This window comes from Spirosoma arboris (genome assembly GCF_009754945.1).
Lineage (GTDB): Bacteria > Bacteroidota > Bacteroidia > Cytophagales > Spirosomataceae > Spirosoma > Spirosoma arboris.
In genome coordinates this window covers 519042-576712 of record NZ_WPIN01000005.1, presented here as the reverse complement: position 1 = coordinate 576712, position 57671 = coordinate 519042, and the positions used below count along the sequence as shown (strand labels likewise).

Below are 57671 nucleotides of genomic sequence, written 5' to 3'. Positions count from 1 at the left end.
GAAGCTACCTGGTCAGCGTTTTCAAAGCAGAACAATATTAATTTTACTAATCTACCACCGAATACCTACACCCTGCATGTAAAGGCTATTAATGCCGACGGTGTAGAAAGCAGGCAGGAAGCAACATTTACGTTTACAATTAACCCTCCTTTTTGGAAAACCTGGTGGTTTCGGGTTCTCGTCGCTTTAGTAATAGCCAGTGCACTACTGGCAGCCGTTCAGTTCAGGATTCGCTTCCTGAATGAAAAGCATAAAACAGCTTTACAAATTAGTGAGTGGAAATTAAAGGCGCTCCAAAGCCAGATGAACCCCCATTTTATTTTCAACTCGCTCAATTCTATACAAAATTTTATCATTACGAATCAGCCGATCGAGGGCGTAAAATACCTATCGAAATTTTCCAAATTAGTCAGGAAGATATTAGAGAATTCGAACTACCAACAAATGAAGCTGGAACGGGTTATGGAAACCCTACAGATGTATGTTGAACTGGAAGCGATGCGGTTCAATCAGGAATTCAAGTATCAATTTGTTATTGGCGATGATGATATTCTTTATGACACCCTGTTGCCACCCATGTTGTTTCAGCCCTTTGTTGAAAATGCGATCTGGCATGGATTGATGCCTAAAAAGGGCGATAAATTCCTGCTGATTCAGATTGAGAAACAAGCCGATATATTGCTATGCGTCATTGACGATAATGGCGTGGGGCGAGCCAATGGTGTAAAAAAAGAAGGACACACCTCGCGTGGCGAATCGATCACAAAAGATACCTTTGACGCATTCAGTCAGCAGACAGGTAAAGAAGCAACTTTAACTATCATTGATAAAGTTGCCCCGTTGACAGGAACCCGCGTAGAAATCAGAATTCCTTTGTAGAACTACATATCTCTGGAAATTTGAGAGACAAAATCTGCACTAACTCCAACAGTTTTAGCTATTTGATCTGTAGTTAAAATGCCTAAAGCCAATAAATTTTTAACTGTTTCTACTTTAACCAGTAAATTTTCAGCCTCGCGTGCTTCCTGGATTTTCTGTTTCTCAGCCTTAACGGCCTCGGCATTGGCTGCTGTTATTCGAGCAAAGTAAGCCCGCTCTTCAGATGTCATCTTTCTAGTATCCAGCTCATCAATGGCTCGTTTAAGCCATTCCTCATTCCAGAAGTCAGGGTACTGAGTGGGCTCAGTTTTATGAAGCGTCTTCATCGTATAAACCAGCTTTTCTAGGTCCGTTTCAATATCAGCTACTTGCTTATTAAACTTAGCCAACTCTACAGTAATAAACGACATTTGGTGATCAATGATTTCACCTTGCTCACTTCGTAGATTGGCAATAGTGTGAAAGTGAGCCGTTGGCAAGATACTTTTGGCTAAGAAGGCAATTGCGTAAAGCTTAGGTAAATTTGCATAATCAAATTCACCTTTTTCGACTAAAGTATTGAATTTGTGAAGCGCATAAAAACGGTCCGCCGTCGCGGTTCATGCGTTGCACAAAGTAAGGTGCATGAGCCAATTGCATCTCGACAATAAATTGAGTGCCTTTTTCATCGGTACACGATAAATCGAAAATACCACTTCGACTGTCGATCGTTAGAGCTTCAAAGACGTTCTTATCGAATTTAATTTCACGAATAGGTATTTCTGATTTGATAAGAGCCTGTAAGGCTGTACGCAAAAATAAATCATCGGCTTCATTGCCAAATGTAGCTTTAAATCCGTAGTCAGAAATGATGGGAATGTATACACTTGCCTCCATTTTGCAAATGTATTGGAAACTTGGCTATATAAAAGGCTTGCGTATTTCCCGTCAAATTACTTCTCTTTCCAGCTATTGTTGCTTTCGTCAGCGTCCATGAAAATGCCTCCCTCCAGTGTTATCGACTGAATCTTCTTTTTAACGGGTATTTTTACAATTGCTAGTTTCTGGTTCGTCTGCCATATAGCTGGTGTCTGGTGAAAATTTTCAGTGGTGCCATCGGTGAATTTTACGACAATGTCCATTGGCGCTACATACCCTCCAATGTTCTGAATCGTAACGGCGCACTGAGTAGGGGAGGTCTCCACCTTTTGAATAGCAAAATCGATGTAGTTATTACTGAAGAACCAGTTGCTCCAGAACCAGTTCAGGTCTTTGCCCGATGCGCTGTTGAAACTGTAAAACATATCCCAGGGATTGGGGTGTTTACCGTGCCAGCGGTTGATGAACTCATGCAGACACTTTTTGAACTCAGTTTCTCCCAGTAACTCTTTGAGCGCCAGATACCCAATGGCGGCCTTCCCGTACTCATTATTGCCCATTGCCGCACCACTCAACACATTGGCGGGCGTTATGATTGGCAAATCCTGTTCGGCCGATGGATCTTTACTCCAATTTTCAACCCGAAACTGCTGGAAGTTTTTAGTTGCCTGTTCATTTCCTAAATCGGCCTGGCCAATCAGGTATTCAAAGGCGGTCGTCCAGCCTTCGTCCATAAATCCATAGCGGGTTTCGTTGACGCCCATGTAAAATGGGAACCATGTATGCGCGATTTCATGCTCGGCTACAAAGCGCGAAAAATTCAAATCGGTAGTCGTGCCGTCGTTCACCATCATTGGATATTCCATATCGGCAAACCCCTGAACAATAGTTGTTTTCGAGTATGGATACGGAACGCCGGGCAGGTTATTGGAGAGCCAATCGAGCGAGTGCCTCCCGAAACTAACCATCTGATGGAAGTCTCTGGCATTATCTAAAAAAGCAGCCTGCACACTCGACCGCCGGTTCGTTTTCTTATCGACCACAACGCTCGAAGCATCCCAGACGTAGTGGTTGCTAATGCACAATGCCATATCGGAAACGTAGTTGGCTTTCCATTTCCAGGAATTGACTGGCTGTTGAGTTGTTACTTGTTTGGCTCTTAAATCGGCGAGTGTAGCGACGTGAATAAGCGAATCGGTTTGTAGCGATTCGTTCAGGCGTTTGGCGTAGGTTGGTTGCAATACTTCGCTGGCGTTCTGTAAATCGCCAGTAGACCAGACTATGTAGTCTTTTGGGACATTTACGGTGAGCGTGTAATCATTAAAGTCGTTATAAAACTCCTGTGCCTCGGTAAATGTGGTCCGGTCCCAGCCGTAATAGTCATCATAAACGGCCACGCGCGGGTAGAAATAAGCCAGGAAGAACGTCGTCGAGTCGAGCATACCTTCCCGATTACTTTCTACAGAAACATCATAATGCCAATCGAACGAAAGTTTGACCGAATCCTTTGGCATCAGCGGTTTGTTTAGCGCAACCTGTTTCGATGTGGCAGGACCGGCATCTCGCCAGGGTTTGGCAGAACCATTCTCCGTATACTTATCGATGTGAATACCCGAAGTGAGATAGTCAGATGAGGCTGGTGCCTGACGGATAGCGCCTGCTTTATGACTATTCAGAATCAATTTGTAAATGAGTGTTGTCAGCGTATCCGGGCTGTTGTTGATATACGTAATTTCCTCCGTTCCCTGAATTGTGCGATTAGGCGGGGTAGCTGTAACCGTAATGGCATAGCGGGCAAAATTCTGCCAGTATTTCTTGCCCGGCTTGCCATCCATAGAGCGCGTTCCTTTCTGGTATGCCTGTTTCACATTGCGCGGCATGTATAAACTCTGGGCGTGAGCGGTTCCAACGGTGATTAAGCAAACTAAAACGAGAAGTCTCATAGTGGTATTGATAGAGTTAATAGGGTCGCTGTCTAGTAGATAACGAATGAATGGAGTCGTCGCAAGCTACTAAAAAAGCTAAAGGCTAAACTCATTATTGGGAAGAACGGCAAGGCAAAACGTGCTGGAAATGTGAATTCGTTTGTGATCAATAGGTGCAACAATTCAAAACGATGAAGGTTTAGCTGATAAACGCCTGACGTTATGGAACTACATCCTTTCACGATTGATATTCCACAGAAAGCTCTTGATGACCTGCACAAGCGGATTATGCAGACTCGCTGGCCCGATGAGATCGACGGTGCCGATTGGGATTATGGTACTAACTTGGATTACCTTAAAGAACTGGCTGATTATTGGCAGAATCAGTTTGACTGGCGAAAGCAGGAAGCTATGCTTAACAGGTTTCATCAGTTCAATACGACGGTCGATGGTTTTCGTATTCACTTTATCCACGAGCGGGGTAAAGGCCAAAAACCACTTCCTATTATATTGACCCACGGCTGGCCGGATTCGTTCTTCCGGATGTATAAACTCATCCCTTTACTAACCGATCCAGCGAACTATGGTGGTAACCTCGATGATGCGTTCGACGTAGTAGTTCCATCGATTCCGGGTTATGGCTTCTCAGATCGACCTCATGAGAAGGGCATGAATTCTCAGCGTATTGCCAGTCTGTTTACCCATTTGATGACCGAAACGCTTACTTATCCGAAGTTTGGTGCGCATGGTGGCGACTGGGGAAGCAGTATTACGGAGATGCTGGCCTTCGACCACCCGGAGTCTATGATTGGTATTCATTTGACGGATGTTCCCTATCACCATCTTTTTACGATAAAATCTGATGATTTAAAGCCCGAAGAACAGGCGTATTTAAAAGCTGGACAAGGCTGGCAAATGAGCGAAGGTGCTTATGCCATGATTCAGTCGACAAAACCGCAAACACTGGCCTACGGTTTGAATGATTCACCTATTGGATTATTAGCCTGGATTTTAGAGAAGTTCCGCACCTGGAGTGATTCAGATGGGAATGTCGAGCAGAAGTTTACAAAAGATGAACTGCTAACGAACGTCACTATTTATTGGGTAACACAGACGATCAATTCGGCAAACCGGCTGTATTACGAATCTCAACATACGCCATCAAAAACAACTACCGAACGAACTGAAGTCCCCACCGGTGTTGCTCTATTTCCCAAAGACCTGATTCCGGCGCCCAGAGCGTTTGTCGACCGGTTTTACAATGTACAGCACTGGACAGAAATGCCAAGAGGAGGCCACTTTGCCGCTCTGGAAGAACCCGAGCTCTTGGCGGAAGATATTCGGGCGTTTTTCAGACCGTTGAGGGATTTTGCTTAGCCGTTAATTATAATACCGTGATGGCGGGTTCTCAAACCTGACTTCACAAAACAATGGTGAAGAATAGCCCCTCTCCTGAAAACAGGAGAGGGGTTGGGGTGAGGTAGATCACAACTTACTTCTTCCCGCCTTTATCCAAACCTGCTTCGGCCAATAAGACAAGCAGAATCCGTTGCATACCAAGATAGCCTTTATCGTTCAACCACCACTCGTTCAGGGCATGTTCGCCCCCACCAGTACCTCCGCTACCAATGGTGATGGCGGGGATTCCTAGTGCAATGGGCGTGTTCGCATTTGTGGACGCTACATCCAACTGAGGCTCAGTGTTAAAATATTTTGTTGCGGCTATGGCTCGCTGTACGATGGCAGCCGTAGCCTCCGTTTTTCCTGAGGGCCGATCTCCGATCTTTTTAACGTCTACAGTTAGGTCAGGGCCTTGCCGTTTGATGCTATTCTCTTCTTTCAGCGCTCGTTGCACAGCCGCCTGGAGCAATTGATCAACTTCATTGAGTTTCTCCGGACTTTCGGAGCGCATATCAATTTCCATCCACGATTCGTAGGGAATCGCATTTACAGATGTGCCTCCACCCATAACACTTACGCTATAGGTCGTTTTAACGCCCTGCCGAGTGGCTTTATCGGCCGCAGTTGTGAAATAGTAAATGGCTTTTCCGGTGGCACTGTGCGGGTTAACAATACCGAACGAGCCGTAAGAGTGGCCGCCTGGCCCTTTAAACGTAACCCGATAGCGGTGCGAGCCCAGACCACGGTGAACAATGCTACTGATACCATCGCCATCGACCGCAATGTACGAATCGACTTTAGGACTGCCTGGTCGAAGTAAATGCTTTACCCCACGGAGGTCGCCCAGCCCTTCTTCACCCACTGCACCAACAAACAGCACATCGGCATCGGTCTCGATGGAGGCTTTCTCCATACCTTTCAGAACGGCCAAAATCGCTGTTAGTCCGCGTGTATCATCGCCAATACCGGGTGCGTAAAGGGTATCGCCGTGGTATTTTACTTTTACATCGGTTCCTTCTGGGAAAACGGTATCTAGGTGTGATTCGACTACCACCGTCTTCTTGCCTGAACGCCCTTTGCGCTTGGCCAGTACATTGCTTACTTCATCGATCCAGACCGAATCTGCCCCCGCTTCTTTCAGCATAGCCGCGTACTTTTTTGCCCGAACACTTTCCTTGAACGGTGGAGACGGAATTTCGGTCAGGGTAAGGTGATCCTGTTTTGTCTGGGGTTCCAGATCGATGAAAATCTGAAATGCTTTTTTTACAGAAGGCTGATTAGCCAAGGCTTGTACTTCATCCACATATCGTTTGTCTGGAGTAGCTTGCTGAGCCTGGATAGAATGAGTCGCGGCTAAAATCGTTACGAATACTGCGGTCGTTAGCGAGGAAATTTGATGCATAGAAAGCGATGAAGCAGGAAAACGTGCTGAAAAAAATATGAAATTAGACTATTCGATGTTTAGCCTGGTTGTAGTTCAAAAAATCACTGAAAGTCGGGTAAAGTTATTGTTTATTTGGCTAAATGAAGAAATACATACTGGCTATTTGGCTTACTTGGCGAACGAGTTGATTGAGGTCGACCAAAATGAAATAGCCTGAAACCATCCTATTTACGATAGTTTCAGGCTATTTCAAGTATGGACGTGGAGACTAAATTCCTAACGGACCACCCGCTGTAACGTCTGCATTAACGATAGGATGACGACTGGCATGGTGACTGCCAGGATGTTGGTCTTCTTCCTCTTTTGAGCGGGTATTCACAAATGATTCGGCCAAATCGGTCAGTCTTCGATCGGTTTCCTTTTCTTCGGCCAATGTCTTTTCCAGCAATTCTGCCGACTGGGTGAAGTCCAGCACGCGAGCCAGTGTCAACAACGATCCGTAGATGGCAATTTCGTAATGTTCAATAGCCTGAGCGCCGATAATTAGTCCGGCATCGCGCGTTAATGAACCCGACTCAGTTGATGAAGTAATTCGTTCTACATCATCAATAAGCCCATTGATACTTTCCGAAACCCGCTCTTCGGTTCGTATGCCAATAATTTTAAATATTTGTTCCAACCGCTCTACGTGAGTGCGACTTTCTTCCTGATGTTGTAGAAATGCACTGCGTACTTCGTCGGTTGTGCTGGCCTTGGCTTGCTTACCTAATGCATCGACGGCCTGATTCTCTGTGTAATACACACTTTTCAGTTCGCTAATAAATAGGTCTCTCAATCCTTCATCGGTCGTGGAATCATTCCCACTAAAAAAACTTGCTATTCGATCTGCCAGAGCTGCCATAATATGTTGAGCTTTTAAATAAACTATTCATGTCTAAGATGTTCAATACCCGCCACTAAATCTGTGCCAAGATCTGACTACTAGTATGTTACGAACTCAGAAACGATAGTATGATTATGTTTCTCCACAAGTTTTGTAGAGTATTATCTCTTTAACGCGTTTTATGACAGCAGTGTTGCAAATCCTGCTTAACTGATTGGAATGCCCTAATTCAGTTTCGGTTTGATTAACGCAAGAATCTCATTCCCTAATTTGAGCGATTGCTGATAATCGCGTAAGAGTTCTTCACGCGTAGAGCGTCGAATTAAGAGTGCATTTTGAAATTCGGCTTCACCTGTAATGGCGATCCAGTTAGTCTTTTGTGCTTCACTAGCCTTTCCCGCCAGCGAGAATCGTCGGAGAATATAAGGACCTATTATGGCGTTCGTAGTTTCCAGCTCGGCCGTTTCAACCTGTACAATAGTTTCATACTGTTTGTAATAATCAAACAATGAATTCTTGAGTGGAAAGCTCCGGATAACCTGCATATTGCCCGTACTTTTTAAGTCCGAAAAAGTAGCATCTTCGGCTATAAAACGGGGCCGTTTAAACGAAAATCGGATGTTGTCGGCAAATTGAGTATAGTCTGCTTTGGGCGTTTGCGGATTGAGTTCGGAGAGTTTCTGGGTTCTCTGAATAATCTGCCGGGTTTCGTCCATCACCTCTTTTAGTTGATTCAAATCTGTCCTGATATCGCTATATAGACCCTTTAGATAAACCTGTTCAAGTTCCTGTTTCTGCTTCCCATCTTTCCACTCATCTACCGCAAACGAAATGGTAATACTGAAAATAATGACGATAACTTCCAGTACATATTCCGGCCATTTTTCACGGAGAAGATTATATAGTTTCGTCAGGCTTGTGACAGGTTTGGATTCCGTGGATGCAGGTTTCTTGGCCATGTATGCGTCGTACGTCAGATTTACGTCAATTATACTGACTTAGTCGCTAATAACCAGCGGCTTGTCCATCTTTGCGCATCTCAGTAGCACCCCAATAAACACGATTAATAGCATCCCACTGAATGGCTTGATACCCACCAAAGAAATCGGTTGGGGCCAGATGATGCCCACGAGCTTCCAATGCGGCTCGAACTTCAGGTGAAATGCCGCTTTCCAGCGCTACCCGACCGCCATCGGTCATGCTTGTGCCGATGGGTTCGCTACTCCCCGAATGGCTAAACCGAGCGGCATCTCCCGCTTCCTGTACATTCATGCCGAAGTCGATGATGTTGCACAATACCTGCAAATGGCCTTGAGGTTGCATAGCTCCTCCCATAACACCAAAACTTAAAAACGGCTCGCCATTTTTGGTGACGAAACCGGGGATAATCGTGTTGAACGGACGCTTGCCAGGTGCATACACATTGGCGTGATCAGGTCGCATGTTAAAACTGGTTCCCCGGTTATGAAAGACAAACCCCAGGCCATCGGGAACCATGCCGCTGCCAAACTCCAGCATATTGCTTTGGATAAGCGATACTATATTGCCCTGATCATCAGCCACAGTCAGGTACACGGTATCGCCGGCACGGAGGGCTGAATCGCCTGCATCAAGGTGTTCAGATGCTTTCTTCGGGTCGATCAGTTTTCGACGTTTGGCGGCATACTCTTTGGTCAGCAGCCAGTTGATAGAGGCTTTGCCAAAATCAGGATCGGCGTAGTATTTAGCCCGGTCTTCAAAGGCTAACTTCTTAGCTTCGATTAGCACATGTAGATACTCGGCGCTATTATGTCCCAGGCTCTTTAGGTCGTAACCTTCCACGATATTCAGCATTTGTAATACTGAAATGCCCTGGCCATTAGGCGGTAATTCGTGAACATCGTAGCCTCGATAATTGACCGAAACCGGCTGAATCCATGTACTCTGATGTGTTGCTAAATCGGCCTTGCGCAAATACAAACCCGCCCTACGTGCGTAGCGATCAATGGCATCAGCTATGGCTCCTTTGTAAAAAGCATCCCGCCCACCTGTCGCAATTTTCTCGTAAGTGGCCGCTAAATCTGGATTACGAAATACTTGCCCCTGAGTGGGTGCCTTACCATTAATGAGAAACGTCTTTCGAAAATTAGCAAACTCGCTGATGATCGCTTCGTTCGCTGCCAGCCGATTGGCGGCTACCTGCCAAGAATAAGCAATCACTTGTGGAACCGGAACACCTTCACGGGCATATCGTATACTCGGTGTCAGCAGGTTATGCATTGGTAGTTTACCGAACCGCTTATGTAGTTGAAACCAGCCATCCACAGCTCCAGGTACAGAAACCGATAGTGGGCCATAAAGTGGAATGTTCGGCTGGTTGCCCAGTACTGTTTTCAATGCGTCATACGTCAGGCCTTTGGGCGAGCGTCCGCTAGCGTTAAGTCCATATAGTTTTCGGTCTTTCGCCGACCAGATGATAGCAAATAAATCGCCACCAATACCTCCGTTATTGGGTTCAATAACACCGAGAGCGGCATTGGCGGCAATAGCTGCATCGACGGCAGTGCCGCCCTGTTTCAGAATATCCAACCCGATTTGCGTAGCCAGTGGATGACTGGTTGCAATCATTCCGTGTTTTGCCAGTATGGGGCTACGCGTCGCAAAATTAGGTCCCGTAATCCGGTCGCCCTTACCCGTCGATTGGCCGTACAGATGAGGAATTACTAAATACAGGAGGGCTAAACAATAGCAGATGCAGGTACGTAGCGGATTCATGGATTTGAGCTAAAACTTTGTGTTCTCTGCGTCTCTGTGGTTAATCAAGTGATGTTGTGCCAGAAAACGTCACTTTATCCAGAGCTTGTTATTGACGACCTGCGCGATGACTTGCTCGCGATAATTCCGACTGATTGGGATGCGATGGGACTGAATGAAAATCTCATTACCCTCAATACTGTCTATTTTATTGGTCGAAACCAGATAAGATTTATGCACTCGGAGAAATGCATGGCTAGTTAAATTCTGCTCTAAGCTTTTCAGGTTCAGGAGAGTTATGTACTTGCCTTTGTTAGTGAAAATGGTCACGTAATTTTGCATACCCTCAATAAACAGAATGTCTTCGAAGTAAAGTTTTTCGTATTTATTGCCGCACTTGATAAAGAAAGAATCATCCTCCGATTCTACTTTTTGCGGACTTGTTGAGGATGACTTCGTCAGGAGCTGGTGATAATCTTTGGCTTTGTTGGCAGACTTAACAAAACGATCAAACGTAATGGGTTTGAGCAGGTAATCCAGCACGTTTAACTGGAAACCTTCCAGGGCAAAGCTAGGGTAAGCCGTTGTGATAATTACCATCGGGGGATTCTGCACGATTTTCAGGAAGTCGATGCCGTTCATTTTTGGCATCTGGATGTCCAGAAAGATCAAATCGACAGGCTGTTTATCCAACAAGGCCATGAGTTCAAGCGGATTCTCGCACGTACCAGTCAGGTGCAGAAAATCAACTTCTCGCACGTAATTAGCCAGCCCTTCCCTGGCTAGCGGCTCATCGTCGGTAATAATACAGTTGATCACGAGTTTGTTGGTTGTATGTGTCGAGCGTCCGGTTAGGCCATTTGTAAAGATGATGAAAGCACAGACTCTGTCAGCGTGAGTCGCAGCTTTACGTCAAACCGGTTCTGGTCATTTTGTATCTTCAGATTATACTGTCCTGGATAAAGTAAATCCAGCCGCCGTTGTACATTTTGTAAGCCAATTCCTCCCGACTTAACTACTTCATTGACAACATCCGATGACACACTATTGGCCACCCGAAAGTTCAGTTGTTGCTCGTTCAGATCTAATTCGATTGTGATCCAGTTGGATCGATTAGTATCTCTGGAAACGTGTTTAAACGCATTTTCAACAAAAGTCATCAGGATAAACGGAGCTATCTCTAAATGGCCCATGTAAAGCGGTTTACTAGCAAACGATACCTTTATGTTGCTGTTTTGGCGGAGTTTTTCCAATTCAATAAAGTTTTCCAGATAGGTAATCTCCTTGCCTAAGGGAATCTGATGATCGTTACAGTCATAGAGTTGATACCGCAACAATTCAGAGAATTTGGCCAGCGAATCGGAGGCCATATTGGGGTTTTTATGAATCAGAAAGAAGATGGAGTTAATCGTATTAAACAGGAAATGAGGATTGAACTGATTCTTAAGGAATTTCAATTCGGTTTCCAGCTTTTCTTTTTCCAGCAGTTGTTGTCGTTGCCGGGTTTGAATCCAGTTTTTGGTCAATTTAATACTCATGGCTAACGTCATACTGGCCACCGTTGATGGCAAAGCATTGCTAAAAAACGTATTGAAGCAGGCCGATTGGCCGAACAACTCTGCTATCGTTTGTCCACTCGCGTAGGCACTGAAATAATACCCTCCGACAATACACAGTGTAGCGCCCAATATGATCAAGAGCAAATAGCTGATATAGACTACAAATCTGTTTTTTTCCAGATACCTGGGCATCAGAAAATACAGGTTGAAATAGACCGCCATCGCCTGAAAAATGACGTAGAAGCTGTACTTGAGCGCGTAGGGCAGGACGGCTAATGACTGAAGAACCTTGATAGGATTGCCTAGCGTTACAACCCACCAAAGGTAATGGTAGACAAACCAGAAGGGGATATGGTAGATCTTGTATCTAACAAACCAGCTCTGGTTCAATTTGCTATAAAACGAAACACTCATTTTTGCTCAAAATTTCGACTTAGCCACTTCTTACCAAGTTACGTAAATTGAATCAGTTTATGCCAGTCTAATACGTGAATGACACGCAGTAATTGATCAGATGCTCAACTGGTTAGATGACCGACATTGTGGCCCGCTTAAACTGCCTATTACTGATTGTCATGCATTTGGTCAATAATAGGCTACCTGTAGTCAATTCCATTGTTGAATCGCCCTTATAACTCCTTTCTTTGTCGAACCTGGAAGACTAAAATCAAACCAGGAAAGTGTAACATGAATAAGGCCGCTCTTGTAAACCGTAGGGATTTTCTGAAAATCGGCACACTCGCCAGTGGGGGACTGTTGATCGCTTTTGCTATGCCTGCTAAAGCAACACAAATCCTATCTGCAACACTACCAAGTGCGGGTGCTTCGCTGAACACATACTTACGGATTGGAGTGGATAACCGTATTCACATAATTCTCTCGAAGGTAGAGATGGGGCAGGGTATCTGGACCACGTTGCCGATGTTGATTGCCGAAGAGTTGGACTGTGCCTGGGATAAGATAAAAGTAGAACCGAGTCCGCCGGGGAAAGAAGGTGATTTTCTGGAGAATCCCGTTTATCGCTCAACCGGTGGATCGGAAACGACCATACAGGAATTTGATCGCTGTCGTATGGCAGGTGCAACGGCCCGCATGATGCTGGTAACCATTGCGGCTAAACGGTTGGGCGTAAAACCGGAAGAGTGCCGAACTGAAAATAGCTATGTCATTGCTGGTGAGAGACGAATTAGCTATGGCGAAGTAGCTACTGAAGCGTCGATGCTCCCTGTGCCTACGGTAAAACTCCGCGAACCTACCGACTGGAAGTATATCGGGAAATCGCAGAAGCGATTGGATACGCCCGAGAAGATTAACGGGAAAGCAGTCTATGGTCTGGATATTGAATTTCCTGGTTTACTAACAGCCGTTGTTGCTCATGCCCCTGTTTTCGGAGGGAAAGTAAAATCAGTTGATGCGACCAAAGCAAAAGCCGTAAAAGGTGTTCGCGACGTGGTTCAAATTCCGACTGGCGTTGCGGTTCTGGCGGATAATTTCTGGGCGGCTAAAGTCGGCCGTGATGCGCTGAAAATTGACTGGGATCTCGGAGTAAACGCAACACTTGACAGCACTACACAACTGGAAGATTATAAGCGAATCGCTAAAACGGAGGGGTTAACCATCCGGAAAAAAGGAGATGTGGATGTCGCCTTAACCAAAGCAGTAAAAACCATTGATGCGACGTTCAGCCTTCCTTATCTGGCCCATGCTCCAATGGAACCTCTGAACTGCACAGTGAAGATTCTACCAGATAAATGCGAAGTATGGACGGGTACGCAATCGCATTTACTCCATCAGGCAGAAGTCGCTTCATTTTTGGGCTTTAAACCTGAGCAGGTTCAGTTTTATACGCCTGCTCTGGGTGGGAGTTTTGGCCGACGGGGTTCCTTTAGTTCCGACTGGGTGATGGAAGCGGTACATATTGCTAAAGTGAGTGGCAAGTTTATCAAGCTGGTCTGGTCGCGGGAAGACGATATCAAAGGTGGCTATTACCGGCCGGTTTATGTGCATGCCGTACAGATTGGGATCAACGCTGATGGGTTTCCAATGGCGTGGCGACATCGTATTGTTGGGCAATCACTCTTCACAAATACACCTTTAGCTGATATGATCGTCCAGAAAGGAATTGATTATAGTTCGGTTACGAGCGGAGCTCCTTATTCAGATTCTGTTCCCGATCATTCCTTTGAGTTGCACACCACATCGGTAGGTGTTCCCGTTTTGCCCTGGCGATCGGTGGGAAGCACCCATACCGTTTTCGTCATAGAAACTCTGATTGACGAACTGGCAGCTATGGCAAAAGCAGACCCCGTTGCCTACCGACGTTTGTTCTTTAAAAATCATCCCCGGCATCTGGCGGCACTCAACCTGGCAGCCGAGAAAGCGGAATGGAATAAACCCTTACCTAAGGGGCAGTTCAGAGGTGTAGCCGTCTGCGAGGCAATGGGCAGCTATGTTTGTCAGATCGTTGAATTATCCATTGCTGATCAGCAGGTTCGGGTGCATCGTGTAATATGTGCCATTGATTGTGGGCTGGCTGTCAATCCTGATGGCGTTCGTGCCCAGATGGAAAGCGGTATTGTGTACGGACTAACGGCTGCTCTGTATGGCGAAATCACAATTGAGAAAGGGCAAGTGAAACAAAGTAATTTTCACGATTACCGCATGTTGCGTATAAATGAAATGCCTGTAATCGATGTCCATATTGTGCCCAGTACCGGAAAAATGGGTGGCGCCGGTGAGCCAGGTGTTGCGCCTATTGCTCCGGCAGTTGCCAATGCTCTTTTTGCCGCTACTGGAAAGCGAATCCGGAGCTTACCTGTTCGACTTGAGAAGTTGATGAAATCCTGATCAGGTAATCACCCAGCTTAGCACCATCACACCCGCCAGCCCTGATACCGAAACCAGCGTTTCCATAATCGACCAGGTTTTGAGCGTATCGACCATCGAGAGTTGAAAATACTCCCGAAACAACCAGAAACCCGTGTCGTTGACGTGCGAGAACATCATACTCCCGGCACCAATGCTCAACACCATCAAATTCGGCTCTACGCCAGTGGTTGCTAATAAGGGCGATACAAATCCCGCAGTCGTAATGCCCGATACCGTCGACGATCCCACGCATACCCGAATAAGTGCGGCCATGCCCCAGGCCAGTATATAGGGGTGAACTGACGAGTCCTGCATCATGTCGGCAATGGATTGATTTACCCCGCCATCGGTTAGTACTTGTTTTAGGGCACCCGCCCCGCCAAAAACCAGGAAAAGCATGGCCACATCTTTGACGGCATCACCCAGTAGGAGCGTAACTTCGGGCATGGTTTTGCCGCGCCATATTCCGAGTGTGAATAGCGCCACCAGAACCGCAATGAACATACTAACGATAGGCTCCCCCACAAACAAAAGAATCTGCTGAAGTATTGAATTCGTTGGCAAAAAGGGACTTACAACTGTGCTCACGCCAATCAGAAGAATCGGAAGTAAAACCGTTAGGAAGCTCACGCTGGTCGATGGCATTTGATCTTCCTGCAAATCGGGAGCGATGAAGGCTGGATTGGGTAAAGTCGTGTACCGTTTGAGGGTAGAGCCAAACAACGCACCCGAAATCAGAATGGCTGGAATCGATACGATGATACCATAAAAGAGCGTCAGGCCCATATTGGCATTGAACTGTTTCAGAATGGCCAATGGGGCCGGGTGAGGTGGTAGATAGCCCTGCGTAACCGACAACGAAGCCAGCATAGGCAAGCCAATGTACAGGGCGGGCAATTTATACCGATAGGCTACTGTAATAACCAAGGGAGCCAAGAGCATAAATCCTACTGAATAGAATAAGGGCAACCCTACAATGAAACCCGTTACCAGAAAAGCCCATCGAGCGTGTCGCGTGCCCACTAACTCCATCATATTGACAGCAATTCGCTGAGCGGCACCACTTTGAGCAACTAATTTTCCAAGCATTGCACCTAACGCAATAATGGCCGTGATGGACCCTAATGTACTGCCAATACCTTTCTGGATGGCGTCGACAATGGCTAATGGTTTCAGACCAAGTGCCAGTCCAACACCTATAGAAACAGCCAGAAAAGCAAGAAACGTGTGTAGTCGGGCAACCGAAATAAGGGCAATCAGGACCAGAATGCCAAGGAGGGTGATGGTTAAGGGCATGACCAGATAGAACGAATCTACTCGGCAAACGGGAATATACAGTTGATCTACTTACCTAATTCATGTCTCAATGCAATTTGACCTTATAGCGGTAGCGACCTCTGAAATACTTACTCATTTTTATAACTACCCGATTTGGGTCCGAAATCCAGAAGGTAGCATACACGTCCTGCGCCCAGCAGACCCAGAAATAGAAAAAAACGGCTCATGTTGAAACGAATCATAATTTGAGAACTGTACACTATGACTTTAATTAATTAGCGACAAATGAGAAAAATGACAAATTTTAGATTGAAAATTCTATTAAATGAATTTTACGTGCTAGTATAATACAGGTTTGATTTTATCTACTATAAAATTAGTTTAAACTATTTAATGTTATTATTTGTAACATTATCTCAAAATTTACGTCAACAAAACCACAGATATTTATAGTTATGAGCAACGAGAATCAACTTTTGTATTTTGTATCACAATCGTATCGACAGGTTCAGTTATCGGTTGAGAAAGGTAGTCGCCCTTATTCACACAGTGAATTTTTGAGTCAGTTTAACAGGCTGCTGGAAGCCTCGGGCGACGAAGCCTATACCCGTCATCTGACGATTCAATTAGTGGAAGAGGCTGCGCAATACAAACAAACCACCGACTATCTGCGTCAGGAAATGGCGTTTGAAATCCAGGTATCGATCATTGGTGACCGGGCAACTGCGGCTACAGTTGATCGGTCAAACTACAGTTCAGACTTGTACAACCGACGCTTACATCGGCAAACAACTCGTAAAGGCCATCTTGTGGCTGAATTAGTTTAATTCCCGAACAAAGCGATCTCGAAGGGATACCATGTTTATAGTTAACCGTTATTTATTATAAACATGGGAATCCTTCGGATTCATACCTCAAGCCAATCAAACAAATATTCCTGTTTGAATTCGATTTGAAATTTTTGTAGGAACGTCATGTATTCCTCTCGAAATGTCCTGTTTCGGTGATGCTCTTTTTGATTAGCGATATAGGCAATTACATTGTCTAATGCAGAATGGCTATATGAAAAAGCTCCATAGCCTTCTTGCCACTCAAATCTGAATTTGCAGAATTGGTTATCCAGAATGAAAGTGTTCGATGACTTTTTTATTTCTCTAACCAAGTCAGACAAACAACAGGATGGTTTCATGCCAATCAGAAAATGAATGTGATCTGACATTCCATTGATAGACAGCATTTTTTGCCCTTTATTCTGAACAATGCCGGTTATGTATTTATAAAGATCTTCTTCCCATTCTGTACATATCAGGCTATTTCTCCCTTTGACTGCAAAAACAATGTGGATATAGATTTGAGAAAATGTGCCAGGCATAGTTTGATGGCTATAGATTCAATCCAAATTTTTGTATGACCCCCTCAGGGTCACATGTTTATAGAGAATGGTCAGATCATTTATCTATAAACATGTGACCCTGAAGGGGTCATACGTATCTACATTGACGGGAAGCTAGTTGTAAAGTAACCTTACGCCTTCAACATCAAATTCAATAACTTCCTGTCCAGCTTATGGCCGTACCAATCTTCGTAGGCTACGTCGGTGCGGCCGGAGTCGAGAATGCCAAATGAGCCTACAAACTCCCAAAGCGCAAACCCAATTCCGTTGCTCGACAGAATATCAAGCACATCTTTAAACCAGGCCAGAAACACATCGTGGGGTGTTTTGTTCCAGCAACCGCACTCGCCACAGTGTACACCAACCCCCTTGTTTACCAGATCAATCCAGGGCTGATAGAAGGTTTCGAGCATGGCTCGACTCAGGTACTTGTCGCCCACTTGTCCCGGCCATTTGGGTTCTGGTAAGTGATCTGGATCTTTATTTGCCCAAGGCGCTTTGTAATGCGAAATGATGCCCGGATTGTAGCCCCGACAACTTTGGGCAATGTTCAGATCGGCGATGGCGGGTATTACCGATGAGCCGGTATCGTTCCCATCTGCGATGATAAGATGGGTTTTGTTTTCCTTCCAAATTGCTTCTGACGCGGCTAGTGCCACTTTTCGATACACCTCCCCCGGTACAGTACTGCGTTTGGAATGCTGATCATTCATGTCGGCCCGCATACTGGGTTCGTTCAGCAAATCGAAGCTGATTTTCTTCGACGATACGTTCTTATACCGTTTGGCCCACATGTTCCAGTGAAAACAGAATGCATCGAGTGCCGCCTGATCGGTCCAGAGGTTGTAGGGCTCATGAAAGCCTTCGTTCACGCAGTAGCCCGGTGCGCGGTGCAGATTCAGACTGACATGCAGGTTATGTTTATGCGCCATTGCTACAAGCGCGTCAATCCGATCAACGGCTTGCTGATCAATATTGTACACTTCTTCTTGTGTGATGTTCCGGCTCCGGTCAAACTTCAGGTAAGCTGGATATGCCATCGGAATCCTTACGAAATCGAAGCCCCAATCTTGCATCCATTTGAAATAGTCTTCCTGGGTAGCTGGTCGACTATTCGCTGGATCGGGCGAGAAGAAATCGAGCATGTTAAAGCCTTTCCATTTCGGAAGCTTGTTCTTCGCTCCGTTCTGCGATGGCGACGCGGCCAAAAGTTCCGTTCCGGCTGTGCTCAGAGCTGCCGTAAGCAAGCCTGTATTCTGAATAAACGTCCTTCGTTGCATGCCACGTAGAGCACCTTTAACCTAAATTCTACTTGCTGGTTGCTAGGAGTAATACTGTCTATATCAGGTAAGAACAACGTGCTTATGCCTGATATAGACAAGGTTCTTTATTGCGTCACAGTACGACTTAAATGAAAGGAGCCCGTTAGCGCTGTTTTCTTCTGAAGCATGGCGGGACACTTCCCGGAGACTTTGTAGACCGTAGCCGTAAAACTCCCTTCAACGATCTCTCTACCATCTTTACGCTCCACGTTGGTTATTGTAACCCCACCTGATGAAAGTACCAGATCACCTGTGCATTCGTAGTAATAGTTAATACTACCATCGCCTACGGCTGAGGTGTTTCGATACCCTATAAGAGCACGATTTTCCTTGACAACTTCGGTGTACGGATAAGAACCGGTTAGGTTATCAGGACCATGGTATATAGAAATTTGAATATTGGGCACCCATCCCGCTTCACCACCTACGATTAAGACCTTATCATAAATTCCTGTATAGGACATAACGGGCCAGTCGAAGGCGACTCCATCAATCGTACCTCTGAAATAATCATCTGTTTCAATATAAATGCGTTTAAGCAGATAAGCCTTTCGGGATCGCTCTTTAAACGTAATTTCGGCTACGACTATGATCGGGTTGTGAGGAGGATATTTATTAGGAGCCGTGTAAACAGCCTGATATCCTTTGCCTGTGACCTGCCCATTGGCACCACCATCCAACACTGACCATGCTACATCTTTAATCGTCAGGGATTCTCTGTCAGGATTAACCAATGGTTCTATAAGTATGGCTTCTGAGATCTCCAGTTTTATGGACTCGCCTAATTTGGCCTTTTTTCCATCAGCCGGATTCCCATTAACATCCAATAATTCGAGTTTAGCGAGTTCGTATGCACTCCAATCGCTGAAGTGAGGCATAGGCACTGAAATCTGCTGGTTGGTGGTATCTACCTGCACGTCTGCTGCTCGTACCCAGCGCTGGTCGCTTCCCTGGTAGCCCACCTGGAGCAGGTCGGGATCATTTGCAGCTACATCAGCCGTATTATAATGAACGGTCAAAGTAGCTGGCTTGGCAAATTGTGTACCGTCTGGCGAAAAACGATAGGCCATCCCCAGACCATTAGGAACCTCGTTGGTTATGGGCTGAATGGTGATAGTAGTAGCTTTCGTGACGGCACCAGCAGGTAAAACTAGTTTAACTGTACCATCAGGCGTAGTAATCGTACCACCTTCGGGGCCAATGGTTTGAGTTGTGGGAGCGCCTTGCGGTTGACCAATCGGGGTCGCATTTTGGGCTGGGTTGTTGGGTTGAGTATCTGGTGGGCCTGGAGTAACAGCCTGTTCCTGATGTTTGCAGGCGGTAAGGCAACTCAGGATTGCCCAACTAATGAATAAGATATGCCGGAAGTTCATAGCGGATTGTTGTTTACAATTGACGGTGCAAAGTTTTATCTGGCGTCATTTGAAACCATACACTATCTGCCTGAACTGCTCAAACCTATGGGTAAACGGAAGGAGCTTCTGCTTGAATTGTAAGGACTGAATCGAGTGTATAAGCGCATTGGTCTATTCCGCTGAACAGGAAAGTTGCCTGATAGGAATGTATGAGAAGAACTAAGTAAAAAAGAGGTTCATGAAGCCTTATAGAACAAGCCTATGCTTCTGGCTCGTGCGGCCATTTCTGCAATTGATGAATTAAAAAAGAAAACCGATAACCATGAAAAAAACCTTTTTCTCGTTGTGTTTAGCAACCGTTTCATTACTCAGTTTGACAGACAGTTTTGCCCAGAAAGGCAAGCTTTACACATTTCCAATTGGGGTTGAGTCGTATACCTATCGGGCTAGCTTCCCGAAAAATGTCATAGCAACCTTAGATACGATCAAAGCACTGGGTATCACTGATATGGAAGGGGGAGCACCCAAAGGAATGACCGAAGCAGAATTTAAAAAATTATGCGACGAGCGAGGGATCAAAATCTCAGCAACGGGTGGCGGATACGAGGAGTTGGCAAAAGATCCTATGCCAGCGATTAATAAAGCAAAAGCGCTAGGTGCTTCGTTTATTATGTGCGCCTGGATTCCTCATCAAAAGGCGAGTTTTAACCTGGATAATGCCAAAAAAGCCGTCGAGGATTTTAATCGGATCGGCAAAACGATGAAGGATAACGGAATTACTTTCTGTTATCATAATCACGGCTACGAATTTCATCCGTACGAAGATGGTACGCTGTATGATTACATTGTTAAGAATACCAATCCTCAATATGTATCATTCGAAATGGACATCTTGTGGACGCAACATGGTGGTGCAGACCCGGTTGCCTTGCTGAAAAAGTACGGTAGTCGCTATAAACTCATGCACCTGAAAGACCTTAAAAAAGGCGTTAAAGGTGATTTGACGGGAGGCACACCACCCGAAAATGACGTTGTCCTTGGCGATGGTCAGGTGAACATTCCCGAAATTCTACGCTTAGCGAAAAAAGCGGGCGTGAAGCACTATTACATTGAGGATGAAAGCAATAAAGAATACGAACAAATGCCCAAGAGCATTGCCTATTTGAAAAGCTTGAAAGAATAAGGCTTCATTAAAGGAATAGATCATAAAAAGAGCAGCTAATCAGATCGGTTAGCTGCTCTTTTTATGATGAGAAAAGTAAGCACCAGGGAAAGGTATTGTGTTGTACTGAAGCGGGAAGGCTTAGGAAATTACTTCGCTTTTGCTTTAGAGAGGGTTTTGTTGGCCTGTCGGATTGTTTCATGCGATAAATCGTAGGTAAAGCAACTTTCCCAACCCTTAAAATCGTAGTGCCACCACTCCCAGGGGAAAATGGCGAAACCGACCTTTTCCATCGCTGATCGCAAAATGGCGCGGTGGGCCAGCGATGCACTGTCAGAATCCATGTAGTTATGATAAGCACGTGGTGTCGATTCGTCATAACCCGAAGGCATCGACAATCGTTTGCCGGTTTTTAGATCGAAAAGTGATAGATCGATAGCCATACCCCGGTTGTGTTTTGATCCTTTTCTAGGGTCGGCCACAAAGGTAGTGTCGCCGTGTTCTTCGTAGAAAAGTACAGTGATGGCATAAGGGCGATAACCATCGAAGAGCAACAAGCCAAATCCTTGCTTTTTCAGGTTTTCGCTCGCCTGCCGAATAGCCATGGCAGCTGGCTTTCGCATGAATACATCTGCCGTCGGATAGAGTTTTCGCTTTAGAAAATTGGTCGTATCTGCATAGGTAACGTCAAACTGAGCATCCGGCAAAATCTGACGCATATCGACCAGCTCATTATCGGGATCAGCCGTTACGATTTTTTTGTAAATTTTTACATCATTGACCACCGGGAGGCCATACTTGCTTTTAGGGAGGTCATACGTCATTGGCTGGGCTAGAAGGGGGGAAAGTAGGCCCAGTGATAGAAAGTAAGCCAATAACCCTGTTGAACAGAAACGGCTTGATAAAGACTTTTTCATATGGAGCAGGTTGTTTGCCTTAAGGTAAGGATTTTCGTGGCAGCAGGATAGCAATAGGTCGCTGATTTTTTAGTAGGCCAGAAGACTATGATTAATCTTAACAATCATACGAGCCAGCGATCTATAAACCAGTTTTTAATCGTAAATTTGCGCCCTTTTTCCACTAAAAATCGCGCATTCGAGGATGACAACACTTTCTTGCGGAATCGACTTCGGTACATCAAATACAAGCGTAGCCATTGCCAATGACGGTGAAATCAGTCTCGTGCCAGTTGAAAACGCATCGGTAACGATTCCGAGCGCAATTTTCTTTCAGCGAAGCAATAACAAGGCATTCTATGGTAGAACAGCCGTTAATCTATTCTTCGATCGGCAGGAAGGTCGGTTCATGCGGAGTTTAAAGCGAGTTTTGGGAACATCGCTAATGAAACAGGGTACGCTGGTGAATGGCGCATCTATGAATTTTTCGTCGATCATCACGGCCTTTTTAAAGCACGTAAAGGACAAAGCCGATTCGGTGGCCGGTCAGGAAATAGAGCATGTGGTGATGGGGCGCCCTGTTCATTTTGTCGATAATGATCCTGGAGCGGATAGTCGCGCACAGTCGGAATTGCAGTTGATTGCTCAGCGAATTGGCTTCAAATACATCGACTTCCAGTTTGAACCTATTGCGGCCGCCTTTGCTCACGAAGCGCAACTAAGTGCTGAAAAACTAGCCATTGTCGCCGATCTGGGTGGTGGCACGTCCGATTTTACAGTCATTAAGTTGTCGAATAAATACATCCATAAACCGGATCGGTCATCGGATATTCTGGCCAATACCGGGGTACGGATTGGGGGGAATGATTTTGATAAAGAACTAAGTCTGGCAGCCATTATGCCTGAGCTGGGCTATAGAAGCACATACGGAGAGAAGAATTTAGAGGTGCCGTTGAAGCCATTTTATGATCTGGCCGAATGGAGTAAAGTTAACTTTCTATACACACCTAAAACAATCATGCAGGTACGGCAACTGCTCCATCAGTCGCATGATAAAAAACGGTATAAGCGACTTTTAAAAGTGCTCGAAGACGAAACAGGGCATACGTTGCTGGCCGCTGCCGAAGGATCGAAAATTGCACTTTCGGCGCAGAATGAGCACGATGCCGCACTTGACTTTATTGAGGAAGGCTTTTTTGTGCCGATCAAACGTACGCTGTTCGAAAAGTCTATTGAAGGTGAAGTTGAGAAAATAGCGGCTTCGGCCCGGCAGTGTCTTCAGGAAGCTGGTGTGAAACGGGAAGCGATTGATTTAGTCATTCTAACGGGTGGGTCAACCGAAGTACATTCCATTCAGGCTGAATTTAAACGGCTCTTTCCCAATGCCGCCATCGCCGATGAAAATAAGCTCTCCAGTGTTGGCCTTGGCCTGGCCTACGATAGTGAGAATAAATTTGGCAAACGGGCTATCACTTTGGCTAATTAAGGTAATAGGTATAGAATCTAAACTAAAATGAATCTTCTCCTTCTTAAAGTGACCCTTATACCGGTCGTTATTGCGCTGGTTACTCTGTCGATTCGGAAATGGGGGAATAAGCTGGGAGGGCTGATTGGTAGTATGCCGTGGGTTGCCGGGCCTATTCTCCTATTTTTTATTTTCGAGCAGGGTAAAGCATTTGGTATTCAGGCCATTCAAGGTACTATGACAGGGATTCTGGCGTTGATTAGCTTTTGTTTCAGCTATTCCGTCTTCTCTCAAAAACTGACCTGGTTACCTACGCTCCTCTTATCGTATGTGATTTATACGATCACTGCTGTGCTGGTCAATTATTTACAGCTAAATCTGTTGGTGAGTTATGGCTTGGTGATGGGTTCTGTTCTGCTGGCGCTACGATTTTTTCCTGTCCCTACCGAACAACCTACCAACGGCAAAAGGCTACCGTTCGATATTCCCATTCGAATGTTTGTTGCCACCCTGTTTGTACTGGCCATCACCGGATTAGCCAGTGTTCTGGGGCCGAACTGGAGTGGAATTCTAACCCCCTTTCCCATCCTGACGTCAATCCTGGCTATCTTTTCCCATTCACTTCAGGGTAGTAATGCGACTATTACGACGTTGCGTGGACTTGTACTCGGATTATTAGGTTTTACTACCTTTCTAATCATGCAAGCTTATTTGTTGCCTTCATTTTCGATTGCTGTCTCGTTCGGCATTGCCTTCGTCGTGAATACGCTCATTAATTTAGTCGCTAGCCGAGTTGGATAAGGAATAGTGCTCTTGCACTATCCCAATCACCGGGCCGAAGTAGGCATGACGGGCGGCTGATACAAAAAGTAATCATAAATCGAGCGGGCACTATGCGCAATAACCTGCTCACGTTCGGCAGTTGGCATAGGTGAGTCACCAACGAAAACGGCAATCGCAATATGGCCTGCATCGCCCGGTAAGGTGATGATACCTACATCGTCGGTGGCACTACCATCCAGTGAACCCGTTTTATGGGCAATGATTGTATTCGGTGGTAAATAGCCTTTGAGTCGGGCAGCACCACCCCGGCAACGTTCCATAACCCCCAGTAATAGAGCCCTACTTTCGGGCTTGAGCGCCGTTCCCCGATAAATTTGAGCCAATAAGTTAACCATCGCTTCGGGCGTCGATGTGTCACGTGGATCGGTGATGAGTTTAACGCCCGCTTCCCGCTTCATAGCTGGCGTAGTGGCGCTATCTAGTTTGGCATAGAATCCAAGCGTCCATTGACTGCTCGGAGGGAGCGTAATACCATCGAGATCAGCCAGCAGTTGGATAATGGTTCGATCAACAGACATACCTTTAATGCCCAATGCCTTCACCCGATTCTGAACGGCTTCGGTACCGCCCACCAGACGAAGGAGAATATCCGTTGCTGAGTTATCACTAATGACCATCATTAGTTCGAGCAGATTCTGAACAGACAACTGAACGCCGGGTTTTGCGAAGAGGACATCCAGCGTGCCACTACCCGGATGGAGATCTGAAGGTTGCAAATCGACCATCGTCATCAAAGACAGTTTGCCTTGCTCAATGAGGGTAAAGAGTTGTACGGCAATGGCTACCTTAACGGTGCTGGCCATCGGAAATCGTTCCTGTACATTTAAACTAATCTGTTTGCCCGACTCAAGATGCAGTGCACAAACACCCACTTTGCCCTTGGCTAGTTTCGCAATACTCTCTAGTTCCTGTTCCAGTCGTTGGGTGGCTATATCAGACGTTTTTTTTGTCGATGTAGCAGTTTGAGCACTGCCCTGAAAATTAGCCAGAAGTAGAAGGCCAAGTAGTAGTGAAGTGAGTTTTTTCATTGGTTATTGAGGTTAGTGTCGCGCGAGCCGTAGACTATAAAGAGGCCAGGGCATTTTCCAGATCAGTAAGTAAATCCTCTACGTTCTCGATACCGACTGAGTACCGGATCAGGCTTTCGGGAATACCAAGCTGCTTGCGTTGTGCTTCGGTGAGTTCGACGTGGCTGGTGGTTCTCGGCGGCCCAGCTAATGTACTCACTGAGCCAAGGCTGGCAGCCAGGTGCACAAACTGGAGTTTGGGCAGAAATTTCTTCACATGATCGTAGCCACCGTTCAGTGAAAAACTCATAATACCGCCAAAGCCGGACATCTGCGTTTTAGCAATGTCGTGGCCGGGATGGGTTTCGAGACCGGGATAGAACACATTGCTAACTTTAGGATGTGCTTTTAAATACCTGGCAATGGTCAGTGCCGACGCGTTTTGGCGTTCAATGCGGAGTTCCAGAGTTTTCATTCCCCGGGCAATCATATACGCCGGATCAGCTTGAAGACTGGCTCCGTTGATTTCCCGGAACTGGAACACTTTCTCAACTAGGGCCTTAGCACCACAAAGAACACCACCCATCGCATCGGAGTGGCCGCCGAGAAATTTAGTCGCACTATGAACAACCAGATCAGCGCCCAGCGCCAGTGGGTTTTGATTGATAGGGGTTGCAAACGTATTGTCAACGACGGTAATGGCACCTACTTTTTTGGCCGCGGCCGCTAATCGAGCTATATCGACAATTTTAAGGGTCGGATTGGTTGGTGTTTCCAGGTAGAGAACGTCGCAGCCTTTAGCGATTTCGGTTTCGAGTGCATCGAAATCCGTTGTGTCGCAGAGCGTGACATTTACCTGATAGCGTGGCAGAAAATCGAGAAAAATCCGACTGGCACCACCGTAAGTATCATTGAGCGAAACAACTCGTTTGCCGGGCGCCAATAGAGCAAACAATGTATTACTAATGGCACCCATGCCTGTAGCAAAGGAAGTAGCGGCTTTGGCACCTTCCAGGATTCGGATTTTTTCTTCGAGTACGTGTACAGTTGGGTTTGTGTTCCGGCTGTAAATGTAGCCCTCAGCTTTGCCGGTTGCTACATTGTGCCATTCGTCCAGATCATGGTAAGCAAAGGCAACACTTCGCACGATTGGCGTTGTAACGGCACCATTGGCAGTTGGCTCGGTTTCACCCGCCCATACAGACGCTGTACTTTTTTTGTACGTCGAAAAATCCATTAGAAACTAGTAGTTAACTGGTTGTATAAATCCTCGTTTTAATTGTCAGAAATTCATTGTCAGGCAACTTGTCTGACAGATTTTTAGCAAGAATTGAGAATAAGGTAATAATACACAAAAAACAGCACTCGAACATAGGAAACAGGCTGCTTCAGAGGAATTGTAGCTATTGGCTAAGTGCGGTATAATTTGGGTTGCTACACTAAAAAATGCGCCTAATTGACTAAATTTTGGCGATCCTCAGTATCATTTATACAACCTGAAACTATGCAGTATCTTAACCTCAAAGTTCGTTTGCTATCGCTACTTCTTATTTGTTTATCGGCTGCCTGGCTCTCGTTAGGTGCTCAATCCCGCCTTACACTGCCCGAATTGCGCCAGAAAATTGAGCAGGAGTTTAGTAAATACCCCGGTGTTTTTGCTGTTGCCTTCAGGAATGTGGCAACTGGAGAAGAATTATTGATCCGAGAGCGAGAGGTATTTCATGCGGCTAGCACTATGAAAACTCCGGTTATGATTGAAGTCTATAAACAACAGGCTCAGGGGAAACTGTCGCTGTCAGATTCTATCCTGATAAAGACTGAGTTTAAAAGCATTGTTGATGGGAGTCCATACACGCTGCCGGTTTCGTCGGATAGTGATTCAATTACCTATAAACAGATTGGGACTAAGCGAACACTGGCTTCTTTGGTTTATGACATGATCACGGTCAGTAGCAATTTAGCAACTAACCTAATCATTGAGCTTGTGGGTGCGCCAAACGTATTGCAAACCATGCGCGATTTAGGCGCTAAAGACATTCAGGTTCGGCGAGGTGTCGAAGATTCAAAAGCCTTTGCTAAGGGACTTAATAACTCAACCACAGCCTACGACCTGATGCTGATTTTTGACAAGATTGCTACTGGCCAGGCCGTGAGTCCCGAAGCGTCGAAAGCTATGATTGCTACTTTATTGGATCAGAAATTTAACGATGCTATTCCCGCTAAGCTTCCGAACGATGTGAAAGTAGCTCACAAAACAGGTTCCATTACGGGTGTTCGCCACGATTCAGGTATTGTTTTGCTACCCGATGGTCGGAAATATGTACTGGTTCTATTGTCGAAAGATATTAAAGACGACAAGCTAACATCGGGCGTTATGGCCACAGTATCCGAATGGATTTATCGGTATGTAACGCAGGGGAAATGACTATTTTATATGTTCCATCAGGCACCGTTCAAGGTTTTGCAGGCCAGCCACTAACTCATCGGCTGTAGGGTATCCAAAGCCGATGCGCATGTAGGTTTTGTCCTGTTCGAACCAATGGCCTGGTCCTACAAGGGTTTGGTAGTTCGAATACAGGGATTCGTAAAACGCTGTCGTATTGATGGAATAACCCGCTTTTAGTCGTGGGAAACAGACAACACCAGCAGTGGGCTCTACCCATTCCAGATACGTATTCTGAGTAAAAAATTGACTGATAATCGCAAAATTGGTTCTAATCTGCTGATGGGTCTCCTGTAACAGACTTTCCTGATTTTGTAGAATGTGCAGAGCGATCTGTTCATCCACTACCGAATTGGTAATCATAATTTGTTCCTTGGCCGCCAGAAACCGGGTCATCAGTTCTGCGTCGCGACAAATGATCCAGCCAATACGGATACCCGGAACGCCAAACGCTTTCGACAGTGAACTAACCGAAATCACGCGCTTACTTTTCTCGGCTAAATAGGGGAGAAGTGGTGTTTGGAAATTCAGATAGCGGTAGGTTTCATCAACGAGCAAATAGCAATTGTGCTCTTCGGCCAGCTCAACTAATTCATTCAGAATAGCTTCGGGAATAACCGTGCCTGTCGGATTATGAGGATTGGTAATGCTAATGAGTCGGGTATTGGGTTGAATAGATTGACGTATCTGATCGACATCTAAAGCAAATTTTTCATCGAACGTTAGGTCGATAATACTCATGGCACAATTGATGGCGCGCGGTGTTTCGAGGTTAGTTCCGTAATTCGGGCGCACCACAATCAGATGGTCGGTTGAGTTGAGCAGGGTAGTGGCTATGATAAATAATGCAGTGGCCGCACCACTACAAACCAGCACATCGTCTGGCTTTAGAATCGAACTCTCGCTGGCGATACAGGCAAGCAAATCGGGATGCCCTCGGTGATGTCCATAACACAAGAGTACGTCATTTAAATTGAGATTTAAATCTTTCAAATGAATGTCGCGCACCGAACTTTCGGCCAGATTGTACTGAATAGTTGAATAGCCGATTTCTTCCGGCGACTCGATTTCAATCGGCATTCGGGTGTAGTTCATAGGAATAAATTGGCAAAAACTGGAGCGTAGATAACACGGATAAAGCAGAGTTATTTGCCTATTATTTTATCGAACCGGCAGATCGCGCACATTGATAAGATGCTTTGCTAACAATGAATTATCGGCCATCAACGACTTGATGTGATTGAGTGTCTTTTCGGGAAGCTGAGGTGTGCGGCTGATAATATCGACCCCCTCAGGCGTAAACAGCGTTTTTGAAAACCAGATGACTGCCCATTGACCAGTAGGATCTTGCAGGACAACATTCCACTTGCTCCGTACTAAACTTAGAACGCCCTTACCCCGCCAAACGAAAGCCGATGAGTCAGTTAGGCTTTGATAATCGAAACCGGTGAGCGTTTTCAATTCGCCTTTTTGCTGGTACTTCACTTCGTCCAATAGCACATTGGTTTCGCCTTTTTTATCCGTGATTGAGTACGTAAACGTGGGGTTTATTTTATCGCCTTTTAACCACATCGGAAAGTTTGTACTACAGATAAACCATGTTCCAACGAGCGCTTGAATCAAAGGTGTCATGCGAAATGAAGATTAACTAATCGAAAGTTGTGAATAGGGGCAAACCGCCTTGCCGTGTGTTCTGACAGACAAGTACGTAATTTTAACTGAGTTGTAGTGAAAAGTTACCCCTTGAATTGGGTGGGTGCTTGTCGGTTGAAAAGTTTCCCTCACCCCTGCCCCTCTCCCAAAACGGTAGAGGGGTGAAAAAAGTAGGCAGTCGAACTCCCCTCGCCCGTTTTGGGAGAGGGGCAGGGGGTGAGGGGAAACTACAACTTAAGTTTAATTCTTAACCGCCCTAATACCGCCGTAATACCAATAATCAAAAGAGCGAATAGGAGTGATTTGATCAGCCCAACGCCACCGATTGTTAGCGATTCGGGGAGTGACATGCCAGATAGATCGGCCAGACTATAATAGAGATCGGGGATTAGATAGCAGGTTAATGTGCTAGTTCCGGCGGTTTTTATTAAATCAAACCAATGCGCCTTGCCAGTTAAATCGACTAACCAATAGATACCTGCGTAGACAATAAATGCAATGCCGCAGCACAGAAAAATCCAGGTAGGGGTTGCCTGAATTTTCGAGATGATAAAATAGTGCCTGGCCAAAAATCCGGCTATGACAAATAAAATACCAATTCCGGTGAACAGGAGAGGGGCTTGCTGTGCTTTCTGAGTGCGCTGCAAATGTATTAGGAGAAGCGTGGCTAATATGCCTGCGAAGCCAAGAGAGTTAAATGCGCCATTGTCCGGAATCCAGGTACGCGGACCATCGGGCCAAAGTGTGTGTAGCCATCCTGAATGACCTGCAATGTTCATTAAAGTAAAAAACAGCCAGCAAGCCACCAGAAGAATTGGCTGCTTGTGGAGAAATAAATAGAGCGTAGCGCAGGTTAAGTATGTCCAACCAATAAGCCCTAAAATTCCCCACCATTGGGGTGTCATTCGAACAAGATGATCATCGCTGCCTCCTCTGAAACTAATTGCCAGATAGACCAGCATTCCTATACCAACTACTTGAAGCGCAGTGAAAAGAGTTTTGGTCGTGCCCTTTTGCTTGGGGTATTGATTCCAGATTAGAAAGAATGCTATAATCATCAGGATTACAAACCAGGCAGCATTTAAGCCCGTGGCTGTTGCATTGAGGTCGTGTATATTGACGAAAAAAACGCCCATAACTAACAAGGCAACTGACCGCAAAACAATGTGCCCAACGATCTTGCTATAGGAATCACCTTTGTCGAGTCGTTGGCGAATGGCAAAGGGAATCGACATACCGACAATGACCAGAAAACAAGGGAAAACAGTGTCGGCAAAGCCCAGAAAATCCTGATCAGCACGCGAATGCTCGAGCCAGAGCGGAATACCCGACAATGTTCCTAAATCATTGACGAAAATCATTGTGAGCATCGTCAGTGCCCTGAAGACATCAATGGAAAATACGCGTTTTACCAACAGATTAGTGGCACTTGATTTCGGTGGAGTTGATACCATTTTGTGGGAACGTTAATTAGCCTCACTTAGTCGTTTTATTTCGCCAAACATAGCTTTAAAGCAGCTACTCGGCGTGTCATCGCCCGCTTCAGTGTTTACTTTCACGCCATAAAATTCATCCAGAAATGGCCCGGCGCCCGACCAAACCGTTTGCATCATACCCTGAAACCGATCTTTCATGACGGGCGTGACTGATTTTCTGAATTTGATCATATCCTGCGTTTGCAGAATTGCAAAACCGGGCTTCCGCCAGGGGCAAGTAATGACGCTCAGGCCCTTTGTGGCGAAATAAACGGCTGTTTGATCGGGCCGCTCGTAGTGCCAGTCGCAAATCATGACATCCTTGGCAATCAGATCGATAGCGCGGTAGGTATTATTAAAACTACCTTCCCAAAGACCAATTCCTGTCGTTTTTCCGTCGATAAGTCGGTCGCCCCAAATCCAGAGTTTACGATTCTTCTGGGCCAGATGATCTCGGATTATATTGACTTCGCCCGCAAACAATTCGGCTTTATCGCGTCCTGAACAGCGCGGACACTTTTCATGACCAATATAAAAAACTTCGTCCATGCCCGCATGAAAAGCATCGGTTTCAAATGCATCACAAATTTCATCAACGAGGGCAAAAACGACCGCATGTACGCCTGGATGCAGCGGGCAATAGCTTTTGCAATATAAGCCATCAGGATTAGGCCAGACGTATTTCTCGGGCATTTTTACCTCAGGTGTCTCGTCGAATTCAGGATAGACGCGCAATAAGTTTGTCGTCTTACTGGCCCAGGACTGATGGCCCAGAAGATTGATTTGAGGAATTAGGCGGATGTTGTGTTGACGACAGACTTTCACCAGTTTTTTTACGTCTCGTTTCGACAAAGCGATACTATCACGCAGTTCGGGATGACTATCAAATTCATAATTGAAATCAACCCGGAGAATCAATGTATTGACTTGCCGAGGGGCTAATTCTTCGTTGATAAACTTGATAAATGTATCGAGTTGTTTGGGCTGTGGGGCCGCAATACAAAACCCCCTAATAGGCAGGAGACTATCTAGTTTGGTCTGGGCAACAGACGGTGTAGCCAGAAGCGCGAAAACGAAGGCAATAAGTGGGAAAAAAAGCCTGGCCATTGATATCAAATTTTAAGATCAGCGCGTACTTATAGAACGCTCTTATAAGCGGTAATTGCTGAAATTCTATTCAATATGGCGCATTTTCGCTTGAATAAGCATAAACTCAAACACCCCGAAAGTTCGAAGCTTTCGGGGTGTTTGAGTTTTCGTACTACCGAATATCGTAGCAACTATTTGATGGCAATGAGTCGGGTAGGAGCTTCCAGCGAGGGAGTGGCAAGTTTGATGGAAATATCTTCTTTCTGGTCGCCTGCCGTAATGCGGAAGGTGTAGTTACCGTCGCCAAGCTCATTCATATCAAACTGTTGACGGAACGCATTCTGTTTGCTGTTTTTGCCGCAGAGAATTTCATTGAACAATACGTCACCCCGTTCATTGATTAATTGAAGGGTAATTTTATTCTCGGACTGGTATTTTTCCAGACATAGCCAAAGCTTAGATGCATTGATGGAAGGAAATACAACAGCCGCAAAGGCTTTGTTTTGTGGATGACCATCAGTAGCGAAAACAGGTGCTGATGCTGAGATAGTTAAAGCAAATACGAAGGCACTAGCGAGGAATTTGATTGACGTTTTCATTGAGTTAAACAATTTAAGTTTATGACCTTTAGCTGTCAACCCAATGATGCTGATCTGCCGCCTGAACGCTGGCAATCTGGAGAAACGGTTTAAATAAATGATGAATGGCTACTATTACTCCACGAAGTCTAAGTCCTTACCAAATGTCTCTTCCATTTGGCTGAGCGACCAAAAACAAAGGCCATAAACGATAATTCCCAGGATTCCGGCGGCTACCAAAGCGCCCAGCGACGGTTTCAGCGCCTGAAAAAATAGGGTCATGGGAATGAGTGTGCCACGTACTACACTCGGTACTGATGTTGTGGCTGTGTTACGCAGATTTGTACCATACAACTCGGCTACCATTGTCAGGTACATGGCAATATAGCCTGTGCAGAAGCCCGTTAGCAAACAGATAGTATAGATGCCACTCGCTGTGTGAATACCACCAAATAGATAAATACCACTGAACACACTGTTCAGAATCAACAAACCCGTAATGGTTTTCAGCCGTGATTTTAACCAATGGCTTATTGGTCCGCTGAGTAAATCGCCCGCGGCCATTCCCACATAAATCATCATGACACAGCGGCCGGGTTTTACAATTTCTTCGATGCCCAGTGCTTGCCCCAACTCGTTGGCAAATGTGGCCAGAATACCCACAACAAACCAGGTTGGCATACCCACTGTTACGCAGCGAAGGTATTTGATCGCTTGTTTCCAGCTACTGAAAAAATAAAGAAAATTACCACGACTAACCCCTTTATGGTCGCTCTTCATGCGACTGAATAGCCCTGATTCAAAGACGCTTACGCGAAGTAATAGCAGTGCTAAACCCATACCGCCACCAACCCAGAAAGCAGTTCGCCAGTTGAAGTACTCGACAGTGAAATAGGCGACTCCAGCGCCTAAATAGCCAATACCTGCCACCATCGCGGAACCATAACTGCGAATGGCTTTCGGTAGGATTTCGGAGACAAGCACCATAGCCGCACCGATTTCGCCAGATAGACCAACGCCCGCTATGAAGCGCAAAAAAGCATAGGTATTTACGTCCTGCACGAATCCACAGGCAATGTTGGTGAGTGAATAGGTAATGATACTGCCAAACAACACCGACATGCGTCCGCGCTTATCGCCCAGCATGCCCCAGAGAATTCCACCTACGACCAGACCCGCTTGTTGGAAATTGATAATAAACGTCCCCGCTTTCGAAACTTCTTCTTCCGATAGACCCAGCGATTGCAGACTCGGTACCCGCACGATGCTAAAAATGAGCATGTCGTACACATCCACAAAAAAGCCCAGCGCCGACACAATGACGGGCAGTGCGAATAGAGGGCGGTAGGAAACGGATGCCTGAGCCGGAATTTCGTTGATTTTGCTGGTTTCCATGATTGTTTCTGAACCGCACGGGCGACCCCGCGGGATTTAGCTGATTTTGGGATTTACAGGATTTTGTTAATTACTTTTTTTGGCAAAATCCTGTAAATCCCAAAATCAGCTAAATCCCGGTTCAGACTACTCTTCCAGATAATTCAAATCCTTGCCATGGGTTTCGGGAATGCTTAGGATGGAGTAGAAACCAAGCATGAAACTAATCAGACCGACGACGGCTCCAGCATTGATGATGTCCAGGGATGGCTTAAGTGCCTGATAACTTAAGGTCATTGGAATGACCAGGCCGCGTACCATATTGGGAATAGTGGTAGCAGCTGTAGCTCGAATATTCGTCCCGAATTGCTCAGCCCCAATGGTTACGAACATGGCCCAATAACCAATGCCAAAACCCATAGCCAGACATAAGCTATAAAGAACAGTTGCGCTTTTAACACCGAAGTACAAATAAACTAAGCCGAATACGAGCGCAACTGCCATAAGCAGGGCAACCGCTTTTTTACGGGATGATAATGACTGACTGATGAATCCGCTGGCCAGATCGCCTACGGCCAGACCAACGTAGCACCACATGATGGCTAAACCCGGTTGAATTTCTTCGGCAATGCCTAATGCCTTACCGAACTCGTTGCTGAAAGTAGCGAGAATGCCGATCACGAACCAGGTTGGGAGACCAATACCAATGCATTTAAGATAGCGCGAAAGCCGGTCTGCATTTGTAAAGAAGGACAGGAAATTGCCTCGACTAACGTGTTTTTGATCGGAGACATCCTTGAACATGCCTGACTCAACCACGCCAACACGAAGCAACAGTAGCCCAATTCCTAAACCACCCCCGACGAAGAAGGCCATTTGCCAATCGAATAGTTTAACGGTGAAATAGGCTACTACAGCACCAAATAAGCCAATACCAGCTACAAGTGAAGTACCGATAGCGCGCTTTTCTTTGGGTAATACTTCACTAACAAGTGTGATGCCCGCACCTAATTCGCCAGCTAACCCAATGCCAGCCACGAAGCGCATTAAGGCATAATATACAGTTGGGTCCATGAATGTGACGTTCTTAACGAACCCACAGGCAATGTTAGCAATAGAGTAAGTAATGATACTGCCAAACAATACAGATAGACGCCCTCGCTTGTCGCCAATAATTCCCCAAAGAATACCGCCGAGGAGTAAGCCACCCATTTGCCAGTTGATAATGCTGGCACCAACAGTTGAGATTTGCTCAGCAGTGAGGCCAAGGTCTTTCAGGCTAGGTACACGAACAATACCGAAAAGAAGAAGATCGTAAATATCAACGAAGTAGCCCAGGGCAGCTACAATGACCGGGAGACCAAACAGTCCGACAGTAGCCGATTGAGCCTGATCGTCGGATGGTTTGGGTGAAACAGTAGGAATAGCCATGCGGCACAATCAATGGTTAAGAAAGGAAAATAGTTTTGCAATTATACGAAATGGCCAAAGAAGATTAGGCTTAATAGAACTCAGATGATGCAGATTAGATCGATTTACGCCGATTTTTTATTCGAATATGCTATGGCCCCTATTCTTAGGGTTTGGTCGTCACTAATTTCTTTTGGATAAATACATCGGCATAGCGCTGGCCGAGGATTCGGGCCGAATGCGTATCGAAATGGGTGGAATCACCTTTGTCGGTAAGGCCTGATGCAAGTACGCAGTAGGAGTTTGGGATATGCTTGGTGGCCTCCTGAAGAGCCTCATTGACGATTTTAGCCTCTGGGTCCCGGTCTACGACAAAATCGCCAAGTGTCCCTACCACAAACGGTACATTGGGGGCATTCAGGTCGTTTCGAAATCGTTGAACCAGTTCGGTCAGCTTTTCTTCATAGACGATTGCTTTCTCCGGGTCTGAGTCTGATTCACCCTGATGCCAGAGAAAACCCGCTAACTGTCCATTTTCGAGGGCTTTCTTTGCCCGGCGTAACGCGTCATCGTAAGGGTACGATTTGGTTGGTTCATAATAAGCGCCCGGCTTCCAGACATCAATGCCCGAACCACCTACTGCACAGGGAATCAGCCCAATATTTGTTTCTGGATATGCATCGGCCAGTCGTTTGGCAAAAGACAAGCCTGGGCCTACACCTACAATATCGGGTTTGTCGAAGTGCATCGGATCGCGGGCTGGCACCCAGTTCAGGTCTTTGGCAAGCATCCAAACGTGAGGATTCGCCTGCTGATCTTCGGCTTCTGGAATACCCCGCCCCGCCATATTCGATTGCCCAATGAGTAAAAATAACTGCAACCGGGGTGGTACATCTTGCTTAAATGCAAGTGTGATAAAAAGAATAAAACCGAAAAAATAGACGTTAGGGCTGATATTCATGTGTCTAATGAGTTATGGCAAGGGTGATTGCCTATCTACTTACGGCTCTACAGTATTTACTGTCGCTTCGTCACTCGCTTCTGAAATGGGATTCACTAACTGAATAGGTTGGGGAATCAAGATAGGTTTGGGGAATTTTTCGTATTGATTGTATGCGGTTCCTAATGACCAGACTTTAAGTCCAACACGGATGAAAATCATAGCCTGCTGAATGACAAACATAAGCAAAATGGTTAGCCAGTTGCTCATTAAAATAGCTTCATCCAGAAGGAAATAAATCCCGAATAAACCTGTACCGATTACGATCATTAGCCCATATAAACCATAAGTTCGGGTTAGGTTACGAATCACCAGGCGGCCTGCCTGCCCGAACGCTCGAAAGGCATTATGTTCATCTTCCCGAAACATCAGTACTTTAGCATAATCGCCAATGCAGAACAGGAGCGTAGCTGTTAGGGCAAATAGCGCGAAAAATACCACGCCAATCCAGAACTGCCCTCGTTCCGTCAACGTATCGTTTAAGGCAATACCTACTAACGAACCGGCCACAAGCCAAAGACCCGCCCCAACAATGACAAAGAGGAGAGTAACCGCAAAAAGTCGTAGAAACCGTCCGAAATAATGGCTACAACCCTGCCAGAATAGGCCAGAACTGAATTGAGTATTGGGCTGAGAAAAGCGTAGCAAAATACCGCCCGCAAAAAAAACACTGAGAAAAATATACAAAAGCCCCAACCAGCGTCCAGTGCTTATCAACGGAGAAATAACTCGCTGACTTCGGTTCATGAAATCGGAGTAAATGGTATAATCGAACCCATTCAGGAGATTCAGAAACGCCAGCGAATTTTGATCTTCTACTTTAAGGGTATTGTAAAACGGAAGAGCAACCAGTAAACCCAGCACCAAGGTAATGCCGTAGATCAGCCACAAAAGCCGGATTGACCCAATTGTTTGACGAAGGGCGATCGAGAGCATGGAACTTCTAACTTTTGGACAATGGGTGCTCTGTTCTTATTTTTTCCTGCAATTTCAAAAAGCCATCGATAAGGGCTTCAGGGCGGGGGGGGCAGCCTGGTACATACACATCAACTGGAATAATCCGATCTACTCCTTTCACTACATGATAACCATGTTGCCAGTAGGGACCACCGCAGTTTGAACATGAACCCATTGAAATGACATAGCGCGGTTCGGCCATTTGCTCGTAAAGTCGCCGTATGCGATCTGCCATTTTATAGGTTACCGTGCCGGAGACAATCATAATATCGGACTGCCGGGGTGAAGGGCGCGGAAAAATACCGAATCGTTCGAGATCGTAACTCGCCGTCATTGCTCCCATCATTTCAATGGCGCAACAGGCCAGGCCAAAGGTTAGTGGCCACAACGATTTCTCCCGCGACCAGTTGAGCAAATCTTCAGAGTGCATCAGCATGACGCTGGCTTCACCTGATTTATCGGTTACTGACTGAGAAGTCATGTTAGTTTTCTTTTTGAGGCAGACGATTAATTAAATCCTGCTGGTATCGCCAACTAAATGGTTCCAGTTGTCGGAATAAACTAAGTTCGGGATTATTTCGATCCGCAGGACGAATAACCCGGCTTGTCAGGTTGCCAAGTGCTGAGCCTACTACTAAACCGGCTGCTGCACCACTAGCTGCGGCAAATGTTAGCGTCAAGCCATAGGTGACTGGGCTACTAGCTTGATTTTTTTGCAACGATTGGGTTGCTAAAAAGCCTGTTGCTAATCCACCAATAATAGCCCCGCTGATTATTGCATTTTTTTTACTCCTTCTCCGAATCACCACTTTTCGAATATCTATAAGTGGAATTCTACCTTCTCGGCTACGTTTTTCATTCCCAAGAAAAAGATATGAGTCTGTAACTTCGGATAATATACCTCGGATGCGATGTGCTGATTTTGTAACGACCTTAACCTGATACACACTAGCAGTAGGTTGCTGAGCCCATGAAGCTACTGATAGTGAGCCACTAATTAGAATTGTTAGCCAAAGGCAGCGTAGTAGAAATGGGTTCAACGTTTATAACGTTCGTTTACCTGTTGATATAAGTCCGTAGGTACCTTCGTTTCTATTATTGGTACTTTCGGCTGGGGTTTTACCCAATCAAGGTAACCTTTTGCCCATACATAGGCAAGTCCGAGAGCTAGAATAACAATGAACAGAATTGCTTCGGTTAGCGCGAACCAGCCCCAAAGGCCCTCAGTTGCTTTGATAAGCCGTTCCTGACCGAACACAGTTGCCCAGGGAAACAGAAATACCAGTTCAACATCAAACAGGACAAACACTAAAGCGACAACATAGAATCGGATATTAAACTGCACATTAGCATTACCAACTGGCTCTTCGCCCGACTCATACGTACTATTCTTCTCCACGTTCGGTCTACTTGGGCGTAATAATCGCGCTATAAAAAGTACGATTGCGATAAACGCAAACGCACCTACTATAAAGAGCAGAAGAACGCCGAAGTCGGAGAGCATGGGTGATGGACGGTTTGAGATTTATAGTTTGAAGTTAGCTGGCTGGACTAGTGTTAGCCAATCTCAAACTATAAATTACCTTTTCTTTTTCTTAGGAAATAGATTGTAAACCATCGACACCTGGAGGTTTCGATTATAATAGGCTGCTGTTGCCTCAGGCGACACATTTGTAAAGCCGTAGATGTATCGGACATGCAGACTGAATTTGTTGAGCATGTCTAAAAAGTCGTAGTGAACACCCACTGCCAAACCAAGATCGTTATTCACGCTAGGGCCACCTGTCTGGCCAGCGTTGAGTGCATAACTAAATTCGGGACCGGCTTGTATAGTGAGACCTTCGGTTGGAATATACCCTAGCAATAGAGGAAGGCTGGCGTAATAATAGGAAACGCCCGATGTGATTCGACTACCGTTGGCTTGTTCCTGCTGAAATGTTCCACCCCGAATAGAGAGTATGGCTTCTGGTTGAACCACCCATCGATTGTACCGATAGCGATATATAAGACCCAGATGAGGCTGAAGGGCACGGTGAGGAATATTGACAGTTGCTCCCGAGATCGCTATTTGTGTGAAGGAGGCTCCGATTTTTACACCAAAATGGCCGCCAGTAGGTTTATCGCTTTGTGCCTTCGATACCAAAGGCGAGGCTACTATAAAAATAAGAAGTAATAGTCGGTACATGTACATACGGAGCTGCTGAAAGGAAGTTAACCTTTCGATAACGTTTTTTATCCTGCAAAATTGGTTAAAAAAAGTTAAGAAGCCGCCGTTAGCCTGATTGTGGAAATGTTTAAAATTGTTAATTGAGTCGTGGATCAACCGGATAATGGGCTATGGATTTGTATTCGCCCCCCATTCGTTTCAAAACACCCCGCCAAAATTCTTTCGTTGGTGTATCGAACAGGAAGTCGGCCGTGATGCGGCTAATGATCCAGGCTTTCTGGAGAAGTTCGGTGTCTAGCTGGCCTTCACTCCAGCCCGAATAGCCAATAAAAAAGCGAACATCGCGCTCAGTTAGCGTACCCAGATTGACAGCTCGCTTGATTTGCTCAAAATCACCACTCCAATATAAGCCATCTATTACGCGGATTGATCCATCAATTAGATCGGGGCGACGGTGGATGAAATGCAACGTGTTTTGTTGGACTGGGCCTCCTACGAACAAGGGTAAATCAGGGTGAATTTCTTCAATTACATCACTCAGGTGAATGTCGGTAAGCTGATTCAGTACCAGCCCAAATGTGCCGGCCTGACTGTGTTCGCAAACCAACACAACACTACGCTCAAAGTTAGTGTCGCCCATGAATGGTTCAGCAATCAAAAGATCGCCGTTCGTAACGGCTGGCGGGGTCGTATTCATAGCACATCGAGCAATTAAATAATGGTATAGCCAAAACGCTTTTTTCAAGCGCTATATTCATTAAAAACTCTTAAATACACTACTCAGAAACAGGATAATGTTTATACGGACAAATTTTGAATTCCGATTTGGGTTGAACCTGAAACTAATTTCGAAAGACGAGCCCTACTTTTTTACCTGAAATACGTTCTAGCATAGGTCGAAGAATCTGATTGGCGTTTTGTTGAGTCTGATCCAGGATACCGCCATCCAGTGCTGATTGCCTGACCTGCCGTTCGGCTTTCCGATAGGCGTCGCTTACTAGCTGCGATTGGTTCAGAAACGAAAAGTGAGTATCGTATACCCGCGACCGGTCGTGATTAATTTTCCAGGTGCAAAGTTCAGGTTTGGGTAATTGCACTGTAATAGAGTCGCCTTCTGCGGTAATATCGGCTACGGTAATTTTTGTCAGGTCGATACAGCCAGTTGCTTCACCTTCTACAATTAGTATAGCGTTGGCATTCGGCAGAAAGGTATTCACTTGTTCGTGTTCGACAATATCTTTAAAAGTATACTTTACCAACTCCAGTTTTCCTAGTGTCGTAATTTCTTTAAGGACAATTCGCTGAGTGGTATTTTCACCCCGGCGGAAACGACTAAGGAGGCTATTACCACGAATCTGCTCCCAAATGGCAATCAGCCCTGCAACTAGCACTGCAAGGAGAAATAAACGGAACAGCGTATTGATAAGTCGAGTCATGGTGCTAATTGACAGCCCCAGTGTAAATAAAGGCATTGCTGTCATTTATGAATAGTTGGTAATCGGTAACAGGAAACTTACCTGAACTTAACAATATTTAACTTATCAAAGCCCATCCCTTATTACTAAATTTGACCGATACTGTCGGCCCAATCATTAAAAAATGGGTTGTCTGTCTTTCATAGCTATGCTAGCTAACAGTAGCTATTATTTATTTAGAAGGACAAATTTCTCAAAGTTCATGCCTATAAAACGCGAAAACAGGTGTACACTTGCCTAATCCAGAATAAACCAATCGTAAAATGAAGAAGATTTTTAGTTATGTATTTTTAGGGGTTTTATGTTTTGCCTGTTTGAATTTACAAGCTCAGTCGGTAAAAATAGGTCATACACGAATAGATTATATTTTGTCTCAAACACCTGAAAATAAGGTGATTACTGATCTGTTGACAGTTCAGCAAAATAAAGCGCAGGAAGAACTAAAGCGACTCCAGCAGGAATTACAGGAAAAGTATGCGCTTTACCAGAAGGGAGTGGCTCAAATGACAGACGTTATCCGAAAAGATAGAGAGACTGAGCTCCAAACCTTGCAAAATCGTATTCAGGTATTTAGTCGTGACGCCGATGAGTCTATACAAAGCAAGTATAAACAATTGGTTAGCCCAACGCTCAGTAAAATTCAGCAGGCTATTGACTCGGTAGCTAAAGAGAATGGATATACGCATATTTTGAATACAGGCAACGCGACAGATATCTTATACGCACCTGAGGAAAATAACATTACAGATTTGGTGCTTAAAAGACTAGGTATTACACCTGGACAAAATTCCGAGCAACCAACGGCTGCGGTGCCGACGACACCCAAAGCCCCGGTGAAAAAAGCGACGCCCAAAAAGAAATAGTGAGTAGAACCAATCAGGTTTGGACAAAAAGAAAGCTCCCCAATCATAATTGATTGGGGAGCTTTCTTTTTGTCCAAACGAATCTATTAATGCGAATTCCTGGATTCATCAACGGAATGCCTCTCCAGATCAAATAGATCGTTCAGTACATCGATCAGCGTTTCAGCTTCACCTCGTTTGCAGGCTGCTTTGAGCTGCAGTACGGGAAGCTTAATGATTTTCTGCATGATACCCCGCGTAATTTTGTCTACTTTTTCTGATTCATCGGGGGTCAGATGTTTCAGGTGCCGGGCAATTTCGTCACGACGAATCTGCTCCAGTGCATTTTTTAGTTTATTGATCGTCGGCGATACAACCATCTCCTTCGACCAGTCGCCAAACTCAGCTACGGCCTGCGTAACAATGGCTTCGACTTGTGGAATCGCTGCTAACCGCTGATTCAGGGCCTCGTCAGCGCGATTCCGAATATGGTCGATATTGTAGACTAGTACCCCCGGAATTTGCTCAACGGAGGCATCTACACTACGTGGAACCGATAAATCAATAAAGTACTTAAAGGTCATTACGTTGACATCCTTAAGCAGTTCAGGTGTGATGAGCGGGTCATCGCGCATAACCGATGAGATGATGACATCAGCCCGTCGAATTTCGTCGGTGAGATTGTCAAAGTCGGCTACCCGAAATCCGTATTGTTCAGCTAAGGCTTCGGCCTTTGTTTGTGTACGATTGCAGAGAGTAATGTTCGTTAACTTACGGGATTCAAGGTTTTTACAAACGTCGGTCCCAATCTCCCCCAATCCTATAACCAGTACGTTTGGGTTTTGGTGTGCGCCTACCAATTCATCGATCAATTCTACCGCTGCGTAAGAGACCGAAGCGGCTCCATCACGGAAAGGAGTTTCCTGCGCAACTCGCTTATTGGTAAAGAAAATCGTGTGCATCAGTCGGTGTAAAAACGGACCGGCCATTTCTAAATCGGCCGACCATTGGTACGACTGTTTCACCTGATTCGGAATCTGCATGTCGCCAACGACCTGCGAATGTAAGCCAACGCATACCTCAAACAAGTGCCGGACTGCCTGATCATTTGCCTCAAAAAACTGAAAATAAGGCAAATAATTAGCGGTGTCTGTCAGACCCTTTTCAATGAGTAATAAGCGAGCAATATCATTATTAAGATCCTGCTCAAAAGCGTAATAAACTTCTGTCCGATTACAGGTTGAGATAACGAGTAAATCAGTAAGCCCAAAAAAATCCCGCAACCGAATCATCAGTCGCTTGGCTTCGTCTTCGTTTAGTGCAATTAGTTCCCGCACCTGCAGGGGTGCCATTTTGTGAGATAAACTAATTGCTTTGAAGGTATCTAACATGGTAACAAATCACCTTTACTGGCTTCTAGCCTTTACAAAATTACGGCATAAATATTGGATATGAACAAGCCCTATGTAAGTGGTATGTTATTTAGAATACATCCAAATAATTGGCGATATTCTTTGTTCAATCCTATTAAAATCCGTAACACCAGTGGCTTAACAGACGTTCATGTTCGCACATTTAAACTACTTTCAGCGTTTACAGAGAAGAGTTTACGCTTATTTATAAACAGCTCCCCTGATAGAGCTTGTTTAGGTTTGCGTAACTATAATTTTGCACGAGTATTAAAGCTGCATTTCGCGCAACAACTGCGGTTGGAGTAGCAGCCAGCAAGACCACATGCTGAAGTCATTCGACATTTATAATCAGAATAATATTCTGAAAATTATCCTGGCTCTGAACCTACTGCTAGTGGGAACTGGATCGCTACTCTATACAAACCGCCTTATTTTAAAACTCGAAGCACGCGAAGAGCAGTATGTACAACTCTACGTAAAAGCCGTAGAGTATTTGTACAGTTCAAGTCGGCCTGATGCAGACAGTGGCGATATAACGTTTGTAACAAGCGAGATTTTGCAGGCGAATAAGACAATCCCGGTTATCTATGTTGACCAAAATAATCAAATATTAGCTAAGCTGAATATTGATGGGCTATATAAAGGGATTCCACCTGCTGAAGAAAAGGCTTTGCTTCGAAAGAAAATGGCTGAAATGAGTGAAAGCCATCCCCCAATACCTGTTGTGATGAATGATGGTAAACAGGGGCATGTATATTACTCAAACTCAAATGTACTGCGTCAAATAGCCTATTTGCCATACGCACTGCTAGCTATACTAACAGCTTTAGGTGTACTGGCTTACCTCTCGTTTAGTTCGTCGCGACGGGCGGAGCAAAATAGGGTATGGGTAGGATTGGCCAAGGAAACAGCTCACCAGTTAGGTACGCCTATGTCGTCACTAATGGCCTGGGTTGAGTATATGCGTTCCGACCCTGATCAGTATGATGGATCAATAACTGATGAAATCGAGAAAGATGTTCAACGTCTGGAGACTATCACTGCTCGTTTTTCGAGTATTGGCTCCGTGCCAACATTAAAAGAGGAAAATCTGAATGAGGTGGTCCGACAGTTTACAGACTATCTGGCGCGACGAATCTCAACGAAAGTGAAAATGAGCCTTGCCAGTCAATTGCCACCTGATAAGATGGTTAAAATAAACAAATTGCTCTTTGAGTGGGTCATCGAAAATATTTGCAAAAATGCGGTCGATGCCATGAAAGGCGTAGGCGAGCTACGGCTCAATATTGTTCCTTTACCACAACAGGGAGTGGCTATTGACATTACCGATACCGGTAAGGGCATTTCCAAAGCCAATATGCAAAAAGTATTTTCGCCTGGCTTTAGTACTAAAAAACGGGGTTGGGGGTTGGGACTCACCCTAGCCAAGCGCATTGTGGAAGAATACCATAATGGTCGACTGTTCGTCAAAAGCTCGGAAGTAGGAAAAGGAACGACCTTTCGGATTATCCTGAATGCAAATTAATCGAACAGTACTCAATTCAGATAGGGCAATGTTATCGTATCCGTTTCAATAACATTACTGGCATTTAAGTCACGATCTCGAATTCGAATCTGAAACTTGGTTGGATAAAATACATTGGTCGTACCGTACGGAAAAGTCTGATTAAAATCCAGCGTTCCCTCAATAGCCCCCTTAGGTTTTCCTTTGGCCAGATCAGGAAAGAACAAGGTATTTAGAACCAATTGATCGTACTGAACATATTGCTTATTAACGAGCCGAAACGTTTTGATTTCGTAGTTTCCCCAACCACCATTAGCGGAATAGCTGGCAATAGTAGCTTCGGAAGGATTGTCGACGCCGAGATTGCCATCACCATCTTTGAATCCAATGGTAATTACAATCGAATCCCGCTTTGATTGACCGACACCTTTGCCCGCTGCGATTTGGTATTTAAACAGCCCTTTGAAGTCGATTACTGGGGTGTTTGAATAATTTGGTTCGGTAAAACAGGCCGATACGGTCAGGACTATACCGAACACGAATAAATACGTTTGAATTTGTTGCCGTCGCATACTGTTGTACTCGTTGTGCAATAAACGCTTTTGTTATTTTGTCTTTTTCATTAATACTTTCAACCGCAGCAGCTCCACTTCGGCAGTCACTCCGACAGCAAATTCTGGAGCTTAGTTCGAGCTTGCCGAGCCGAACTGCATTTGAATCACTGGCACTAGCCGTTTTTCGTTATCAGGCAGCTTATAACCCTGTATATAGAGCTTACCTACATCACCTGAATTGTCAGACTGAGCATATTACTGCCCTACGTCAGGTTCCATTTATGCCGATTAGCTTCTTTAAAACACACATGGTTTTAACCGGCATCGATACAAACAATGACCCAGACAGGACTGATACACTCATTTTTGCCAGTAGTGGCACGACTGGTGAACAGACCAGCCGCCATTTTGTGCCCGATTTGGCTCTGTATGACGCCATTAGTACTCAAATTTTTGAGCAGACATATGGTCCGCTCAGTAACTTTCATATTCTGGCGCTGCTACCGTCTTATCTTGAACGAAATAACTCCTCGCTCGTGTATATGGTTCAGCAATTTATGACCAGGAGCGGAGGCTTGCAAGCCAGTGAACCTACGAGCGGTTTTTTTCTCCATAACCATGCTGAACTGACGGAGCATCTGCGTCAACTCGCCCGGCAATCCGATCAGAAAAAGATTTTGCTTATTGGGGTTACATTTGGTTTGCTGGATTGGGCCGAGTCGGAGCCGGATTTGTCATTTCTGGGAAAACTCCCCAATCTCGTCGTGATGGAAACGGGTGGCATGAAAGGTCGCCGGAAAGAACTACTTCGCGAGGAGGTTCATGAAATTCTGACAGAGCGACTTGGTGTCCAAACCATTCATTCAGAATATGGTATGACTGAACTCCTGTCACAAGCTTATTCGATGGGAAATGGGGTATTTCGGCCAAGCTCGACGCTACGTGTCTTCCTTCGCGATATTAACGATCCGTTTTCACTGTACCCAGAGACTAGTATGCTTACCGGGTCGCGCCAGACTGGAGGAATGAATATTGTCGATTTAGCCAATCTTGATTCTTGTTCATTTATCGAAGCTCAGGATTTGGGCCAATATGTTGGCAGAGACGGAGACTTTCGCGTCATCGGTCGATTCGATAATTCTGACGTAAGGGGCTGTAACTTGCTTGCTATCTGAACCGGGATTTTTTTGATTTTACTGACCGACTATGATTTTTATAACTTTCTACGAAAGCAAAATCAGATGAATCAGCAAAATCAAAAAAATCCCGGTTCAGAAATCACGCATACGCCTTCACATCGTCCAGCGTAATTTCATCGCCACACATAATGACCAGACGTTCGATGACGTTCCGTAACTCCCGAACATTTCCTGTCCATGGAAGCATTTGTAGGTAATTCATCGCATCAGGCATAAGGTCTTTAGCAGGAGCGCCGTATTCGTTAGCGATATCGTGTAAAAACTTATCGGCCAGGAGTGGAATATCGACCCGACGCTCGGCCAGGGGTGGCACATGAATCATAATGACGCTTAGGCGATGGAATAAGTCCTCGCGGAAGTTTCCGTTTACAATTTCCTGCCGAAGGTCTTTGTTCGTAGCCGCAATAACCCGCACATTGACTTTTATTTCCTTATCGCCCCCAACACGTGTAATCTTGTTTTCCTGTAATGCCCGCAACACTTTTGCCTGTGCTGATAGGCTCATATCGCCAATTTCGTCGAGAAATAACGTGCCACCATCGGCCTGCTCAAACTTGCCTACCCGACGGGCAGCTGCTCCCGTAAATGACCCCTTTTCGTGGCCAAATAACTCACTCTCAATAAGTTCACTTGGAATAGCCGCACAGTTGACTTCAACTAAAGGCTGGTTTGCACGGCTGCCTTTCTCGTGAATCTGCTTGGCTACCATCTCTTTACCTGAGCCGTTGGCCCCTGTTACCAGTACTCGGGCTTCAGTAGCGGCTACACGGTTGATCGTATCTTTAACTTTCTTAATTGGCTCAGACTCACCAACTATTTCGTTCAGTTTATAGATACGCTTCTTCAGGGTTTTGGTTTCCTGAACCAGCTTGGCCCGCTCAATGGCGTTGCGGACGGTAATCAGAAGGCGATTCAGATCGGGTGGTTTGGTAATGAAATCAAAAGCTCCGCGTTTGGTCGCTTCAACGGCATTTTCAACATTGCCAAAGGCCGAAATCATGACAACCTGCGTACTTTTTTCGGCTTCGCTAACTTTTGCTAGTACCTCAAGGCCATTCATTTTAGGCATCTTAATATCGCATAAAGCAACATCATAGCTTGCCTTTAAAATCATGTCCAGCCCTTCTTCACCATCTTTCGCTTCGTCAACATCGTAGCCCTCATATTCTAAAATATCGCGTAGAGCCGCACGAATTTTCTGTTCGTCGTCCACGATAATCAGTTTGGCCATACAAAAGGGATAAATTTAAACATCTGTATTAAGTACTTGCCCCGAAAATAGGGGATTTTATATCGGCATCCGTTATTTCGACGGCTAAATTTGATAAAATCCCTGTCTTTTTTCATAAAAACCAACCTTAGCGTTATAGTCGGCCAACAAGCTTCTATAATTTCTATTGATTTTAAGTATCCTATTGTGATACTAATCAACTACTATAAAATAAACAAAACTCTCGTTTTGACTTCCAATCAGGAATTATCAGCGGGGTAACGTCAGATTAACCTCTTCAATAATATTCGTGCGCATATCTACTGGTCGCATTCGAAAAGAGTACGTATATGGTTTGTTTGCTGGTAATAGATACTCTGGGTGAACACGTGGTGACCAACTGTCGTCGCCCCCAAGACCCATCTGGGCCAAATCAACATTAACGACTGTTACGTTTCCACGTTCAACTTCCTGCGTATTGGGTTGCTTGGCTTTCAATAAAGCGGTATCAGTGTAATCACGGACATTAATATTGAGCAGCCCATTGGCACTCATATCGCTCATCAGAAGAAGACCGAAGCCTGTTGCATCGGTAAGCTTAGCCCATCGAACATCAGTTTTGTTCCCATTCTCCTGCGCCATCGTGTAAGGGAAAAACTGGTCAGACACTTTCGATTCGTAAAGCCCTACCTTAGCCGCATCCTTTCGATCTGCATAGCTCTCAAATGGTCCACGCCCGTACCAGCTTAAGTTGATGAGATTAGCTGATAGTTGAAACTGCAAACCAACTCTGGCCAATGGAGGTAATGTGCCCGAAGGAGTGTACGTAGTGGTGACCGATACATCGCCGGTACCATACACAATGTAATCTGTTTGCTGGAGGATAGTGCCACCAATTCCAGTCAGTTCATTGGTGCAGCTAACGCGCACCATTTGCGGACGAGGCTCTAGCTTAAAGTCAACAGGATGTACTTTGGCCGTGTCTAAACCTGCTTTTCGCCAACGAGCAGCAAAGGACGTTGAACCTCCGCCTTCGTCATTATCGGTTGGTACCCGCCAGAAACTTGGTTGGAGATTTCCGGCAGGATTGCCCTGTGTCAGAAGATTTTTGCCTTTGTAAATCCATTGACTCAATGTTCCTGTGGCTTTGTCGAATACAACTGCAAACTCTTTGCCTCGAACAACTATGCCCGTTGGCGATGGAGCTACTTTCACCGCCGGAATACGATTCATACCAATAACGATCGGAGCTGGCGAATCAGTTTTGACTGGAAACTGCCCTGTAGCTACTTCATGACCAATCGGTGCCCAACTCGTAGCCTGTTTCAGGCGAACACTGACATTGAGGAAATACTCACCCGATTGCGCATTTCGTTCTGCCAGGGCTGCAGGAGAGGGACGCGCATTGCCGTCGATCATTCGGGTATCAACCATTGCATTGAGTCGAACCGGTAATGTTAATACCTGGGTTTGACCAGGCTTGGCAACTAAATTAGTTTCGGCACCACGCTGCACTACGTCGCCATTGCGAATCAATTCCCATTCAAGCCGGAAGGGTTCGAGCGACTGAAAATCATAGGTATTGCGGACATTCACTTTAACCGGTTGCCCCGACACCAGGGGAGTTGCCGTGCTCAGTTTTACGTATTGATAGACCAGTTTTACCTCATTGATTTCGGGCTGAGGAGTTCGATCGGGATTAACTAGCCCATCACACGCGTTTGCCCCGTCGATGTAGTTGATATGGTCAGTGAATTCCTTCCCTTCCTTGTTTTTAATACGTAATCCCTGATCAACCCAGTCCCAGATGAAAGCACCCTGCATGCGAGGGTATTTGTCAATAGCTGCCCAATAATCTTTCAAATTGCCGACGCTGTTTCCCATTGCGTGGGCATATTCACAAACAATGACGGGCCGGTGCGGATCTTTCTCCATCAGTTTCACCATATCATCGACAGATGGATACATGGTCGAAATAATATCGAAACTGGTTAATGAAGTGTTGGTATAGGGCTGCCGTCCTTCGTAGTGAATAGGTCGCGTTGGATCAATGAGCCGGATTATATCGGCCATATCTTTAAAATTCTGACCCATACCTGTTTCATTGCCCAACGACCAAATTACGACGCAGGGATGATTCTTGTCGCGTTCGACCATTGCCCGACCCCGTGCCACGAAGGCATCGCGCCATTCGGGTTTGGCCGCTGGAGTTTGCCCTTTACCCCATAAATCGTGACTCTCAATATTGGCCTCGTCGATTACATAAAGACCATATTCGTCGCAGAGGTCATACCAGTCTGTTACGTTAGGGTAGTGCGAAGTCCGTACGGCATTGATGTTGTATTGCTTCATCAACTTTATATCCTGAACCATCGACTCGCGGCTAATCACCCGGCCTGTAATAGGGTCGAACTCGTGGCGATTGACGCCTTTATAAGTTACGGGTTTGCCGTTGACCAAGAGTTGTCCATCGGTCAAGGTCATTTCCCGAAAGCCCACCCGTTGACTGACTGCTTCCGACGGTTGCCCATCTGACCCAATCAACTGGGCCGTTAGCGTATAAAGAACAGGCGATTCTGCATTCCAGAGAACTGGCGCTTTGATCTCTTTTTTTAAGCGAAAAAGAGCTTCCTGACCGGTATCGGTAGCATTTTCGGAGTTAATTGTCTCCGAAAAAATGACGGTTCGTTTGGGATCGTATAGGGTAAGTCGAAGTCGGTAAGGAGCTTGTGTACCAGTTGGCACCAGATTGCGAACGTTGGCTGTCAGCTTCAGACTGGCGTCATGATATTGGTCGTCTAAGTCAGTAACAATTGCCAGATCGCGGAGATACGTTTTAGGTGTGGCAATCAGAAATACGTCCCGAAAAATACCCGAAATGCGCCAAAAATCTTGGTCTTCCAAATAGCTCCCATCCGACCAGTTAATGACCTCAACTGCCAGCAAGTTTTCACCTGCTTTGAGGTTATCCGTAATCAGAAATTCAGCGGGTGTCATGCTATCTTCATGGTAACCAATCGGTTGCCCATTTAGATAGACTCGGCAAGTTGACTGTACACCTGCAAAATGTAAAAACACCTCACGATCCTGAAAGTTAGTGGGAATGGTAAATCGCATCCGATATAAGCCAACAGCGTTGGTGTCGGACGTAATGCGTGGAGGAGTGGCTGGAAATGGGTGTTTGATATTCGTAAAAATAGGTCGGTCATAAGGGCGGCCTTCCCGAGCGCCTACTACCTGCCAGTTTGATGGTACAGGCAAATTATCCCAGTTTTGATCGTTTGTTGTAGGCTGATAGAAATCACCTGGAATTAGTCTTGGATGCTTGATCCATCTGAATTTCCAGGTACCATTCAGGAGTTTAACATAGGGAGATGTTCGCCAGTCGATTGCGTTTAGTGCCTGCTGTTCTGTTGCAAACGGGATAAGATTCGCGTGAGGTTTTTCAGTATGCTGGCTAATCACTTGCGGATCTTCCCAGTCGGGTAAGGTTTGTGCCTGACTGCTGGCTAGTTGTAAAATCGTTAAAATGAGAGGGAGGATTAAGCGTTTATACATTATGGGTTCGTTTATTGGATAACACAAGCGGACTGTTTCGGCCAAAGGTTATCGGATAAAGAATCTGTCCATTCATGACCTATGGCTGATACAGCGTAAATTTCGCATAAATTTAACCGCCTTTCACCGCCTAATAAGCCCATGTCGATACGTAGTTTACTAATTTGTTCATGCCTGATCGGGCTGACGTTGACTGTTTCGGCCCAATCGCGCCGACGTACTCAACTAACAACTCCACAAAGCAATGGTCCCGTACCAGTAGTGTCGGCTCCACAAGCGCGGCTTTTGGAGAGTATGGTTATGAATAGTTCGCTGATGAACCAGGCCGTTAAGTTTTCTATTTACCTACCTCCCGATTACTACGTGTCAAACCGACGTTACCCGGTCGTTTACCTGCTACATGGTTTAGGAGATGACGAAACGGGCTGGGTGCAATTTGGCGAGGCCGACCGCATTGCCGATGAAGGTATTAAATCGGGAGAATTGCCGCCAATGATTATTGTCATGCCTAATGCCTGGGCCACCTTTTATGTCAATGATTATCAGAATAAAGTTCGTTATGAAGATATGTTTGTGCAGGAGCTGATTCCGCACATCGACTCTATGTTTCGCACACGTACTGAACGTACTTATCGAGCCATCTCCGGGCTGTCGATGGGAGGATTTGGATCGTTAACGCTAGCCATGCATCACCCCGAATTGTTTAGTGCCTGTGCCGCTCTAAGTGCTGCTGTACGAACTGATGAAACATTCGTCACCATACCCGATGAGCGCTACAATACGGTTTATGCGCCCATATTCAGTGGACCGGCCAAAGGTGAAGAACGGCTAACGCTTACCTGGAAACGTAACAGCCCGATTACGCTGGCAAAATCGGCACCCGAAAGTGATCTTATGAAAGTGCGCTGGTATCTCGATTGTGGTGACGATGATGCGCTGACCGTCGGGAACTCGATGCTTCATATTGCCTTTCTGGAACGGAAAATCCCGCATGAGTACCGTGCTCGCGACGGAGCGCATACCTGGTCGTACTGGCGTAGTGGTCTGCCCGATGCATTAAAGTTTATTGGAGTAAGCTTTCATCATTGAGAGCGTTTGCCGTTATAGATATAAATCAAAAAGCCGCGTAGAAAATAACTACGCGGCTTTTGTTGTTCATCAGTCTATACTTAGTCAGAATTTGTTCGTTTCTGAACCGGTATGACAGCTTCTGTCTGATCCCAAGCCAGAATCATGTCGGTGCCAGTTGCTGAAGGTGAAAAACTGATATAAAATTGCTCAGCCATTGGGCTATGTTTACGCGATGCGACGGGCACTCGTAGTACGTCTTTTGTCTGGTCATAATTGGTTCCCCATTGGCCAGTTTCACCGTTGAATATAGCTATCCATCCATCTGCTGACGGAATGGTCCAAAGTGTATATTCGCCTTTGTTTAAAGGTTGCCCGGCTACGACTACATTTTGGTCGAATTCAATGATAGTTGCTTCATTTGCACCCGTCCGCCAAACTTTTCCATATGGGACAAGGCCGCCAAAAATCTTACGTCCTTTCTTGTAGGGCTGACAATAATCTACTTTTATTTTCAGACCATTTTGGTCAACCTGTGCTACGGCTTCGGGGCTACTGGATTTGGTCCAGCTACGTAATGAGAAGAAACCGACAAGTACAACGGCAGCAATAATGCCGAGGATAATCAGTAGACGTTTCATAGGTGTTTAGTGGTTTAACCTGACAGCCTGCAAGGTAAGGATATTTTGTAATTTGCGGACTTCTCCAGAGTACCCACCGAATTAGAATGTCCAGAATCGATTATTTACTTGTATACCCAGACCTTCGTAAGCGTGAAAACGAGCCATCAGGCGGCTGTGTAGAAATGCACATTACACATGCGTCGCATGAAGCAGCTCGGAATATAGAAACTGCCATTGTTTTGGCCAAACAGGGATTTAAAGTGCGGCTTTTACCAATTGATAACACGCCACATATTAAAAATCCAGACGCATATTTTATTGAACAGGATATTGTGATCGAGTTTAAACACAACTATACGCCTACGGCATCAGCAATTGAACGCGAAGTACGTAATGCCAAAAAACAAGCCGACCATATTTTGATTCATGCTATGAGTGGGATAACAAGAGATGAATTGATTCAAGGGTTGAGGCAACATCTACATCGTGCTGAAAACATAATTACAGTGTGGTTAATATTCGACGGTATTATATACCATTTTTCGCCAGAAGAGATACGTAATAAACATATAGAAGATAAAATGCAATGAGGTGACACAGTTGCCTGCATCACCTCAAGGTAGGGGCCTGGGATCTCTCCCTGACCAATGCAAAGGTAATCAATTGATTGCAAATAGGCAAACAAATGATAATTGACTACGCCGTCTCCTTCTTCAATTTGTCCCTTAATTGAAACAATTCATCGCGCAAACGAGCAGCTTCCAGGAAGTCGAGGTCTTTGGCGGCACGTTCCATTTTAGATTGCGTTTCGTTGATCATCTTCTCCAGATCGCCCTTGCCCATATAGCGCACAACTGGGTCAGCAGCAATGCGGATTTCTTCAGGTTCAACATAGAAATGTTTCGCTTTTGAGTCGGCCACTTTGGTTTGACCCATGATGGCTTCTTTGGATTTCAGTACCGTAGTTGGTGTGATACCGTTGTCGATGTTGTACTCCATCTGGATAGCCCGACGACGGTTGGTTTCGTCAATGGCTTTCTCCATAGAGCCCGTGATCCGGTCGGCATACATAATCACTTTCCCGTTCGAATTACGAGCCGCCCGGCCGATGGTCTGAATCAACGACCGGATGTCGCGAAGGAAGCCTTCTTTATCCGCATCCATAATAGCCACAAGTGATACTTCGGGTAAGTCAAGCCCTTCACGCAACAGGTTTACACCTACCAGTACGTCGAAGTTGCCCAATCGTAAATCACGTAAAATTTCCACTCGATCCAGGGTTTTTACTTCCGAATGAATGTAGCGGGTTTTAATGCCCACTCGGTCGAGATACTTCGTCAGTTCTTCGGCCATGCGTTTAGTGAGGGTCGTTATTAATACACGCTCACCATTTTTAATTCGGCTGTCGACAGACTCCAGTAAATCGTCAATTTGGTTGAGGCTCGGGCGAACCTCAATTTCTGGGTCGAGCAGACCCGTTGGCCGGATAAGTTGCTCCACGATAACACCGTCGCTTTTACGAAGCTCATAGTCGGATGGAGTAGCCGAAACATACACAGCCTGTCCCGATAAATCTTCAAATTCCTGGAACGTCAACGGACGATTGTCCATTGCTGATGGAAGTCGGAATCCGTAGTCAACAAGCGCTGTTTTGCGTGATCGGTCGCCACCCCACATGGCCCGAATTTGTGGGATTGTCGCATGACTTTCGTCAATCACCATTAAATAATCGTCGGGGAAATAATCGAGCAGACAGAATGGGCGTTGGCCGGGTTGACGCCTATCGAAATAGCGGGAATAGTTTTCAATACCTGAACAATAGCCCAGCTCACGCATCATTTCAAGGTCGAACTCGGTACGTTCACGAATACGAGTAGCTTCCTGCTCCCGCATCTCCGATTCGAAGTACATCACCTGCGCCACCATATCGTCCTGAATTTCGTGGATCGCGTTATTGAGCGTATCACGACCCGTAACGAACAGGTTGGCAGGGAAGATCGTCACCATATTTTCATTCGAGATTTTCCGTCCAGTGTTAGGATCAATCTGTTGAATCGTTTCAATCTCGTCACCGAAGAAAATAACGCGATAGGCGAAATCGGCATAGGCAACATACAGGTCGACTGTATCACCTTTGACACGGAAATTACCGCGCTGAAATTCGCCTTCTGTACGACTATATAAAATGCTGACTAGCTGATGCAGAAACTGGTTGCGGCTCATTTGTTCGCCCACGCCAATCCTGACTACGTTCCGCTTGAATTCTTCAGGATTTCCCATGCCATAAATGCATGAAACCGACGCCACTACAATTACATCGCGCCGACCACTCATCAGGGCCGACGTTGCTGCCAGCCGCAGTTTGTCGATCTCCTCATTAATCGCGAGGTCTTTTTCGATATAGGTGTTCGTGGTAGCAATGAATGCTTCCGGCTGATAATAATCGTAGTACGAGATGAAGTACTCGACAGCGTTTTCTGGAAAAAACTGCTTGAATTCGCCGTAAAGCTGGGCTGCCAGGGTTTTGTTGTGGCTTAATACGAGCGTTGGGCGATTGGTCTGTGCAATGAGATTGGCGACTGTGAATGTTTTTCCACTTCCAGTTACACCAAGAAGTACTTGTGCAGGTTCGCCTTCATTTATACCCTTGACCAACTTCTCAATAGCTTTTGGTTGGTCGCCGGTGGGTTGAAATTCAGAGGTTAATTTGAAGTTCATTAGTTGCGTTTAGAATCTGGCTAATTTACGAAGATTTGGGGTGGATTGCAAGGGCAGTTTTTAAATTGCTACTTGCTGATTCATCCCAAATTTGTCGTATCTGGAAGCGTATGGATATCGATTCTAGTATTAACCTGTTTGACTCTATAAACGTTATTCTTTCAGCCGATGAATTCTACGTTATTCGATTATAAAGTGGTTGCGTGATGAAAATAGTGTCAGGAATGGAAAATTTTTCATCCCGACCTTAGGAGGGATCTCAAGCTTGCCTATATATGCAACCTGAGATCCCTCCTAAGGTCGGGATGACAATAAATAATCGCGAAGAACCAGAATTTTATGTGCCTTTTAGGCTACAGAAAATAAAGCGGGCTAATTGTTCAACCGCGTAAATCCGCCATCAATCGGATAATCACATCCAGTTATGAAACCCGCTTCGTCGGAGCAGAGGTAGAGAGCTAGGGCACCAATTTCCTGGGGTTCAGCCATTCGGCCGATAGGTTGTGTTTTCGATAATTTCTCGAACATCTCGGCTTCTCGACCTGGATACGTTTTCGCGATAAACCCATCCACAAACGGGGTATGCACGCGTGCGGGCGAAATACAGTTGCAGCGAATGTTTTCTTTCAGATAATCCTTCGCGATGGACAGGGTCATCGTCAAGACAGCGCCCTTACTCATGGCATAGGCGAAACGGTCTGGGATACCTACAGTTGCAGCTATCGACGCCATATTTAGAACCACACCGCCACTATTGGCTTTTAGATGCGGAATGGTCGCGTAAAGGCAATTGTAGACGCCTTTAATATTAATGCGATAAATCCGGTCAAAGTCGGCTTCTGTTGTGGTTTCAACTGTACCGATGTGCGACACACCCGCGTTGTTGACCAGAATATGAATTGGACCCTGTGCGGCTATCTGATTGACAGTCTCCACTGCCTGTTGCTGATTCGAAACATCAATAGCGTGGCTTGTTGCCTGACCACCCGCCTGTTGGATCTCGCTAACAGCTTGTTCGCCCTGATCCTTATTGAGATCAAGTATATGAACCGATGCACCTGCCTGTGCAAACGTCTTTGCAATGGCCAGCCCAATGCCGCTGGCTCCCCCCGTGATGAGGGCAGTTTTGTTTTTGAGTGAGAACATGTTTAAAGTGCGAAAGAGTAAAAGAGCAAAAGAGTGGTCGGTACGTCTTTGCGCCTTCACTCTTTCGCTCTTTCACCATTTTAAAGTGAAACACCCCGTTTCCAGGGAATAAAATCGTCTTGTCCTAAGCGTTCGGCCTGGGTTATTTCTTCCCCGGACGCCAATCGAATAATGTATTCCAGAAGCGCATCAGCATTTTGAGCTATACTTTGCTCACCGTCGATAATAGGGCCACTGTCGAAATCAATGACATCAGGCATTCTGTTTTTTAGGACAGTATTTGTCGAGACCTTAACAACTGGACAAACTGGATTGCCAGTGGGCGTACCGAGGCCAGTGGTAAACAGAATTACGTTTGTGCCTGAACCTGCCATGCCTGTTGTCGCTTCAACATCATTGCCGGGTGTGCAAAGAAGGCTCAGGCCGGGCGTAACAGCCGGTTCTGCATAATCAAGCACGTCGGCTACAGGGGCAGTGCCTCCTTTTTTAGCCGCCCCTGCCGATTTAATGGCATCGGTAATAAGTCCGTCTTTGATATTGCCCGGCGACGGATTCATATCGAATCCTGAACCAACGGCTTCAGCCTGAGCCGAGTATTCACCCATCAACGTAATGAATTTCTGGGCTTTGGCTGTATCCTCGGTACGATTGATAAGTTCCTGTTCGACACCATTTAGTTCGGGAAATTCAGCCAGTACGGTTTTGCCACCCAACGATACGATTGTATCCGACAAATGGCCCAGAACTGGATTGGCCGAAATACCCGAAAAACCATCAGAGCCACCGCATTTTAAGCCGACGGTCAATGCATTTAACGGAGCTGGCTTGCGTTCAATTTTATTGATTTCAACCAGGCCCAAAAACGTTTCTTTAATGGCTTCCGACATAAGTGCGTATTCGGTTCCGGCTTGTTGCTCAAATAGAAGCAGTGGTTTATTGAACTTTGGGTTTTGCCGTTTGATTTCTGCCGAAATCATATCCGTTTGTAAATGCTGACAGCCCAGA

At 45.6% G+C, this 57671-nt stretch carries 51 protein-coding genes and 1 pseudogene (2 of these 52 cut by a window edge); 13 read left to right on the top strand and 39 right to left on the bottom strand.

Annotated elements, in window-relative coordinates; genetic code table 11:
- On the top strand, positions 1-879 hold the final stretch of the coding sequence (locus GO755_RS16385) for a ligand-binding sensor domain-containing protein (RefSeq protein WP_198174846.1). 2109 nt of this gene lie to the left of the window's left edge; only the last 879 of its 2988 coding nucleotides appear in the window; its start codon lies beyond the left edge, outside the window; its stop codon occupies positions 877-879.
- Positions 880-881: 2 nt separating this feature from the next.
- Here the strand turns inward: GO755_RS16385 and GO755_RS42010 are convergent.
- From GO755_RS42010 to GO755_RS16375, 3 genes and pseudogenes are all read right to left on the bottom strand, one after another.
- A pseudogene (locus tag GO755_RS42010) lies at positions 882-1400 on the bottom strand (PD-(D/E)XK nuclease family transposase); the annotation flags it as partial.
- 16 nt (positions 1401-1416) lie between these two features.
- On the bottom strand, positions 1417-1755 hold the full coding sequence (locus GO755_RS42005) for a PD-(D/E)XK nuclease family transposase (RefSeq protein ID WP_317165890.1): 339 nt from the start codon (positions 1753-1755) through the stop codon (positions 1417-1419).
- Positions 1756-1811: 56 nt separating this feature from the next.
- Entirely contained in the window at positions 1812-3680 is a 1869-nt protein-coding gene (locus GO755_RS16375; protein ID WP_157586242.1) for a M1 family metallopeptidase, read from the bottom strand.
- 204 nt (positions 3681-3884) lie between these two features.
- Here GO755_RS16375 and GO755_RS16370 point away from each other — a divergent pair, with 204 nt between their 5' ends.
- Positions 3885-5039, top strand: coding sequence for an epoxide hydrolase family protein (locus tag GO755_RS16370; protein ID WP_157586241.1), 1155 nt, complete (start codon positions 3885-3887; stop codon positions 5037-5039).
- 115 nt (positions 5040-5154) lie between these two features.
- Here GO755_RS16370 and GO755_RS16365 read toward each other — a convergent pair whose 3' ends face one another.
- The 6 genes from GO755_RS16365 to GO755_RS16340 form a co-directional block, all read right to left on the bottom strand.
- Positions 5155-6465 carry a M20/M25/M40 family metallo-hydrolase gene (locus GO755_RS16365; RefSeq protein ID WP_157586240.1) on the bottom strand — a complete coding sequence of 437 codons (1311 nt, stop codon included), beginning with the start codon at positions 6463-6465 and terminating at the stop codon, positions 5155-5157.
- A gap of 250 nt (positions 6466-6715) precedes the next feature.
- On the bottom strand, positions 6716-7348 hold the full coding sequence (locus tag GO755_RS16360; protein ID WP_157586239.1) for a YciE/YciF ferroxidase family protein: 633 nt from the start codon (positions 7346-7348) through the stop codon (positions 6716-6718).
- 206 nt (positions 7349-7554) lie between these two features.
- Positions 7555-8289: a hypothetical protein gene (locus GO755_RS16355; RefSeq protein WP_157586238.1), complete on the bottom strand. Its 735-nt coding sequence runs from the start codon at positions 8287-8289 to the stop codon at positions 7555-7557.
- A 46-nt stretch (positions 8290-8335) separates the two neighbouring features.
- Positions 8336-10084, bottom strand: a complete 1749-nt coding sequence (gene ggt / locus GO755_RS16350) for a gamma-glutamyltransferase (protein ID WP_157586237.1) — start codon at positions 10082-10084, stop codon at positions 8336-8338.
- Between the two features lie 69 nt (positions 10085-10153).
- Positions 10154-10882, bottom strand: a complete 729-nt coding sequence (locus tag GO755_RS42000; RefSeq protein ID WP_317165889.1) for a LytR/AlgR family response regulator transcription factor — start codon at positions 10880-10882, stop codon at positions 10154-10156.
- 32 nt (positions 10883-10914) lie between these two features.
- Positions 10915-12036 carry a sensor histidine kinase gene (locus tag GO755_RS16340; RefSeq protein ID WP_157586236.1) on the bottom strand — a complete coding sequence of 374 codons (1122 nt, stop codon included), beginning with the start codon at positions 12034-12036 and terminating at the stop codon, positions 10915-10917.
- 273 nt (positions 12037-12309) lie between these two features.
- Between GO755_RS16340 and GO755_RS16335 the strand changes: the two genes are divergently transcribed.
- Positions 12310-14469 carry a xanthine dehydrogenase family protein molybdopterin-binding subunit gene (locus tag GO755_RS16335; RefSeq protein WP_157586235.1) on the top strand — a complete coding sequence of 720 codons (2160 nt, stop codon included), beginning with the start codon at positions 12310-12312 and terminating at the stop codon, positions 14467-14469.
- Here the strand turns inward: GO755_RS16335 and GO755_RS16330 are convergent, their stop codons facing one another.
- On the bottom strand, positions 14470-15786 hold the full coding sequence (locus GO755_RS16330; RefSeq protein ID WP_157586234.1) for a gluconate:H+ symporter: 1317 nt from the start codon (positions 15784-15786) through the stop codon (positions 14470-14472). It lies immediately after the preceding gene.
- A 437-nt stretch (positions 15787-16223) separates the two neighbouring features.
- Here GO755_RS16330 and GO755_RS16325 point away from each other — a divergent pair, with 437 nt between their 5' ends.
- Positions 16224-16595, top strand: coding sequence for a hypothetical protein (locus tag GO755_RS16325; RefSeq protein ID WP_157586233.1), 372 nt, complete (start codon positions 16224-16226; stop codon positions 16593-16595).
- Positions 16596-16675: 80 nt separating this feature from the next.
- Here GO755_RS16325 and tnpA read toward each other — a convergent pair whose 3' ends face one another.
- From tnpA to GO755_RS16310, 3 genes are all read right to left on the bottom strand, one after another.
- The gene (gene tnpA / locus GO755_RS16320) at positions 16676-17140 is read right to left on the bottom strand and encodes an IS200/IS605 family transposase (protein ID WP_157586232.1); all 465 of its coding nucleotides are present in this window, start codon (positions 17138-17140) and stop codon (positions 16676-16678) included.
- A 152-nt stretch (positions 17141-17292) separates the two neighbouring features.
- The gene (locus tag GO755_RS16315) at positions 17293-18441 is read right to left on the bottom strand and encodes a glycoside hydrolase family 5 protein (protein ID WP_157586231.1); all 1149 of its coding nucleotides are present in this window, start codon (positions 18439-18441) and stop codon (positions 17293-17295) included.
- A gap of 107 nt (positions 18442-18548) precedes the next feature.
- The gene (locus GO755_RS16310; protein ID WP_157586230.1) at positions 18549-19856 is read right to left on the bottom strand and encodes a hypothetical protein; all 1308 of its coding nucleotides are present in this window, start codon (positions 19854-19856) and stop codon (positions 18549-18551) included.
- 304 nt (positions 19857-20160) lie between these two features.
- On the opposite strand from GO755_RS16310, the gene GO755_RS16305 reads away from it, so the two are divergent.
- Positions 20161-21021: a sugar phosphate isomerase/epimerase family protein gene (locus GO755_RS16305; protein ID WP_157586229.1), complete on the top strand. Its 861-nt coding sequence runs from the start codon at positions 20161-20163 to the stop codon at positions 21019-21021.
- A gap of 128 nt (positions 21022-21149) precedes the next feature.
- On the opposite strand, the gene GO755_RS16300 is transcribed toward GO755_RS16305, so the two are convergent.
- Positions 21150-21917, bottom strand: a complete 768-nt coding sequence (locus GO755_RS16300; protein ID WP_157586228.1) for a M15 family metallopeptidase — start codon at positions 21915-21917, stop codon at positions 21150-21152.
- Between the two features lie 184 nt (positions 21918-22101).
- On the opposite strand from GO755_RS16300, the gene GO755_RS16295 reads away from it, so the two are divergent.
- Together GO755_RS16295 and GO755_RS16290 are read left to right on the top strand one after the other, a co-directional pair.
- Positions 22102-23382, top strand: coding sequence for an Hsp70 family protein (locus GO755_RS16295; protein ID WP_157586227.1), 1281 nt, complete (start codon positions 22102-22104; stop codon positions 23380-23382).
- Positions 23383-23409: 27 nt separating this feature from the next.
- Entirely contained in the window at positions 23410-24162 is a 753-nt protein-coding gene (locus GO755_RS16290) for a hypothetical protein (protein ID WP_157586226.1), read from the top strand.
- A gap of 26 nt (positions 24163-24188) precedes the next feature.
- On the opposite strand, the gene bla is transcribed toward GO755_RS16290, so the two are convergent.
- Together bla and GO755_RS16280 are read right to left on the bottom strand one after the other, a co-directional pair.
- Positions 24189-25232, bottom strand: coding sequence for a class A beta-lactamase (gene bla, locus GO755_RS16285; protein ID WP_157586225.1), 1044 nt, complete (start codon positions 25230-25232; stop codon positions 24189-24191).
- Positions 25233-25266: 34 nt separating this feature from the next.
- Positions 25267-26448, bottom strand: a complete 1182-nt coding sequence (locus GO755_RS16280) for a cystathionine gamma-synthase family protein (RefSeq protein WP_157586224.1) — start codon at positions 26446-26448, stop codon at positions 25267-25269.
- Positions 26449-26715: 267 nt separating this feature from the next.
- Here GO755_RS16280 and GO755_RS16275 point away from each other — a divergent pair, with 267 nt between their 5' ends.
- A complete protein-coding gene (locus GO755_RS16275; RefSeq protein ID WP_157586223.1) occupies positions 26716-27636 on the top strand; it encodes a serine hydrolase in 921 nt (306 codons plus the stop codon).
- Here GO755_RS16275 and GO755_RS16270 read toward each other — a convergent pair whose 3' ends face one another.
- The 15 genes from GO755_RS16270 to GO755_RS16200 form a co-directional block, all read right to left on the bottom strand.
- Positions 27637-28749 carry an aminotransferase class I/II-fold pyridoxal phosphate-dependent enzyme gene (locus tag GO755_RS16270; RefSeq protein WP_157586222.1) on the bottom strand — a complete coding sequence of 371 codons (1113 nt, stop codon included), beginning with the start codon at positions 28747-28749 and terminating at the stop codon, positions 27637-27639.
- A 66-nt stretch (positions 28750-28815) separates the two neighbouring features.
- A complete protein-coding gene (locus tag GO755_RS16265; protein WP_157586221.1) occupies positions 28816-29286 on the bottom strand; it encodes a lipocalin/fatty acid-binding family protein in 471 nt (156 codons plus the stop codon).
- Between the two features lie 248 nt (positions 29287-29534).
- Positions 29535-30761, bottom strand: a complete 1227-nt coding sequence (locus GO755_RS16260; RefSeq protein ID WP_157586220.1) for a DUF5009 domain-containing protein — start codon at positions 30759-30761, stop codon at positions 29535-29537.
- Positions 30762-30773: 12 nt separating this feature from the next.
- Positions 30774-31889, bottom strand: a complete 1116-nt coding sequence (locus GO755_RS16255; RefSeq protein WP_157586219.1) for a family 20 glycosylhydrolase — start codon at positions 31887-31889, stop codon at positions 30774-30776.
- A gap of 173 nt (positions 31890-32062) precedes the next feature.
- On the bottom strand, positions 32063-32470 hold the full coding sequence (locus GO755_RS16250) for a hypothetical protein (protein ID WP_157586218.1): 408 nt from the start codon (positions 32468-32470) through the stop codon (positions 32063-32065).
- A gap of 114 nt (positions 32471-32584) precedes the next feature.
- Positions 32585-33844 carry an MFS transporter gene (locus GO755_RS16245; protein WP_157586217.1) on the bottom strand — a complete coding sequence of 420 codons (1260 nt, stop codon included), beginning with the start codon at positions 33842-33844 and terminating at the stop codon, positions 32585-32587.
- A gap of 126 nt (positions 33845-33970) precedes the next feature.
- Positions 33971-35254: an MFS transporter gene (locus GO755_RS16240; protein WP_157586216.1), complete on the bottom strand. Its 1284-nt coding sequence runs from the start codon at positions 35252-35254 to the stop codon at positions 33971-33973.
- 145 nt (positions 35255-35399) lie between these two features.
- Entirely contained in the window at positions 35400-36194 is a 795-nt protein-coding gene (locus tag GO755_RS16235; protein ID WP_157586215.1) for a sialate O-acetylesterase, read from the bottom strand.
- Between the two features lie 39 nt (positions 36195-36233).
- The gene (locus GO755_RS16230; RefSeq protein WP_157586214.1) at positions 36234-37169 is read right to left on the bottom strand and encodes a hypothetical protein; all 936 of its coding nucleotides are present in this window, start codon (positions 37167-37169) and stop codon (positions 36234-36236) included.
- Between the two features lie 7 nt (positions 37170-37176).
- Positions 37177-37671: an NADH-quinone oxidoreductase subunit B gene (locus GO755_RS16225; protein WP_157586213.1), complete on the bottom strand. Its 495-nt coding sequence runs from the start codon at positions 37669-37671 to the stop codon at positions 37177-37179.
- Position 37672: 1 nt separating this feature from the next.
- Complete coding sequence (locus tag GO755_RS16220; RefSeq protein ID WP_317165888.1) at positions 37673-38137, bottom strand: hypothetical protein; 465 nt, start codon at positions 38135-38137, stop codon at positions 37673-37675.
- An 89-nt stretch (positions 38138-38226) separates the two neighbouring features.
- The gene (locus GO755_RS16215) at positions 38227-38694 is read right to left on the bottom strand and encodes an NADH-quinone oxidoreductase subunit A (protein WP_157586211.1); all 468 of its coding nucleotides are present in this window, start codon (positions 38692-38694) and stop codon (positions 38227-38229) included.
- Between the two features lie 75 nt (positions 38695-38769).
- A complete protein-coding gene (locus GO755_RS16210; RefSeq protein WP_157586210.1) occupies positions 38770-39381 on the bottom strand; it encodes a porin family protein in 612 nt (203 codons plus the stop codon).
- A gap of 112 nt (positions 39382-39493) precedes the next feature.
- Positions 39494-40054, bottom strand: coding sequence for a YqgE/AlgH family protein (locus GO755_RS16205; RefSeq protein ID WP_157586209.1), 561 nt, complete (start codon positions 40052-40054; stop codon positions 39494-39496).
- 145 nt (positions 40055-40199) lie between these two features.
- Entirely contained in the window at positions 40200-40793 is a 594-nt protein-coding gene (locus GO755_RS16200; RefSeq protein WP_157586208.1) for a DUF4230 domain-containing protein, read from the bottom strand.
- A 302-nt stretch (positions 40794-41095) separates the two neighbouring features.
- Here GO755_RS16200 and GO755_RS16195 point away from each other — a divergent pair, with 302 nt between their 5' ends.
- The gene (locus GO755_RS16195) at positions 41096-41695 is read left to right on the top strand and encodes an OmpH family outer membrane protein (protein WP_157586207.1); all 600 of its coding nucleotides are present in this window, start codon (positions 41096-41098) and stop codon (positions 41693-41695) included.
- Positions 41696-41781: 86 nt separating this feature from the next.
- Here the strand turns inward: GO755_RS16195 and hemA are convergent, their stop codons facing one another.
- Positions 41782-43065 carry a glutamyl-tRNA reductase gene (gene hemA, locus GO755_RS16190; RefSeq protein WP_157586206.1) on the bottom strand — a complete coding sequence of 428 codons (1284 nt, stop codon included), beginning with the start codon at positions 43063-43065 and terminating at the stop codon, positions 41782-41784.
- Positions 43066-43408: 343 nt separating this feature from the next.
- On the opposite strand from hemA, the gene GO755_RS16185 reads away from it, so the two are divergent.
- Positions 43409-44611: a sensor histidine kinase gene (locus GO755_RS16185; RefSeq protein WP_157586205.1), complete on the top strand. Its 1203-nt coding sequence runs from the start codon at positions 43409-43411 to the stop codon at positions 44609-44611.
- A gap of 11 nt (positions 44612-44622) precedes the next feature.
- On the opposite strand, the gene GO755_RS16180 is transcribed toward GO755_RS16185, so the two are convergent.
- The gene (locus tag GO755_RS16180; RefSeq protein WP_157586204.1) at positions 44623-45162 is read right to left on the bottom strand and encodes a hypothetical protein; all 540 of its coding nucleotides are present in this window, start codon (positions 45160-45162) and stop codon (positions 44623-44625) included.
- A gap of 38 nt (positions 45163-45200) precedes the next feature.
- Here GO755_RS16180 and GO755_RS16175 point away from each other — a divergent pair, with 38 nt between their 5' ends.
- Positions 45201-46319 (top strand): long-chain-fatty-acid--protein ligase, encoded by a 1119-nt coding sequence (locus GO755_RS16175; protein WP_157586203.1) that lies wholly within the window; start codon positions 45201-45203, stop codon positions 46317-46319.
- 103 nt (positions 46320-46422) lie between these two features.
- Here the strand turns inward: GO755_RS16175 and GO755_RS16170 are convergent, their stop codons facing one another.
- Positions 46423-47574 carry a sigma-54-dependent transcriptional regulator gene (locus tag GO755_RS16170; protein ID WP_157586202.1) on the bottom strand — a complete coding sequence of 384 codons (1152 nt, stop codon included), beginning with the start codon at positions 47572-47574 and terminating at the stop codon, positions 46423-46425.
- 249 nt (positions 47575-47823) lie between these two features.
- The gene (locus tag GO755_RS16165) at positions 47824-51111 is read right to left on the bottom strand and encodes a glycoside hydrolase family 2 TIM barrel-domain containing protein (RefSeq protein WP_157586201.1); all 3288 of its coding nucleotides are present in this window, start codon (positions 51109-51111) and stop codon (positions 47824-47826) included.
- A gap of 141 nt (positions 51112-51252) precedes the next feature.
- Here GO755_RS16165 and GO755_RS16160 point away from each other — a divergent pair, with 141 nt between their 5' ends.
- A complete protein-coding gene (locus tag GO755_RS16160; protein WP_157586200.1) occupies positions 51253-52200 on the top strand; it encodes an alpha/beta hydrolase in 948 nt (315 codons plus the stop codon).
- 80 nt (positions 52201-52280) lie between these two features.
- Here GO755_RS16160 and GO755_RS16155 read toward each other — a convergent pair whose 3' ends face one another.
- Positions 52281-52820, bottom strand: coding sequence for a DUF2911 domain-containing protein (locus GO755_RS16155; RefSeq protein ID WP_157586199.1), 540 nt, complete (start codon positions 52818-52820; stop codon positions 52281-52283).
- An 86-nt stretch (positions 52821-52906) separates the two neighbouring features.
- On the opposite strand from GO755_RS16155, the gene GO755_RS16150 reads away from it, so the two are divergent.
- The gene (locus tag GO755_RS16150) at positions 52907-53392 is read left to right on the top strand and encodes a hypothetical protein (protein ID WP_157586198.1); all 486 of its coding nucleotides are present in this window, start codon (positions 52907-52909) and stop codon (positions 53390-53392) included.
- 106 nt (positions 53393-53498) lie between these two features.
- Here GO755_RS16150 and uvrB read toward each other — a convergent pair whose 3' ends face one another.
- The 3 genes from uvrB to GO755_RS16135 all read right to left on the bottom strand — a co-directional run.
- A complete protein-coding gene (gene uvrB, locus GO755_RS16145; protein ID WP_157586197.1) occupies positions 53499-55520 on the bottom strand; it encodes an excinuclease ABC subunit UvrB in 2022 nt (673 codons plus the stop codon).
- A 372-nt stretch (positions 55521-55892) separates the two neighbouring features.
- Positions 55893-56666 carry an SDR family NAD(P)-dependent oxidoreductase gene (locus GO755_RS16140; protein WP_157586196.1) on the bottom strand — a complete coding sequence of 258 codons (774 nt, stop codon included), beginning with the start codon at positions 56664-56666 and terminating at the stop codon, positions 55893-55895.
- 80 nt (positions 56667-56746) lie between these two features.
- Positions 56747-57671, bottom strand: partial view of a UxaA family hydrolase gene (locus GO755_RS16135; RefSeq protein ID WP_157586195.1) — the 3' portion only. Its footprint extends 734 nt past the window's final position; only the last 925 of its 1659 coding nucleotides appear in the window; its start codon lies beyond the right edge, outside the window; it ends in the stop codon at positions 56747-56749.

Coding starts and splice junctions, on each gene's coding strand:
- GO755_RS42005 (WP_317165890.1), bottom strand. CDS start 1,755: ATGGAGGCAAGTGTATACATTCCCATCATTTCTGACTACGGATTTAAA.
- GO755_RS16375 (WP_157586242.1), bottom strand. CDS start 3,680: ATGAGACTTCTCGTTTTAGTTTGCTTAATCACCGTTGGAACCGCTCAC.
- GO755_RS16370 (WP_157586241.1), top strand. CDS start 3,885: ATGGAACTACATCCTTTCACGATTGATATTCCACAGAAAGCTCTTGAT.
- GO755_RS16365 (WP_157586240.1), bottom strand. CDS start 6,465: ATGCATCAAATTTCCTCGCTAACGACCGCAGTATTCGTAACGATTTTA.
- GO755_RS16360 (WP_157586239.1), bottom strand. CDS start 7,348: ATGGCAGCTCTGGCAGATCGAATAGCAAGTTTTTTTAGTGGGAATGAT.
- GO755_RS16355 (WP_157586238.1), bottom strand. CDS start 8,289: ATGGCCAAGAAACCTGCATCCACGGAATCCAAACCTGTCACAAGCCTG.
- ggt (WP_157586237.1), bottom strand. CDS start 10,084: ATGAATCCGCTACGTACCTGCATCTGCTATTGTTTAGCCCTCCTGTAT.
- GO755_RS16340 (WP_157586236.1), bottom strand. CDS start 12,036: ATGAGTGTTTCGTTTTATAGCAAATTGAACCAGAGCTGGTTTGTTAGA.
- GO755_RS16335 (WP_157586235.1), top strand. CDS start 12,310: ATGAATAAGGCCGCTCTTGTAAACCGTAGGGATTTTCTGAAAATCGGC.
- GO755_RS16330 (WP_157586234.1), bottom strand. CDS start 15,786: ATGCCCTTAACCATCACCCTCCTTGGCATTCTGGTCCTGATTGCCCTT.
- GO755_RS16325 (WP_157586233.1), top strand. CDS start 16,224: ATGAGCAACGAGAATCAACTTTTGTATTTTGTATCACAATCGTATCGA.
- tnpA (WP_157586232.1), bottom strand. CDS start 17,140: ATGCCTGGCACATTTTCTCAAATCTATATCCACATTGTTTTTGCAGTC.
- GO755_RS16315 (WP_157586231.1), bottom strand. CDS start 18,441: ATGCAACGAAGGACGTTTATTCAGAATACAGGCTTGCTTACGGCAGCT.
- GO755_RS16310 (WP_157586230.1), bottom strand. CDS start 19,856: ATGAACTTCCGGCATATCTTATTCATTAGTTGGGCAATCCTGAGTTGC.
- GO755_RS16305 (WP_157586229.1), top strand. CDS start 20,161: ATGAAAAAAACCTTTTTCTCGTTGTGTTTAGCAACCGTTTCATTACTC.
- GO755_RS16300 (WP_157586228.1), bottom strand. CDS start 21,917: ATGAAAAAGTCTTTATCAAGCCGTTTCTGTTCAACAGGGTTATTGGCT.
- GO755_RS16295 (WP_157586227.1), top strand. CDS start 22,102: ATGACAACACTTTCTTGCGGAATCGACTTCGGTACATCAAATACAAGC.
- GO755_RS16290 (WP_157586226.1), top strand. CDS start 23,410: ATGAATCTTCTCCTTCTTAAAGTGACCCTTATACCGGTCGTTATTGCG.
- bla (WP_157586225.1), bottom strand. CDS start 25,232: ATGAAAAAACTCACTTCACTACTACTTGGCCTTCTACTTCTGGCTAAT.
- GO755_RS16280 (WP_157586224.1), bottom strand. CDS start 26,448: ATGGATTTTTCGACGTACAAAAAAAGTACAGCGTCTGTATGGGCGGGT.
- GO755_RS16275 (WP_157586223.1), top strand. CDS start 26,716: ATGCAGTATCTTAACCTCAAAGTTCGTTTGCTATCGCTACTTCTTATT.
- GO755_RS16270 (WP_157586222.1), bottom strand. CDS start 28,749: ATGAACTACACCCGAATGCCGATTGAAATCGAGTCGCCGGAAGAAATC.
- GO755_RS16265 (WP_157586221.1), bottom strand. CDS start 29,286: ATGACACCTTTGATTCAAGCGCTCGTTGGAACATGGTTTATCTGTAGT.
- GO755_RS16260 (WP_157586220.1), bottom strand. CDS start 30,761: ATGGTATCAACTCCACCGAAATCAAGTGCCACTAATCTGTTGGTAAAA.
- GO755_RS16255 (WP_157586219.1), bottom strand. CDS start 31,889: ATGGCCAGGCTTTTTTTCCCACTTATTGCCTTCGTTTTCGCGCTTCTG.
- GO755_RS16250 (WP_157586218.1), bottom strand. CDS start 32,470: ATGAAAACGTCAATCAAATTCCTCGCTAGTGCCTTCGTATTTGCTTTA.
- GO755_RS16245 (WP_157586217.1), bottom strand. CDS start 33,844: ATGGAAACCAGCAAAATCAACGAAATTCCGGCTCAGGCATCCGTTTCC.
- GO755_RS16240 (WP_157586216.1), bottom strand. CDS start 35,254: ATGGCTATTCCTACTGTTTCACCCAAACCATCCGACGATCAGGCTCAA.
- GO755_RS16235 (WP_157586215.1), bottom strand. CDS start 36,194: ATGAATATCAGCCCTAACGTCTATTTTTTCGGTTTTATTCTTTTTATC.
- GO755_RS16230 (WP_157586214.1), bottom strand. CDS start 37,169: ATGCTCTCGATCGCCCTTCGTCAAACAATTGGGTCAATCCGGCTTTTG.
- GO755_RS16225 (WP_157586213.1), bottom strand. CDS start 37,671: ATGACTTCTCAGTCAGTAACCGATAAATCAGGTGAAGCCAGCGTCATG.
- GO755_RS16215 (WP_157586211.1), bottom strand. CDS start 38,694: ATGCTCTCCGACTTCGGCGTTCTTCTGCTCTTTATAGTAGGTGCGTTT.
- GO755_RS16210 (WP_157586210.1), bottom strand. CDS start 39,381: ATGTACATGTACCGACTATTACTTCTTATTTTTATAGTAGCCTCGCCT.
- GO755_RS16205 (WP_157586209.1), bottom strand. CDS start 40,054: ATGAATACGACCCCGCCAGCCGTTACGAACGGCGATCTTTTGATTGCT.
- GO755_RS16200 (WP_157586208.1), bottom strand. CDS start 40,793: ATGACTCGACTTATCAATACGCTGTTCCGTTTATTTCTCCTTGCAGTG.
- GO755_RS16195 (WP_157586207.1), top strand. CDS start 41,096: ATGAAGAAGATTTTTAGTTATGTATTTTTAGGGGTTTTATGTTTTGCC.
- hemA (WP_157586206.1), bottom strand. CDS start 43,065: ATGTTAGATACCTTCAAAGCAATTAGTTTATCTCACAAAATGGCACCC.
- GO755_RS16185 (WP_157586205.1), top strand. CDS start 43,409: ATGCTGAAGTCATTCGACATTTATAATCAGAATAATATTCTGAAAATT.
- GO755_RS16180 (WP_157586204.1), bottom strand. CDS start 45,162: ATGCGACGGCAACAAATTCAAACGTATTTATTCGTGTTCGGTATAGTC.
- GO755_RS16170 (WP_157586202.1), bottom strand. CDS start 47,574: ATGGCCAAACTGATTATCGTGGACGACGAACAGAAAATTCGTGCGGCT.
- GO755_RS16165 (WP_157586201.1), bottom strand. CDS start 51,111: ATGTATAAACGCTTAATCCTCCCTCTCATTTTAACGATTTTACAACTA.
- GO755_RS16160 (WP_157586200.1), top strand. CDS start 51,253: ATGTCGATACGTAGTTTACTAATTTGTTCATGCCTGATCGGGCTGACG.
- GO755_RS16155 (WP_157586199.1), bottom strand. CDS start 52,820: ATGAAACGTCTACTGATTATCCTCGGCATTATTGCTGCCGTTGTACTT.
- GO755_RS16150 (WP_157586198.1), top strand. CDS start 52,907: ATGTCCAGAATCGATTATTTACTTGTATACCCAGACCTTCGTAAGCGT.
- uvrB (WP_157586197.1), bottom strand. CDS start 55,520: ATGAACTTCAAATTAACCTCTGAATTTCAACCCACCGGCGACCAACCA.
- GO755_RS16140 (WP_157586196.1), bottom strand. CDS start 56,666: ATGTTCTCACTCAAAAACAAAACTGCCCTCATCACGGGGGGAGCCAGC.